Genomic DNA, 57671 nt, shown 5'->3' on the forward strand with positions numbered 1-57671 from the left:
TGTTCGATGCAGAGCTGGCGGAGTAGTCAGACACTCCGTTGATGTTCAGCTCAGTCGCTGTGAAGTCAGTGGCTTTGAAGTGAGTGGTGTTTCGATCTGAAGCGCTCGCAATATTTAAATCAACCGCCGACAACAGAGCGAGCAATGTGAGACTCAAAGGCTGATGTTGAGACAGTTTTGACACTCGTTAACGGGCAATCCGCTAACTCTTTCATCAAACGATCCATCTTCAACTCAATAAGACCAGCCATCCAGCTGGCCATAAACACAAAAAAGCCCCCTAAAGGGGGCTGAGTGAAGTCAAGCAACAAATAATAGGGCTTTTAAATTATTTCGTTTCTGTGAATTCAGCATCAATGACATCATCACCAGCATTACTGGATCCATCGCCAGAGTTACCAGCAGCGGCACCATCATCACCAGAAGCTGCTGCCTCAGCACCCGCCTGTTGGTAAACAGATGCACCAACGGTGTAAAGCTCCTGCTGCAACTCCTCAAGGAGGGTCTTCATCGACTCAAAGTCCTCTTTTTCCGCTGCTTCCTTGAGCTTGGTGGACTTCTCTTCAACCTTGGACTTGGCGTCGGCGTCAACCTTGTCGCCGAGTTCAGCCAGTTGCTTTTCGGCTTGATACACAAGAGTTTCGGCCTGATTCTTCAGGTCAATCTTCTCGCGCTTCTCCTTATCAGCACTGGCATTGCTCTCGGCATCCTTCACCATCTTCTCAACTTCATTGTCAGAAAGAGTGGAGGCGCCTGTGATCGAAATCGACTGCTCTTTGCCGCTGCCCTTGTCCTTCGCAGTCACGCTCAAAATGCCATTGGCATCGATGTCGAACGTGACTTCGATCTGAGGCACACCGCGAGGGGCAGAGGGGATGCCATCCAGACGGAAGGTACCAAGACTCTTGTTGTCGGAGGCCATCTCGCGCTCACCTTGGAGCACGTGAATCTCAACGTTGGTTTGACCGTCCACAGCTGTGGAATAAGTCTCAGATTTTTTGGTTGGAACAGTGGTGTTCCTCGTAATCATTTTCGTCATCACCCCTCCGAGCGTCTCGACGCCCAGGGATAGAGGTGTGACATCAAGGAGCAAGATGTCCTTGACTTCACCGGCCAACACACCGCCTTGAATGGCGGCTCCGATGGCCACCACCTCATCAGGGTTCACGGTCTGATTGGGATCCTTACCGGTGGTGCGCTTCACAAGCTCCAGCACAGCCGGAATCCTGGTGGAACCACCCACCATCACAATCTCGTCAAGCTCACTTGATGAAAGCTTGGCATCTTTCAAAGCCTGCTCAACCGGGATGCGGCAACGATCGATCAGCGTGGAAGCCAGCTCTTCAAACTTGCCGCGCGTCAGGGTGAGATCGAGATGCTTAGGGCCTTCAGGGGTCGCCGTAATAAAAGGCAAATTGATCTCGCTCTGAGTCGCGCTCGAGAGCTCAATTTTCGCCTTCTCAGCAGCTTCGGTCAGACGCTGCAGAGCCTGCTTGTCCTGACGAAGATCAATACCTTCGTTGGATTTAAAGCTATTAGCAAGGTGGTCAACAATCACCTTGTCGAAGTCATCACCACCAAGATGCGTGTCACCCGAAGTGGAGAGCACTTCAAACACACCATCACCAACTTCGAGCACAGACACATCAAAGGTGCCGCCGCCAAGGTCGAAGACAAGGATGCGTTCGTTGCTCTTTTTGTCGAGGCCGTAAGCCAACGCCGCAGCTGTGGGCTCATTGATGATGCGCAGCACTTCAAGACCAGCGATCTTGCCGGCGTCTTTCGTGGCTTGGCGCTGAGAATCGTTGAAATAGGCGGGCACGGTGATGACCGCTTGGGTCACCGTTTCACCGAGGTACTTACCGGCATCTTCAGCCAGCTTGCGAAGTACCTGAGCACTCACCTCTTCAGGGGCGAACTGCTTGTCGAGAACAGGACACTTGACTTTGACGTTCGAGCCTGCCTTCTCGACTGAATAACTCACCTCTTTGGATTCATCATTCACTTCATCAACACGACGTCCGATGAAACGTTTGACGGAATAAAACGTGTTGTCGGTGTTCATCACCGCTTGACGCTTGGCGATCTGACCGACCAGCTGATCCTGGTTTTTTGTGTAGGCCACCACCGATGGCGTGGTGCGAAAGCCCTCAGCATTGGCGATAACGGTGGGCTTGCCGCCCTCCATCACCGAGACACAACTGTTGGTGGTACCTAAATCAATGCCGACAACCTTGCCCATTAGTGCCCTCCTATCCCTCGAAAAAATGTGACTAGAACACGTGCATCTTCGTCAGAGACATCACCAAGAGGCGAGGTGTGGTTCCCGAACAGCCCGAACGGCAGGCTGGTCTGGTCTGACAAACAAAGGAATGATCAGCGGAACCACGGCACTGGTCGCACTGTTGGGACAACCAGTGAGCCACTCACTCTCACCGGTCATGCAAAACGCAGCCCTGAAGGCGATGGGGCTCGACTGGAGCTTCATGGCACTGCCCTGTAGCGCTGATGATCTCGCCAGCGTGCTCAAGGGACTAGAGGCCGTGGGGTGCCGTGGGCTCAACGTCACCATCCCCCATAAACAGGCTGTCTCCTTGCTCTGTGAGGAACTCAGCCCGCTAGCTCAACGACTTGGGGCCGTCAACACGCTGACTCCTTTATCCCGTGGTGGCTGGCACGGGCACAACACCGATGTAGAAGGCTTTCTCGCCCCGCTCCTACAAAATTATCCGGACTGGAGCGGAAGGAGAGCCGTGGTGGTGGGTTGTGGAGGAAGCGCCCGGGCGGTGGTAGCGGGTTTGCAGGACGTCAACCCAAGCGAAATCACAATCGTGGGGCGTCGGGCTGAAACACTCGAACCGTTTTGCAGCTCGCTCCAGCAAGGAAGACCAACCAACGCTGTCCAGTTACAACCTCTTTTAAACAACGACCCGCAACTGCAAACCCGAATTCAACAAGCAGATCTGGTGGTCAACACCACCCCGATTGGCATGAGCAGCCATCAGCCTGATCAAGGTTCCGCTCTGCCGCTTGGCGAAGACATCTGGAACAACCTCTCTGCTCACACCGTGCTCTACGACCTGATCTACACACCACGACCCACGCCATGGCTGCAGCGCGGGGAAGCATTGGGCTGCCGCACCTATGACGGCCTGGAGATGCTGGTGCAGCAAGGGGCCGCCGCTCTCCGTCGTTGGAGTGGCATTGATGAGATTCCGGTGGACGTGATGCGGGAAGCAGCTCTCAAAAACCTGAGCCATTCCTAAACGCCACCTAGCCTTGAGGCATTCACCAGCTTCAACCTGTGCCCATCCCCATCTGGCAGCGCCTGCTTGGTTTGTTGGTTTATGTGTTGCCTTGGAGCGATGCCATCCCCATCGGCCAACACCTGCTCATTCAATTCCCTGTGTTGCAGTGGCTGACCCTGCCGGCCTTGCCTCTCTTCATTTTGGAGCGGGGAATTCCTTTTGGTCTGGGGAACCTTCTGGTGTTTTTCTTGTTGTTCTTAGCGGTGGTGAGGAATCCAAACGTTCCTTACTTCATTCGCTTCAACACCTTGCAAGCTCTGTTGGTTGACATCATTGTGGTGATTATTAGCTATGCGTTCGCCATCCTGCCCATCGGCGGAGGACTGATGATGCGCACCCTTTCCAGCACGGTGGTGGTGGGTGTTCTGGCGGTCGTGATCTTTGCCCTGATCGAGTGTTCTCGAGGTCGTGAGCCCGACCTGCCCGGCTTAAGCCAAGCGGTTCGCATGCAGTTGTACTGATCCCCATAACACCAGGAGATAAGGTGGTAGATCCGTCGCTCATTCACTGAGCCTTCAGTCCCCGTCGGATCTGTCTCCATGACCCAACAGCCTTATTACGAGACCATGTACATCCTCCGTCCGGACATTCCGGAAGAGGAAGTGGAGTCTCACGTAACCAAGTACCGCGACATCTTGGCTGAAGCGGGTGCCGAGGTTCTCGACAATCAAATGCGCGGCAAGCGTCGTCTGGCCTATCCGATCGCCAAGCACAAAGAAGGCATCTACGTGCAGCTGAGCCACAACGGTGATGGCCAACAAGTGGGTGTCATCGAAAAAGCGATGCGTCTCAGTGAAGATGTCATCCGTTATCTCACCGTGAAGCAAGACGGCCCCTTGCCTGCTCCTCGCGTGGCGCCAGGAACAGAAGCACCAGCAGAGCCAGAAGCGGCTGCTCCTGCCTGACGGCCATTGTGCAAGCCATGGCTGGGCGATAACGTCCGGCCATGGCGCATCAGGACTCCAGCTATTGCTCACCTCCACCCGTCTGGAAAGCCGCTCGACCCCCCAGTGGTGACGTCGAAGCACTCAAAGCCAGGGTGAACGAACTTGAACAGCAGGTCAGGGACTACGAAACGCTGCTGAGCGAACTCCCCGACCTCTTTGAACGCAAATTCCAACAGCGCTTGGAACCGCTGCTTGAGCGCTACCGGTTGTTAGCTCAGGCACAGCAATTAATGGCAGGACCATCTGAAGCCGAGATCGTTCCTCTGCCCTTACGCGCCGATCGACAAGGGCAGCAGCAACGCAACATCGCAGCCTGAACTCGCAGCCTGAACTCAACGCCGATGTTTGGCGGCCCACAAGCGCGTGGGTAAGCCCCAAACGTAGATAAAGCCCTCAGCAGCACGGTGGTCAAACTTGTCTTCGCTGCCGTATGAGGCCATCTCCGGGACGTACAAGCTGTTGTCTGTAGAGGATCTCCCGGTAACCGTGGCATTGCCCTTGTGAAGCCTCAGGCGCACGACCCCATTCACATGCACCTGAGTGCGATCCATAAAGCCATCAAGGGCATCTTTGAGAGGACCAAACCAAAGGCCCTGATAAACGAGATCTGCCCATTGCATCTCAAGCTGGCGCTTTGTCCGCAACACATCGGCGGCAAGGGTGAGACTCTCCAACTCCTGATGCGCCTGAATCAACAGCAGCAATCCAGGCGTTTCGTAAATCTCCCGACTTTTGATTCCCACCACACGGTTCTCGATCATGTCGAGACGACCAATGCCATGGGTGCCTGCCAAGCGGTTGGCTTCCCGGATCAAGGCCACGGGATCCAGCCGTTTGCCATTGATGGCCACAGGATTGCCACCGTCAAACTGAATCTCGATCTCCTCAGCATCGTTAGGGGCTTGATCCACGGAACGGGTCATGGCAAAGACCTCTTCAGGTGGTGCCACCATCGGGTCTTCCAAGGGACCAGCTTCAATGCTGCGCCCGAGCAGGTTGAGGTCGATCGAATACGGGGATTTTTTGCTCACGGGGGATGGCATGCCAAACCGCTCGCCATAGGCAATCGTTTCCTCGCGGCTCATGCCCCATTCACGCGCTGGGGTTAACACCTTCAAATCGGGTGCAAGCGATGCAATCGCCACATCAAAACGCACCTGATCGTTTCCCTTGCCGGTGCAGCCATGGGCCACAGCATCAGCGCCTACCTCTCGTGCCACCTCCACGAGCCGACGGGCAATCAAGGGACGCGCCAAGGCTGTTGAGAGGGGATAGCGACCCTCATATAAGGCATTCGCGCGAATCGCTGGAAAGGCGAATTCCTCGATAAAGGGCTTAATGAGATCACCAACCAAAGATTGACTGGCTCCCGCCTCAAGGGCCTTGAGTCGTATGGGTTCCAGTTCATCGCCCTGACCGAGATCAGCGGCGAAGGTGATCACCTCCTCCACACCCCACTCCTGCTTGAGGTAGGGGATGCAGACGCTGGTGTCCACCCCACCGGAATAGGCAAGAACGACCTTGGTTGCGCGTCCCATCAGGTGGACTCCTGCTCTGAATCAGATTGCACTGATTCTCCACTCCCGCCGGCCCGCTGGACCGATTGAGGGGCCTGCCGAGCGAGCCAAAACAGCCAAAGCGCCATCAAAAAGGCAGGCACAAACAATAGGGAAAGCACCGGAACCGTGGACACCACCAGCGGATCGGGATGCAGGCGCCCCCATTTCCAAAGGCCAAAACTCAGTAACAAAGCCCCGCCCCACACAGAGAGGAGCAGCCAAACCTTGGCCAAGAGACATCCTCAAGACTGCACTGAACTATGATGATCGATTACGGAACTGGACAGTGTCGTCTGAGTTGAGCGCCCTCGACAACATCAATCCAGCTCTGACGCGTTATGGGCGTAAGGAACCTGCACCGGTGCTGCCCCTGCGCGAAGAGCCCGATTTGCTGAGCTGGCTGGAAACCAGTGGCCGCCTTGTAGAGGACGAGGAGTCCAGCACAGCCGAAGTGAGCACCGTGGAAGAAGAAGAGCTCTCTGCTCTCATGGGCGAGAAAGAGGATTACAACGCTGCCGATGAGCAAACAGAAGAGAATTGGGAAGATTGATTTAAGGTCCCTGCCCTAAGCCGTTAATGGAACGGGACGTGAACGACGTACAAGAGACTCCCCCACCCCTTCAGGGGAAAGTCTCTGCGGCTGTGCTTGCCGTTGTTGTGGTTGCAGCAGCGTTCGCATCGGACCGCTGGATCCCCAACAGCCTGCTGAGCCTTCCATTGCTGATAGCGACCTTGATCGCTGCAATCGTGACCTGGTGGGGAGTACCCAAGCTCCGTGACTTAAAACTTGGGCAAGTGATCCGAGAGGAGGGGCCTCAGGCCCATCTCAACAAATCAGGCACCCCCACCATGGGTGGACTGCTGGTCGTGCCGGTCGGCGTGATCGTGGGCGGCCTGATCAGCTGGAGCGGTCGACCGGCTGAACAACTCTTAGCCGTGGCCTTCATCACACTCGCCTACATGGTGGTGGGAGGAATTGACGATTGGCGCAGTCTCACCAAACACACGAACACGGGTTTAACGCCACGAGGAAAATTACTTCTTCAAGCCCTAGCCGCCGTGATCTTTCTGATCTGGGCAGGAATGCGCGGTTGGATCAGTGGTGATGTGGCCTTGCCGTTTGACATCACCCTTCCCTTGGGCTGGCTGATTTGGCCTCTTGCCGTTTTTGTGTTTTTAGCCGAAAGCAACGCCACCAACCTCACCGATGGCTTGGATGGTCTTGCCGCCGGTTGCGGGGCCCTGGTGTTCACCGGCATGGCACTCCAGCTCACGTTGCGCGGAAACAGCGGAGATCCAAGCCTTGCTGGGTTCTGCATGGCCATGGCGGGCTGCTGGATTGGTTTCCTTGTGCACAATCGCAATCCAGCCAAAGTGTTTATGGGCGACACCGGCTCTCTAGCCATGGGCGCCGCTCTCACAGCTGTGGCCCTACTAACAAACAGCCTTTGGCCCTTGCTGGTGATGGGTGGAGTGTTCCTAGCTGAATCCCTCTCCGTGATCATTCAAGTGTGGGTTTTCAAAGCAACCAAAGGCGCTGATGGTGTGGGTCGCAGGGTGTTCCGAATGTCGCCACTGCACCATCACTTTGAATTGGGCGGTACACCAGAGCAGCTTGTCGTGCCTGGATTCTGGCTGACCACTGCAGCATTGGTAGCCGCTGCTTTGGTGCTTCTTCTCCCTGCATGACCCCATCAAACATGCATCACACTCGCTTGAATACATCCATAAAACCAACAACGAAGAATAGCTAGTTCAAACAATTAACTCTTGAAAAGCAAGAAACTGATTTTTTCAATCGCGCATGCAATTATTCCACCCAAGTGTATTAAGAAATATCTATTAATACCTAAGTGTTGATTCATAATGCTAGAACGAACCTACAAATTAACCGAAAAGAGTGTGACAAAACATCTACTATCTATTCTCACGACGATATGGCTTATATTAGTGACGACAAGTCTTTCATCACAACAACCAATCAGAGCAAAAGAAAACAATTCGAATTACGATGTCTTCTCTTCAACCTTAAAATCACCTCTTATTGGCGAAAAAGAAATCATTGTTGCAAGATCATATAGCAGAAGAGAAAGATTTAACTCTTATGCTGCAAGTAGTTATGATTATTGGGACGCAAAACTGATTGGAATGTACTTTCGGCAGTCTCCCTATGAATCAAAACTTTGGATTGGGAATAAATTTCTATTCATGCCTTACTACGAAGCTGCTAATACTGTCAACGAAGTATTGGGTTCTGCAAGAAATCAATATCTTATGACAACTAGATTCAACAATCCAAGTACTCTTAGACTATACAATCACGGATTTGGCTACAACGATGCTGTCTTACTGGCGAGATTTTGGAACAACGGCAGGCGGGTAACGCCATATCAAATAATGCAAAGCAAATATAGAATTGATCAAACACTTGCTCGCGGAAATGAAGAATATATAAACAGATCTCTAGAGCTAGCAAAAAGACTGTACTCCTATTAAACACTTGGAAACAAATGACCTAAAATCTCGTATTGGTTTTGAAATTGAGCTACTTGCACCTAGAGGAAAGTCAAGGCGTGACCTAGCGAATGCCATCGCAGAATTTTATGGCGGGATCGTAAAAAGAGTATTTCATCCACAAGCCGAGCCAATACATATTCCAAACAACCCAATTTTTGAAAATCTTACTCTTGGATTTAAAATCTATTCGTCATCTGATGAGTTAATTGCACTTTGCCTTGACGACCTTACCCTGCAAAGCGATTTTAACAAATCAGTTGGTCCAAAAGATGATTGGTATCGAATCGTAAGTGACGACCCAAGGCTATTGCAATTAGTTGCTTGTCAGGTTAATGCAGAATTACCGATTGATAACGTGTTAACAAGAATTGCTGATCTCTACCATACAACTGTACAAAGTGATAATTCTGGGATGAAACGCGTGGTTGATCTGACAAATCAAACCATTACTATCGCAGCTCCTCTGCCGGGTGAACGCGAGCGAGCGTGTGAATTGGTTACGACTCCAATCAAAAATCATCATCAGGATCAACTGAACACCCTTTTAAATATTGCTAAATCACTAAAGTTCACAATTCCTAGCGAAGGAGCAACACACCTTCACTTTGAAGCATTTGAGTTTTATTCAGCTCATACTATCAGAAATATTATCAACCTCTTTGGAACTTACGATAAAATCCTAATGGTCTTATTCAATACAAACAAAAAATGCATACGTCTCGGGAGATGGCATCAATCAATTTTTGAACTTGTAGAGAAACCATGGTTTTTAACACTATCATGGGAACAAGTTAAATACGAATTTAAGCAATTACCACTTACAAAGTATTGCAACTACAACCTGGTCAACATCATTCACGAAATCCCAGAAAAACCAACATTTGAAGTTCGCATCCTTCCATCTACTCTTGATCCATTCGAAATTACATGCGCGGCATCTGTCATCGAAACACTTTTAGTGATGGCTCGCTCCTCAGTGAGCTATGGCCAAACCTTAGCGATATCACCTAAGAAAGAAAATATCCAAGAGTTCCTAACCACTATGAACATCAGCGAGAGCGTTCGACAATTCTACTTACAAAACAATTCAATCTAAACAAACAGAGATCAAAGCGAAGATATTGACTCTATCCCCCTTTTATATCAACTTTATTCCAAACAACCTAAACTCCTTAGCAACAAAGAATATCAACAAGACCTGAGTTTCTAATGATGTCCTACTTCACCTGGAAAGAAGCCGGCCTTACGAGCGACTGCGCCAGCCTTGAAGCGATGGCCTCCCGCTTTGAAGAAGCAGCCAGCCTGATGCGCCGGATGGCAAAAGAGGGCTTTGAGCTCCACTCACAAAGTCGTCAACAACGCATCACCCACAGCGATGCCGAAGTCTTTGCCTCTTGGGGCTTCGTGAATGAAGAACCTGCCTTCCGCCAGCTCACCTTGATCAGCAATCCAGCCACCGAGCCGCCCTGCCCCTAATCAACGACGGCGGAACCCGCCAATCACCCACACCAAGACAAACAAAAACGAAGAGAGCCCGAGGTAGATCAAGGCCCACTTTTGAACGGTGGCAATCTCCCAGCCAAACAGCAGACCATTGGCCGCATCTCCAGCCGTTGTAAAAGCAAGCGGCAAAGGCATGAGGGCAAAGCGAGAAGATCAAGCCATGCTGCCTTGAAATTCACCATGACGACCTTCCCAAAGACAGTGATGCTGCTCGGCAGCGGCGAACTGGGCAAAGAGGTAGCGATCGCCGCCCAGAGACTGGGTTGCCACGTGATCGCCTGCGACCGTTACGCCGGTGCACCAGCCATGCAGGTCGCTGATCAGGCCGAGGTGCTCAACATGACCGATCCAAACGACCTGAAGGCTGTTGTAAACAAACATCAGCCGGATGTGCTGATCCCAGAAATCGAAGCACTGGCTGTGGATGCCCTGCAAGCACTGGAAGACAACGGCATCTGCGTCATTCCCACCGCCAGAGCCACTGCGGTCACGATGAATCGCGACCGAATCAGGAATCTGGCGGCAGGCGAACTCGCACTGCGCACCGCACGCTTTGCCTATGCCTCCAATGCAGAGGAGCTCCACCGTGCCGCCGCTCCGTTGGGTTGGCCCGTGGTCGTCAAGCCGGTGATGAGTTCATCTGGAAAAGGCCAAAGCGTGGTTCACTCCGCTACTGAATTAGATCGGGCCTGGGAGATCGCCATGGCAGGAGCTCGGGGCAGCTCAGCCCAGGTGATCGTGGAGGAATTTCTTGATTTTGATCTTGAAATCACCCTGCTCACCATTCGTCAACACGATGGAACCACCCTGTTTTGCCCGCCGATTGGTCATCAACAAGCCAACGGCGACTATCAATGCAGTTGGCAGCCCGCGCCGATCTCGGCCGCCCAACTGCAACAGGCCCAAACGATGGCACGCAGCGTTACAGACAATCTTGGCGGTGCCGGTCTGTTTGGGGTGGAATTTTTCTTATGTGGCGATGAAGTGGTGTTTTCCGAGCTCTCACCTAGACCTCATGACACCGGTCTGGTGACCTTGATCAGCCAAAACCTGAGCGAATTCGACCTGCATCTCCGTGCCGTATTGGGCCTACCCATCCCCTCGATCACGACTGCCGATGCTGCCGCCAGCCGCGTGATCCTGGCCGAAAGCCAAGGCAATCAAGTTCAATTCAGTGGGGTGGAACAAGCCCTCACGGAACCAGACACCAAGCTTCTGCTGTTTGGAAAACAAGAGGCCCGGCCAGGGCGTCGAATGGGCGTTGCCTTAGCCCGCGGCACCGATATCAACGAAGCCTTAGCCAAGGCAGACCGCTGTGCAGCGGCGGTCAAGATTCAGGTCAGTGACTGATCACGCCGGGCGCGTCCGCCCAAAAACCGATAGTGCTGGATCCCTTCCAGCACGCCCGGTAATTGGGAGCGACTTGCAAAGTAAACACGCTGTTGCTGTCGAAAATCATCCAAACAAGGATCGTGATCACCCAAGACAACCGTGGCGGGTCGACCGCAAACCAACTCGCCATCACCCTGTTCACTAGCCACCACCAACATCTGTTCCAGGGGAAGCCCCCAACGCAGTGCTAGGAACCGAATCGCTTCGCTACGGGATGCCCGCAGCGGTAGCACGTCTAGATACCAATGACAGCGAAGCTGGGGACGCGCCGCCTGGTGACGCTGGCGCAGACGTTGGCGGATCAAAGGAAGGATCTCTTCTCCGGCATCGCGAATCGTGTAGCTCAACTTGAACAATCCTTGCTGCTCTGGTGGCTGCAAATCAATGTGATCGGTGAGGTCGGCCAGGGCACTTTCCACACCTGCGCGGTCCCAATCCACTCCAATCTGCGCCGACCAAAACAAATCGGACTCACTCTCCTGGCCGTAATGAATTTCCGTACCAGCGCCAGTGATCCAAACCTTCGGTTCGGGTAGCAACAGCTCCCTAAACCGTTGTCTGGCGGCAGGCAACGAACGGCCCGACAGGATCCCTAACGAACACCGATCAAGCTGCTCACGCAAAACCCTGAGCGCATCCCCATCGGGCTGTTCCAAACTGCTATCGAGATCAAGCAGCAGCAAGCGATCGCCCAAAGGCTGGAAACCTGGAGTGGAGGGGATCTGCCTGGAGGCCAATGATATTGGCTGGGGTACCGCCTTCATTCGCTCCTGCATCAAGGCCAGGTAAGAACAAACGTGGGCATCCCAACTGAAATGGCGACTCACCGCCTCCACGCCGTTGTCACTCCAGCGGCTCCAGCGTTGAAGATCGGAGCCCGCACACTCCAAAGCATCTTGAAGGGCCTCTCGATCCGTCACATCTGCAAGGAGGCCGTTTTCACAGCGAGCAAGGATGTCCCGTGGTCCTCCGTCATCGGTGGCAACCATCGGCAATCCGCAAGCGGCAGCCTCCAACAAGGTGAGTCCAAAAGGCTCCGTCAGAGCAGGATTCACGAAGAGGCCTCGACGCTGAGCAGCCCAGCGATAGATAGCAGGGATCTGATCGCGACGATGCTGCTTGGGATAGGCAATGCGGCCATAGAGGTCGTAGCGATCAACAAGATCAAACACCTGCTGAAACACATCGCGCTGCTGTTTCTCCATCTGCCGGGGATCCTCCCGACACCCGAGCACCAGCACCAAATTGTGACGCTGCCGTAAAACCGCAGACCGGCCGAACGCCTCGACCAGAGCAGGAATGTTCTTGCGACGAACAGCCCTAGAAATCGCCAACAGCGGCGGAAGCTCAGGCTGACGCAAGAAAGGAGTTAAGAGTTCCGCAACCTCACTCTCCTCTGCAGCCACCAAACCAGGGTTAAAGCGGCGTGCGTCCACACCGGGAGGAACCACCTGAGCGCGATCAGCACGAAATCCGCCGTAACGGGAATATTGCTGATCACATTCCTGGCGCGTGCTGGTGATCACCAGATCGGCATGAGCCAGGGCCAACTCCTCCGCATCAATGCGACGGCTAATCGAATAGCTCTGCTCGAGCTGTTGATGATCCCCACCTCCAGCTAACAGGCGACGCTGCTTCTCACGGCCAAGGGAATGCCCTGTAAACACCAAGGGAATCCCAAGCCGACGACTCAGCAATGCCCCGACATAACCAGCATCGGCGTAGTGCGCATGAATCCAATCAGGTCGATTTTCGGGCTTCTGAAGGTGCACCACAAGCTGGTCAGCCAAATCCTCGAGATAGGGCCACAGCAATTCTTTGCGGAGATAGCGCTTCGGGCCGAAAGCAAAACGCTGGATGTCAGCACCGGCCGCAATCGCTTCAACTGGCTGAGCGTAATCAGCTGAAACCCGTCGGTCCTGAATCAGACGAGTGACCACATCGACGCGATCGACTTCGGCCCGAGCCGCAAGGCTGCGCACCAGTTCGAGCACATAGAGGGTTTGACCCCCGGTATCGGCGTCCCGTCCCAACTCCAAATCATGGGAGCGAAACAGTCCGTGGAGATGGAGATGAAGAAGCCGAAAACCCACAATCAACCCTCAACGAAACAAGACATGCCTCTGATGTCTTGATTAAGGGTTAAGGCGTTCAAACACGTTCAAAGCTGAAGACATCCTTAGAAATCAACAGCTAAAAGCATTTTCTTCGGTTAAAAGCCAGTCTGAGTCTGGATCTTTCGCCATCAGCGCAGAAACAAGCAAACGCAAACTGATGATGAAATGCAACGCAAATCAGTGGAAATAGATCAGCTTGTTCTGATCATTTCAAGACGTCGTTTTAAGAAAGGCTGTTTTTTAGAGCTGTCCAGTGACATCCACCAATGGAACGGACGCATTCCCCCATCCGCCTCCACTGAAGGTATGGGATGAGGGAACAGCCAGCTGTTCATTGATCCAAGCCAAGATCATGGGCCCAAGAATCGGCGCTTCCTTCTGATCTGCAGGCGCCCAAAGATTGAAATGACTGCCACCTGAAGCCAGCACAAGGCGGTGACCATTCGCCAATGGCTTCCCCCCCTGCAAAGGGACCACGGCCTCAGGATCGGAGGGCACCACCCAATCTTTTGTGCCACTCACCAACAACACCTTCGCCTGAAGAGAAGGTCCGCTCGACTCATCGAAAAGAAGCCTCATCGGTGGACTGACCACAACCGCTGCCTTGACACGAGGGTCAGCCAAGGATCCTTGATCAGCTCCTGACAACCAGCTGCATTGCAACACCCAACTGAGATTGCGATCTGGATCCCGAGGGTCCTGGCATCGCGTTTTCAGCTTCCTACTGGTGGTCTGTAGACCACTTAATTGCAACGCCGCTGTGGCACCCCATGAGTGCCCCACCACCGCTACGTCATCGATAGCAATCGGTTGTCCCGACAACAGGGTGCCTGCTTGCACTCCATCCAGAAGAGCAGAGACATCCAAGGGGCGAAACCGTAGCTCTTCAGAACTGGGCGGTGCTGCAGCACCACTGAGGAGATCTTTTTGCTGATCAGCATCACTCCCTGGGTGACTTGGCAACAGAACGGTGTACCCATTGGCAGCCAACAAGCGACCCCAGCCTTCGAAACTATCGGGCTCGTCCCACAGTCCATGGGAAATCACCACAAGCTTCCCGTTGGACGTTCCCTCTGGCGTCAACACCGTGATCTCGAGAGGTTCAGAGCGATGGGCCACAGCAAAGCGGATCTCAGCCCGCGTCCAGCCGTCAGCCCCCGATTCAGCCAGAGAGGTTGGCGCCGGGGCCATCGCTGTTCCTGTCTGCACAAGCGCACGGGCATCATCCTGATTGGCCCGCAAGCGTTTGGCGTAAGAAGCCAAAGCCTGAAAGTCGATCGATAACGACTCCCCCGGAACGCGACGAAGCATTCCCAGCAAATGGGGCTCTCCAGCGCGATAGGCCGCTTGAAGAGAATCCGACAGCATTTGTCCGCTGGTATCTGGCGGCAGACCCTCCACCTTCACCAGCTCGGACGCCGCCAATAAGGCTTGCTCCAGCAATGGATGGCCCACCGATTGCTCCAACACGCTCGACGTCCGCTGGGGAAGAGGTGCAGTCAGGAACTGAGCAAGCAGTCGAGACACCGAACCATCACCAGCCCGATCTAATTCCTGCAGGTCAGGGTTGGCCTCAATCAACTCCGCAGCGGTGCCTGCTCCCTTCAAATTGAGCGAAACACTTACATCCAAGAGGGGTAGATCAAACTTGAGTCGCTCAACTGCAGAAACGGATCCTGCCCCTAAAAAAGTGAATACGGAGGCCAGAGCAGCCGCACGAACGCCATCAACCCAACGATGAAACAAAAAAGTCATGCCGCCGCCTCGATCAATTCAGGTGGATGTTGCTGCAAAATCTTGCTGAGATAGCGACCGGTATGACTGGTTTCATGCTGGGCAACCTCCTCAGGCGTGCCAGTCACCACAACATGACCTCCCTTGTCACCGCCTTCTGGACCTAAATCAATGATCCAATCTGAACAACGGATCACATCCAGATTGTGCTCAATGCAAATAATCGAGTTTCCCTTATCAACAAGACGCTGCATCACATCCATCAACTTGTGGACATCATAAAAGCTGAGTCCAGTGGTTGGTTCGTCGATTAAATAGAGCGTTTTTCCCGTAGCGCGACGCGACAATTCAGTAGCAAGTTTGACGCGCTGAGCTTCACCTCCAGAAAGGGTTGGCGCTGGCTGGCCAAGTTTCACGTACCCCAAACCAACATCCACCAGGGTCCAAAGGCGATCTGCAGCCTGGGGGATCGCAGAAAACACATCCGCTGCCTGCTCCACTGTCATTTGGAGCACGTCGGCGATCGTGTGCCCTTTGTACGTGACCTGAAGCGTTTCGCGGTTAAACCGAGCCCCCTTGCAGACATCACATTGCACATACACGTCCGGTAAAAAATTCATTTCAATCACATTCACACCCTGGCCACGACAGGCCTCACAACGACCACCCTTCACATTGAAACTGAACTGTCCAACCTGATAACCGCGGGCCTTCGCTTCCACCGTTGCGGCAAAAATCTGACGAATAGGATCAAAAGCGCCTGTATAGGTAGCCGCATTCGAACGGGGAGTACGACCGATCGGAGACTGATCGATCACAATCACCTTGTCGATCGATTTGAGCCCGCGAAGTTCTCCCAATCCTTGTGGGAAAGGCACTTTATGGCCAAGTCCGTGCTCCAGTGCTGGATGGAGCAACTCATTCACCAAGGTGCTTTTACCGCTGCCGCTTACGCCTGTAACCGAAACCAGACGTCCAAGCGGAAACTCCACATTCAATCCCTCAAGATTGTTGCGAGAGCAATCGAGAAGTTTCAAACTACGGGTACCAACATTGCGTCGCTCTGCTGGAGTGGGAATACTCTTTCTTCCACTTAAATAAGCACCCGTTAAAGAATCCTCAGCGCCTAATAAATCATCAATCGACCCCTCGGCCACGATGTGACCGCCATGCACTCCGGCTCCAGGGCCAATATCGACAAGATGATCGGCAGCGCGAATCGTGTCTTCATCGTGCTCAACCACCACCAAGGTGTTGCCTAGATCTCTTAAACGTTCAAGCGTGGCCAACAAACGATCGTTGTCGCGCTGATGCAAGCCAATACTAGGTTCATCAAGCACATAAAGAACGCCCGTCAGCCCAGCACCAATTTGAGTCGCAAGGCGGATCCGCTGAGCTTCACCACCCGACAGCGTCATCGCTGGTCGATCCAAGCTCAGATAATCCAATCCCACGTCAAGGAGAAAACGCAGGCGCATCCGGATCTCCCTCAAAACAAGATCACCGATCTGAATCTGACGAGAGTTCAGCAAGGGCTCAGAGCCTTCATGGCTACCCACCCCCATCAAACGTTCAATGCGTTCAAGGGTTTGACCCACGCTGACAGCCGTAAGTTCAGTGATCCGAAACGGACCAACTTTCACTGCGAGCGCCTCGGGTCTTAAGCGCAGACCCGCGCAACTAGCGCAGGGGACAAGTTCGAGATATTTTTCAAGCTTTTGCCTCTGAGCTTCTCCACTTGCATCGCGAAGTTGACGCTCAAGGATCGGTAAAATCCCCTCAAAAGGTCTCATATAGGTTTGAGACTTTCGATAGCGACTATCCGCCTGAATTTGAATCGGCTCGCGACTCCCATTCAATAAAATATCCTTCTGTTCATCCGTTAGGTCCTTCCAAGGGGTCTTGATTTCAAATCCAAAGGCTTCGCCTACAGAATACAAAAGTGAGAAGTAATAGGAATTATCTTTTTCAGCCCATGGAACAACGGCGGAATACACCGGTTGTGATGGATCTGGAACAACGTGCTCTGAGGTGAATTTGCGTAGATGACCTAATCCATGACAATCATCACAGGCACCATAAGGACTATTAAATGAAAATAACCTTGGTGATAACTCTTCAATAACAGAGCCATGCTCTGGACAAGCAAAATTCTCTGAATAAAGACGCTCTTGTTCCACTCCCTCTGGTAATTCCTCTCCTTTTTTAGGAACCACTTCCACAATCGCTAAACCATCTCCCCGCTTCAAAGCCGTGCGCAAGGAATCATTGAGCCGTTCCTGAATTCCTTCCCGAGCGACAAGACGATCCACAACCACCTCAATGTTGTGCAGATGGTTTTTATCAAGTTCAATATTATCCGACAGCTCACGCACCTCACGATTAATCCGGATTCGAGCAAAACCCTCCGCAGCCAATCCACTGATTAATTTGCTGTGGGTTCCTTTCTTGCCACGGACCACTGGGGCTAAAAGTTGATAACGGGTCCCCTCAGGAAGCTTGAGAATTTGATCAACCATTTCATCAATGGTTTGAGGTCGAATCGCTCGATTGCACTGAGGGCAATGAGGTTCTCCTGCCCTACCAAACAACAGGCGCAAATAATCCTGAATCTCCGTCACCGTGCCAACGGTGGAGCGAGGGTTGTGGCTGGTTGATTTTTGATCAATCGAAATCGCTGGTGATAGCCCTTCAATGGCATCCACATCAGGTTTATCAACCTGGCCAAGAAATTGACGCGCATACGCAGACAAACTCTCTACGTATCGACGCTGACCTTCCGCAAAGATCGTGTCGAACGCCAATGAGCTTTTACCGCTGCCACTGACACCGGTGAAGACCACCAATTTGTTCCGCGGAATCGTGACGTCCACGTTTTTGAGGTTGTGCTGACGGGCGCCTCGCACCCGAATCACTTCCTCTAAGGACCCCCCACTCAAGTTCACAGTCTTCGACGAAGAATCCTTCGATGAAGCGGACTTTTCCTTTGCAGTCGGAGCAGGGCGCCCCATACGGAATGTGTTCAGCAGCCCAATAGTCTAAGGAGACTGCTGCTGTTCAGGCTGCTCGCTGATCCAACAAACTTGCCGCATAGGCCTGAGCATCATCAAAATCCCCTCCAGCCAATTCAGCCAATTCTTGGCGTCTGGCCTGAGTGTCCCGCAGGTGGGACACTCGCGAGCAGGTTTCACCGTTCAGCACCTCCTTGCTAACGCGGAAGTGATGATCTGCAGCGGCGGCCACTAAGGGTTGATGGGTCACACAAAACACCTGGCGGTGCTCGGCCATGGTTCGCAGCAAGTTGGCCATCTCTCCACTGACGCGGCCGCTCACGCCACTATCGATCTCGTCAAACAACAAGGTGCTGGAACCATCCACATCGGCCAGACAGGTTTTGAGTGCCAACAGAAAACGCGACATCTCCCCTCCTGAGGCCACCTCTCCTAACGGGGACAGGGGCTGGCCTGGATTCGCCGAAAATAAGAAGCAGATCGCATCTGCGCCTAGATCCATGGGATCAGCTGCAGAGAAATCCACCCGAAAGCGCACATTTTCAAGGCCCATCGGTCGCAAGTGGGCCGTCAAGCGCTCCTCCAAGCCCACGGCGGAAGCCTGTCGCAAAGCCGTGAGCGATTGGTTGCAGGAATCGCGATGCTTGCGAGCCTCTTGTTCCTGGTGGCGCAACACCTCCAACGCCGCGTCGGCACCCCCAGCGGCATGTTGATCGCGCAACGCATCACGCCGCTCAATCAACACCTTCAGTTCAACGCCATAACGCCGCTCCAAGCGTTTCAGCAAAGCCAGCCGTTCCTGCAGCACACCCAATCGTTCTGGATCGCTCTCCAAAGCCGCTCCATACGCTTCCAGGCCCCGGATTAAATCGAGAACACCAGCCTCCAGATCAAGGCAGCTCTCAGCCGAAACGTTCAGGGAGGCATCAAGGGTCTGCAATTGCTGCAGCTCGTGGCAGCAGGCCGTGAGGTGATCCAAAACCGATGGAGCCTGCTCAGCGCCGTCTTGAAGCCGGCCAATCAACACAGCAAGACCCTCGAGCAAGCGCACGCCATGGACCAAGCGGTCTTGCTCCTGTTCCAACTGTTGAATTTCGGAGGGGTCATCAAGGGAAGCTGCCTCGAGTTCCATCAACAACGCGTCTTGCTCCTGCTGCTCCTCTTGGAGACGACGTCGATCTTTCTCCAGCTTCAACACCTCGGCATGGCAGGTCTGCCAAACCTGGAAACACTCGCGCACAGTTTGTAAACACTGCGCGAGCGGCTCACCGCCGAGTCGATCGATCCAACGACGTTGCTGACCCGAATAGGCAAGCTGCTGGGTTTGACCCTGCACGGTGAGATCAATCAACAAGGGCCTGAGCTGAAGCAATTGCTGCCGGTTCACGACGGTGCCATTCAGCCTTGAGCGACTGCTCAAGCGTTCGTCTTGTCGTCGCCACTCCCGCGACAGAACCAAATCACCGCCGTCATCATCCAGTTGATGCTCTTGAAGCCAACGTCGCGCAGCGTCGTCGGGGGTGAAAGTCGCTTCAATCACCGCGCGATCACAACCCGTCCTTACCAAGCGCCCCGCAGACGTCCCTTGCATGCCACCCAGGAGAGCATCAAGCGCATCTAACAACAGTGACTTTCCTGCCCCTGTCTCACCGGTCAGCACGGTAAAACCTTGTTCGAACGCCAACTCCAAGCGCTCGATCAGTGCGATGTTGTCCAGTCTCAGACCGGTCAGCACGGCGAATCTCGAGGTTCAACAAACCGTAGCGACGGCTTCGGTCGTTTAGAAGGGACCACCAACGCAGTGGCGGCTGTGGCACAACAAGAGCTAGGAGATTTCATTGAGGCCGCCGGTCTGCTGGAGTACGACCCGGCTGCCATCACGCGGATCTATGCCGGCCATCCGCAACGCCTCCTGCGCCGCCTCTGGCAAACCCTCGTCCCCATTGGGCTTTTGCTGCTCGGAGTTGGTGTTGACAAGCTTCTAGGACTGCTCAGCAATCAGGAGCGAGCCCGAACCAGAGCCAGGGAATGTGCCAACTTGCTCGTTGATCTAGGCCCTGCATTCATTAAGGCGGGCCAAGCGCTTTCCACCCGTCCAGACATCGTTCCTCCTGTGCTGCTCGAGGAACTGGCCCAACTCCAAGATCAACTTCCTGGCTTCGATAGCGACCTTGCCATGGCCTGCATCGAGGATGACCTCGGTGCACCGGTCGACAGCATCTACTCCGAACTCGACCGCGAACCTATCTCCGCAGCATCGCTGGGCCAAGTGCACCAGGGGTATCTCAAGAACGGCCAGAAAGTTGCCGTGAAGGTGCAACGCCCTGGGTTGCGAGAACAAATCACTCTTGACCTCTACATTGTTCGCAACATTGCTGCATGGCTGAATAGCAACATCGGCCTTATTCGTAGCGATCTTGTTGCACTGATCGATGAATTAGGGAGCCGCGTTTTTGAAGAGATGGATTATCTCAACGAAGCAGCTAATGCAAATAAATTCCGCGAATTACACAAACAAAACCCGCGCATCGCCGTTCCCGAAATTTTTTCAGAAGCCACCAGTCGACGGGTGCTCACAATGGAATGGATCGATGGCGTCAAACTCACCAATCTCGAAGCTGTTCGGGAGTTAGGAATTGATCCCAATGACATGGTGGAAGTGGGAGTGAGCTGCAGTTTGCAACAGCTGCTCGAACATGGGTTTTTCCACGCTGACCCCCACCCTGGAAACCTCCTAGCGATGGCCGATGGTCGACTCTGCTACCTCGATTTCGGGATGATGAGTGAGGTCAGCCGTGAATCCCGAACCGGACTCATCCAAGCGGTTGTTCATCTTGTAAATCGCAACTTTGGAAAACTCTCCAAGGATTTCGTCACGCTCGGATTTTTAGCCGAAGACGTGAATTTGGAGCCGATCGTTCCTGCTTTTGAATCCGTCTTCAGTCAAGCGATCGAGATGGGCGTTAATCGCATGGATTTCAAAAGTGTGACCGACGATATGTCAGGTGTGATGTACAAATTCCCCTTCCGAGTTCCCCCTTACTACGCCCTCATCCTTCGCTCTCTCGTCACCCTTGAAGGCATTGCCCTGAGCGTGGATTCGGAGTTCAAAATTCTTGGTGCGGCCTACCCCTACTTCGCGAGACGTTTGATGGAAGATCCTGATCCTCAATTGCGTCAAAGTCTCAAAGAAATGTTGTTCGAAGGTGATGCATTCCGTTGGACAAGACTGGAAGGTCTTGTTGCAAGTGCAGGGAGTCAAAACCAATTAGATCTCGAGTCGTTGCTCGATCAAGTGCTCGACTTTCTGTTTTCAGCCAACGGCGGCATGCTCCGCAATCAATTGGTTGAAGCGGTAGCGGATCGTTTGGATGCGATTGGCTGGACAGCCCTACAACGCATCGGACGCCGTTTGCCCCGTCCTTTACAACCGCCGCTGCTCCTCGATATTTCGCCATCCCTCAACGAAGACAACTATCTCGACCTTGAACCGATCCGACAGCTCATCAACGTTTTGCAGCAGTTGCCAGGTTTCAACCCAGATCTTGTGTTTAGTCGGCTTCCTCGCTTGATTCGTGAGCGCGATGCAAGACAAATGGGGGTTGCGCTGGCACAAGGATTAGCCGAACGCGGAGTTGTCCGCCTCGTTAAAGCAGCAGCAGGAAGTCCGAATTAGATTCCGGCAATTGTTCAAGATCATGCCCCGCAAATCCAGCCGCCAAACCATCCTGGCGCTTGGTACCGCAATCGGTCTCAGCATTTCATCTGCGTTTCAACCGGTCCATGCTGCCAAGGATGTTGCTCTCGTCAGCGGAGCCTATAAACGATCGATCTCTGTGAGTGACCTTGTCTATCTCGCGGACACTGGCAAAGCCAGAGGCATTCTCTCTGATGTTCTTCGCCTTGGAAAACAGGATCCCAAAGAGGTCGCCAAATTACTGAACCAGAAGCTTGATCTTCCCTTAGTTCTTACCAGTCGTTTGATGTCCACTCGGATTGGAGACGTCATCATCCGCCGTGTCGCAACGATCATTTATCCCCTCAAAGTGCCCGATCCCTCGGTGAGCGTTCCTGCCATCCGAGCCGGTGTGATTAACGGTCTGCAAAAAGAAGAGGGTGGCCTCACCGTGATCAACTTTCTGGATGCCTATCCAGCAGAGGTGATGGAGGTGAATATTCCTGCTCTAATGGCCTTGATCGAAAAAGCTGAATCCATTGCTGGCTTGGTGAAATTCTTCTCCGATTCACCCCTCGACGGTTTGAAATAAAGCCCTCTTCCACCCGGCCCCTCGATCCAGACACATAGATTTCTGGAATTGCTGCTCTCTGCGGGTGTCCGTACTCAAGAACCTCCGCCGGCGTTTCACGGCCAAACCAGTCATGCAGGACTGGCCAGGACTGATTGAAGCCTATCGATCCTGGCTTCCCGTTTCCTCAGCCACTCCAGTGATCACCCTCCACGAAGGTGCCACTCCGCTGATCCCTGTCCCATCCATTGCGGAACGGATTGGTCGTGGCGTGAAGGTGTTCATCAAATACGACGGTCTCAATCCCACCGGATCCTTCAAGGATCGGGGGATGACCATGGCGATTAGCAAGGCTAAAGAAGCGGGCTGTGAGGCGGTGATTTGTGCCAGCACAGGCAATACGAGTGCTGCCGCGGCCGCCTATGCCCGACGAGGCGGGATGCGGGCCTTCGTGTTGATCCCAGACGGATACGTCGCGCAAGGGAAACTGGCGCAGGCCCTGGTCTACGGAGCCGAAGTGCTCGCGATCCGGGGCAATTTCGACCGTGCCCTCGACATCGTTCGCGAAGCAGCCGAGAAGTACCCCATCACCCTGGTGAATTCGGTGAACCCTTACCGATTGCAGGGACAGAAAACAGCAGCCTTTGAAATCGTCGATGCCCTAGGAGATGCTCCCGACTGGCTGTGTATTCCGATGGGCAATGCCGGAAATATCACGGCTTACTGGATGGGATTCCAGGAATATCAACAAGCTGGTCGCAGTCGGCGTTTGCCGCGAATGATGGGGTTTCAGGCCAGTGGCTCCGCGCCGCTGGTGAATGAAACCACCGTGAGTGATCCAGAAACAATCGCGACCGCGATTCGCATTGGCAACCCGGTGAATCGAGACAAGGCGATCGCAGCCCGTCAGGCCAGCAACGGAGCCTTCCTAGATGTCACCGATGAGGAAATCATCGCTGCCTACAAACTTCTCGGTGGCCAGGAGGGAATCTTCTGTGAACCCGCCAGTGCAGCCTCAGTGGCGGGCTTGATCAAACGGGCAGCAGAGGTGCCAGACGGATCCACCGTGGTCTGTGTGTTGACCGGGAATGGTCTGAAAGATCCGGACTGCGCGATCAACAACAATGACGCCGCCTTTTACGCCGATCTTGATCCCGATCTGAGCACCGTGGCCAAGGTGATGGGTTTTTAAAGCGGCACGCGATTGAAGCGCGAACACACAGGCTGCAGTTTGTTGATGTCATCCGGATGAGCGGATTCATGGATGTCAACACCTGGATGATCGTTGGCTTCTTATTGGCGGCCTACTCGGTTGTTGCCAACGACTCACTTCAAACCCTCGGGACTTACATCTCTTCGAACAAGACACGCAGTCCAAAAGTGGTGCAGATGGCCTTCATCAGCACGGTCACGATTGCGGTGCTGATGCTCGGTTGGTTTCTCAAGAACGGTGATCCTGCCTGGGGTCGTCTCAATGTTCCTGGTCAGGAGTTTCCACTTCCTGAACCCTTCACCTGGGTCTACATCCTTCCTCCCCTCGCCGTTCTGGCGCTTACTCAATGGGGTGCCCCCGTGAGCACCTCCTTTCTGGTGCTCTCCTCGTTCCATCCAGCCAATATCGGACAGCTGCTAACGAGCTCTCTGACGGGTTACATCGTGGCGTTTTTCGTTGGTCTCAGCGCCTACGGCCTGGGCGTGTGGCTGCTGGAGCGCTGGGTCTTCCTGCGGACTCAAGAAGGCAAACAAGTCAACAAGATCTGGTATGGCCTGCAGTGGTTCTCCACCGGTTTTCTATGGAGCATGTGGCTGGTGCAGGACCTCGCGAACATTTTTGTTTTCCTGCCTCGCCAACTTGACTTCTTGGCCATGGCGATCTGCACGGCGGTGCTCTGCGTGGGCCTATGTGTGCTGGTCGCCACCGGTGGTGGCCCGCTCCAGGCCGTCTTACGCACCAAAACCAACACCTCCGATCTGCGATCGGCCACGGTGATTGATTTCTTCTTTGGACTGTGCCTGCTCTACAAAGCCTTCCTATCCAGCTTCCCCCTCAGCACCACATGGGTGTTCCTGGGATTGATCGGTGGTCGGGAGATCGCCCTGCGGGTCAAGGAACAGGAGTTTGAGGTTGTATTCACCAATCGTGAGGGGGGAAATCTTGGCAGGATCATCGGTATGGACCTTTGGAAGGCCTTCGTTGGCCTTGTTGTGAGCCTCGGGATTGCACTCGGCATTCAAACCCTGGTTTGACGCACCGGCATCCATGCAACGGCATTAATGGGCACCAAATCAGCTGGGTTCGGACCAGAAACTGCCTGAGGAATCCACTGATTCGCCCGACTCAAAACCGTGGAAAACTAAGGACAACTCCTCACCCCAAGCAGCCAGAAGTTTTCCCCAGGGTGTGAGTGATGGGGAAACAGGGCGAATCTCCCCATCGCTCTCTATTCATTCCACAACGCACCGGCTTCAAAAGCGGGTAATAACAGGAGGTTTTGGGCTTATTTCCCCTGTTTCCACAAGACCTACTACGGCTGTTTTAGTAGTTCTTTTAAGAAAATAAAAACAGCCCTAAAGCCGGGGAACACGAAAAAAACGTGAAAGCATTGCGCTTCTCCCAACCGTGTGAAATCGTGAGGTGAGATTTGTTCACGCCGTTGACTCGGACCTCATGAAACTGGTCTGTTCCCAGGCAGAACTCAACGCAGCCCTTCAGTTGGTCAGTCGAGCTGTCGCCTCGCGTCCAACCCATCCGGTGTTGGCCAATGTTTTGCTCACCGCTGATGCCGGCACCGATCGCCTCAGCCTCACTGGATTCGATCTGAATTTGGGAATTCAGACGTCACTCCCCGCTTCTGTCGAAAGCAGTGGTGCCGTGACCTTGCCCGCCCGCTTGCTAGGCGAAATTGTTTCCAAGTTATCCAGCGATTCGCCGGTGTCGTTGTCCTGTGATGCCGGCGCTGAACAGGTGGAGCTCACCAGCTCGAGCGGCAGCTATCAGATGCGAGGAATGCCTGCGGATGATTTTCCCGAGCTTCCTCTCGTGGAGAACGGCACCGCCTTACGGGTGGATCCCTCATCTCTGCTGAAAGCCCTGCGTGCAACCTTGTTTGCTAGTAGTGCTGATGAAGCGAAACAACTCCTCACTGGAGTTCATCTGCGCTTCAATCAAAAGCGTTTGGAGGCCGCATCCACCGACGGGCATCGGCTTGCGATGTTGACGGTTGAGGATGCCTTGCAGGCTGAAATCAGTGTCGACGAGTCTGAGCCTGATGAATTAGCCGTCACGCTTCCGGCACGTTCCCTGCGTGAGGTGGAGCGATTAATGGCGAGCTGGAAAGGAAACGATCCGGTCAGCCTGTTTTGTGAGCGAGGTCAGGTTGTGGTGCTCGCGGCCGATCAGATGGTGACCAGTCGCACCTTGGAAGGGACCTATCCCAATTACCGCCAGCTGATTCCCGATAGTTTTAGCCGCACGATTGATCTCGATCGGCGGGCTTTTATTTCTGCTTTGGAACGCATTGCTGTCTTGGCCGACCAACACAACAATGTGGTCAGGATCGCTACGGAGTCAGCCACGGGACTGGTTCAGATCAGTGCGGATGCCCAGGAGGTGGGCAGTGGTTCTGAGTCTTTACCGGCAGAGATCAACGGTGATGCCGTGCAAATTGCCTTCAACGTGCGCTATGTGCTGGATGGTCTCAAGGCCATGGATTGTGATCGGGTCCGACTGTCTTGCAACGCCCCCACGACGCCGGCGATTCTGACCCCCGCTAACGATGATCCAGGCCTCACCTATCTGGTGATGCCTGTTCAGATTCGTTCCTGACACCGTTCACGACACCTTGACTGTTCCGGACCAGCTCCTCTTGAGCGATCTGTTGCACCACCGGGTGCGCTGTGATCAGGGCCTTGACCATGGACCAGGGGTCATGGCTTGGATGCACCCACCAGTGCACCGTCTGCTCGGTTGGGTGAGTCGCCCGTCTGCGTTGCGTACAAGCCGAGACGTTTGGCGTCTTGATCAATGTCGGGGATTCGACGATCAGCAGGTGTTTGTGAAAGGGGCTCCTGCTGAAGCCGATCAGATCACCTTGGATCGCTTGCCAACCCTGTTGGATGCCGATCTTCTCAACGTGGATGGAGAGAGGATCGGGATCATCGCTGATTTGGCCTTTTTGCCTGCGAGCGGGCAGATCAGTCATTACCTCGTGGCACGCAGTGACCCTCGGCTGCCTGGAACCAGTCGCTGGCGCTTGTTGCCGGATCGAATCGTTGACCAACAGCCCGGCTTGGTCTCCACGGCGATCCATGAACTTGATGATTTACCTCTGGCTCGGGCCAGTGTTCGTCAGGATTTTCTTCAGCGCTCAAGACACTGGAGAGAACAGCTGCAGCAGTTTGGAGATCGCGCTGGTGAGCGCTTAGAGGGTTGGTTAGAACAACCCCCATGGGACGAGCCTCTTGGGGCCTCTGACCTGGAGTCTTCCTATCCGACGGAAGCATCGCCTTCTGTGGACCCCATCGATGACTGGGATGATGCTGATTGGCCCGATGATCCTCCGGTTGAGCGTGGCCGTTCCGTTCGAAATGATTCGAGGGCTCGAAATGATTGGCCCGATCATGAGGAAGATCCTTGGGTCTGATCGTCGGCAACACTGGGTACAGATGACTCATCGGTTGTGACCCAGTCCTCTCATGCGGTTGCGGCATTTGATCTTGGGGCAGCTCTGCGCCAGGAAGGGCTCACTGAAACGGATTACAGCGAAATTCAGCGGCGTCTTGGACGGGATCCCAACCGTGCTGAGTTGGGCATGTTTGGTGTGATGTGGTCCGAGCATTGCTGTTACCGCAATTCCAGACCCCTGTTGAGTGGCTTCCCCACAGAAGGCCCACGCATCCTTGTCGGTCCTGGAGAAAACGCTGGCGTGGTGGACCTGGGTGAAGGTCACCGCTTGGCGTTCAAGGTGGAAAGCCACAACCACCCATCCGCTGTGGAGCCTTTTCAAGGTGCGGCCACTGGCGTTGGCGGCATCTTGCGTGACATTTTCACGATGGGTGCCAGGCCGATTGCGTTGCTGAACGCCTTGCGCTTTGGACCGCTGGAGGAACCCGCTACCCGTGGATTGGTGGAAGGGGTTGTGGCTGGCATTGCTCACTACGGCAATTGCGTCGGCGTGCCAACCGTGGGTGGAGAGGTGGCATTCGATCCGTCGTATCAGGGCAATCCCTTGGTGAATGCCATGGCCCTGGGCCTGATGGAAACGGATGACATCGTCCGCTCGGGAGCCGCGGGCGTCGGCAATCCCGTGGTGTACGTGGGCAGCACCACCGGCCGGGATGGCATGGGAGGCGCCAGTTTTGCGAGCGCTGAGCTCAGTGCCGATTCACTGGATGATCGCCCGGCTGTTCAGGTGGGCGATCCCTTTCTGGAGAAGGGCTTGATCGAGGCTTGTCTTGAAGCCTTTCAAAGCGGGGATGTGGTTGCTGCTCAGGATATGGGTGCTGCGGGGCTCACCTGTAGTTGTTCGGAGATGGCGGCGAAGGGGGATGTGGGTGTCGAGTTGGATCTCGATCGGGTGCCCGCAAGAGAACACGGCATGACCGCTTATGAATTCCTGCTTTCGGAATCTCAAGAGCGCATGTTGTTCGTGGTGCGTTCGGGTCGAGAGGAGCAGCTGATGCAACGTTTCCGTCGTTGGGGACTCCAGGCAGCGGTGGTTGGTCGCGTTTTGGAGGAGCCAGTGGTGAGGGTGCTGCAGCACGGTGCCGTGGCGGCAGAAGTGCCGGCCCGGGCCTTGGCGGAAGACACCCCGATCAACAAGCACGAGCTGCTGTCCGAGCCCCCAGAGGACATCCAGATGCACTGGACCTGGCGTGAATCAGATCTTCCCAGTCCTGCCATCGATCGCGATTGGAATGCCGATCTGTTGCGTTTGCTCGATGACCCCACGATTGCCAGCAAGCGCTGGATCTATCGCCAATATGACCAGCAGGTGTTGGCCAATACGGTGATTCGAGCCGGTGGTGCGGATGCTGCTGTGGTGCGACTGCGACCTCAACAGGGTGAGGCGTCACTGCAAACGTCTCAGCGTGGCGTTGCGGCCACGCTGGATTGTCCCAATCGCTGGGTGGCCCTTGATCCAGAGCGAGGAGCGATTGCAGCGGTCGCAGAGGCTGCTCGCAATCTCAGCTGTGTGGGAGCCCAGCCGATCGCTGTGACAGACAACCTGAACTTCCCATCTCCAGAAACCCCCAGGGGGTATTGGCAGTTGGCGATGGCATGCCGCGGCCTATCCCATGCCTGTCGCACCTTGGGCACCCCTGTCACCGGCGGCAACGTTTCTCTCTACAACGAAACCAGGGCCGATGATGGCAGTCTTCAGCCCATTCATCCCACGCCTGTGGTGGGCATGGTGGGACTGGTGGAAGATCTCGACTGCTCCGGAGGTTTGGCTTGGCGCCAACCTGGCGATCTTGTGATGCTGCTTGGTGTCTCCACCGACGAGGAGGGGAATGAAGGCCTTGGTTTGGCGGGCAGCAGCTATCAGGGAGTTGTTCATGGGTTGCTGACAGGCCGTCCACCAAGCGTGGATCTGGAGTTGGAGGGGCAAGTTCAGGCCTTGGTGCGTCAGGCATTTGCCCAGGGCGTGTTGGCCTCAGCCCATGACAGCAGCGATGGTGGGCTAGCCGTAGCGCTTGCGGAAAGTGCCCTGGCCTCGGGACTTGGCGTTGATCTCAACCTGCCACAGGGGTCCGCTCGGCTGGATCGTGTTTTGTTTGCTGAGGGTGGAGCACGCATCGTCGTTTCGGTGCGCGCCGAACAGCGCCCGGCTTGGCAAGCCTTAGTGGCTTCTCAAGAGCATCAACATGTTCCTGTGACAGAGATCGGAACCGTTGCCGACCATGGTTGTTTCCGCTTGTCGGTGGGACATCATCCTGTGATTGACCTTGCCGTTGAGTCGCTGCGAGAGCAATACGAACAAGCCATTCCCCGTCGCCTTGGTGCGGTTTGATGCAGAATCTGAACACCCATCCGAAGTCGAGGCGGCCGGTGCATCAGCTCGAGATAGAGCGTCCCGATCGCATGGAAGAAGCCTGCGGCGTTTTCGCTGTTCAGGCCTTGGATCAGCCAGTCGCCAACCTGGTGTATTTCGGTCTTTACGCCCTGCAGCATCGCGGTCAGGAATCTGCTGGCATTGCTGTTTTTAACGAAGGCAAGGTCAGGCTCCACAAGGACATGGGCCTGGTGAGCCAGGTGTTTGATCAGGAGGTGCTCGAGCGCATGCCTGGTGGTTTAGCCGTTGGCCATAACCGTTATTCCACCACTGGGAGCAGCAAGGTTTGCAATGCCCAGCCCGTGGTCCTGATGACCCGTCTCGGCCCCTTTGCGCTGGCGCATAACGGCAATCTCGTGAATGCACCCGAGTTGCGAGCTCAGGTGGATGACGGTGAAGTGGAGTTCACCTCCTCCACGGATTCAGAGTTGATCGCTTACGCGGTTCAGCAGGCTGTGGATGGGGGTTTGGATTGGACTGAGGGGATTAAAGCGGCTGCCTCCCAGTGCCAGGGCGCTTTCAGTTTGGTGATTGGAACGCCAGATGCCCTGTACGGCCTGCGGGATGGTTATGGGATTCGCCCCCTGGTGTATGGCTATCTCGGTGATCAAGACCTTGGACACTGGGTTCTCAGTAGTGAAACCTGTGGGCTCGACATCATTGGCTCTCCGTTCGTTGCTGATGTTGAACCTGGCGAATTAGTGGTGTTCCGTTGTGGGGACCCCACTCCAGAACGGCATCGCTGGATTGAACCCACCACCCGCATGTGCGTTTTTGAAATGATCTATTTCGCGCGCCCTGATAGTCGTTTCTTTGGTGAATCGCTCTACAGCTATCGACAGCGCATCGGCCAGATTCTGGCCCGTGAATCTGCGGTCGAGGCGGATCTCGTGATTGGTGTTCCTGATTCCGGAATTCCAGCTGCGATCGGGTATTCCCAGACCAGTGGTATCCCCTATGCCGATGGACTGATCAAAAACCGCTACGTCGGCAGAACCTTCATCCAGCCCACTCAGGCGATGCGTGAGGCCGGGATTCGCGTGAAGCTCAATCCACTGCCAGATGTTTTAACTGGCAAAAGGGTTTTGGTGATTGATGACTCGATTGTTCGTGGCACCACCAGTAAAAAATTGGTTCAGGCGCTCCGTGATGCAGGCGCCACTGAGGTGCACATGCGGATTAGTTCCCCACCAGTGACCCATCCCTGTTTTTACGGCATCGATACCGATACGCAGGATCAGTTGATCGCCGCTCGACTCACGCTCAAAGAAATCGAAGAGCATCTCAAGGTTGATTCACTTGCCTATCTCAGCAAGGAGGGAATGGTGGAAGCTGCCCATGCCCAGTCAGAACATTTCTGTACGGCCTGCTTCGACGGGGATTACCCGGTTCCGATGGACGCCTCGATCAAGGCGAGCAAATTGATGTTGGAACCAGCAGGGGTGGCGGCAACCAATCTCTAATCACTGTTCTGTTCTGATCAGCTGATTAAGGGCACCAATCGCAGGATGGTTTCGTTGTCTTTCAGCGTGAGCTGATCCTGCTCGTGCACCTTCAGGCGTCCGTGGCGACCGTTGGACGTCACCACACCAATCAGGGAATCGGCGAGGCAAGCTGCTGCAATGCGCTCGCCCCCGTTGTTGGACTCGGAATTCAGTTCCCAGCCCATTTCACCGAGATCGCCCCGTTTGCAGGGGCGGATGGTTGTGAGTTCCAACCAGTGGAGACGGCCTGTTTGACTCGCCAGAAGGATGGTTGTTGGTCGTTCAGCATGCCCCGCGATTGCGGTGACCAGCTGTTCGCCAGGGAGCAATCGCATGGTGATCGGTCCTTGGGCCAACTTGCCCATCAACGGCAGATTTGCTTCCCCTGCTTGCAGACGAAGAATCCTGCCGATATCGCTGATGACGGCGACATCAGCGCCGTCTTGACAGATCAAGGCCGCTTTCAGGCTCACTCCTTCTTTCAGTTTTAAAACGGTCGCGGCTCGCCCCGACAATTCCTGGATGTCCTTGAGCGGAAGCCGTTTGAACCGGCCATCACTGGTTAATAATCCAAGCGATTTCGTCTCATTGGCACTGAGATCCTCTGGATTGGGTAAGGGCAGTAGGGACACCACCACATCACCTTCAAGCGCTGTGGGGAGGAATCGTTCGAGGGTTCCTTGTTGCTGTCCCGCAAATTCCCAGCGCACAAGCGCTACACGACCGCTCACGGTCACAGCCAAAAGTCGTGGTGGAGGCTGGATGGGCAAGCTGATGAGAGCTGGAGAGGGTTCATCCCCCATCGGAGCTGGATCGTTGAGATGCAGGCGTCCCAGCAGCTGTGGACTGATGATTTTTACCTGACCGTCGTCTTGAATCAGCAACCTGGATTCGCTCGGAAGGGCATCCAGGGCTTGGCGCCTCTGTAGTTCGGCATTGGGCCGTTGACTGGCGGCCCGCTCGGCAAGCAGATGGTCACCACCCTCCACCAGCCGGGTGCGCCTTGGCGTTGCAAAGCGTTTTTTGAGCTGGCGCAGTTCCTGGATCAGGGCATCCAGCAATTGGTCACGGTTTTCCAGCAGCAGGGTGAGTCGCTGTCTTTCTTGGCGCAGATCATCCGCCTCCTTGCGCAGGCTTTCCTGTTCCAAGCCTGTGAGCCTGCGCAATGGCATGGCGAGCACGGCATCAGCCTGCCGTTCGCTCAGATCGAAATGCACCATCAAGCTGGCCCGTGCTTTGGCCGCATCTCTGGCTTCTTGGATCATCGCAATCACTTGTTGAAGTGAGGCGAGGGCCGTGGTCAGGCCCTCCACCACTTCCAGCCGATCTTCCGTTTTACGGAGCGCATGGGTGGTACGCCGAATGATCGTGAGCTCTCTGTAATCCAGGAAGGTTTGGAGAAGCTGCCGGAGCGTCAATTGCTGCGGTCGGCCATCGACGAGGGCGAGCAGGATCGCGCCAAAATTGCTTTGCAGTGACGTGCGCCTTTGCAAGTCAGTCAGCACGGTTTCTGGATCGGCATCACGGCGGAGTTCCACCACCACGCGCATCCCTTCCCGGTCGCTTTCATCACGGATATCGGCAATGCCACCAATCTTTCCGTCGTTGACGTGTTCAGCCAGTTTTTCGATCCAGCCGGCCTTGCTGAGTTGGTAGGGGAGCTCGGTCACGACCACAGCGTTCCGCCGATGCTTTCCTTTGCCGGGATGCACTTCCTCGATATGGGCCACGCCGCGCATGGGAATGCTGCCCCGGCCTCTTAAGTAGGTTTCGCGGACGCCGCTTCCAAGAAGCACTTCTCCGCCTGTGGGGAAATCGGGCCCAGGGATCAGCTTTAAGACATCGTCTTCGCTTAGATCGGGGTTTTTAACGAGGGCAATGAGACCGTCCACCACCTCGCCGAGGTTGTGGGGAGGAATGCTGGTGGCCATGCCAACAGCGATACCCGAGCAGCCATTGAGAAGTAAAAACGGAAGCTGGGCAGGGAGAACCGTGGGCTCCTGTTGGGATCCATCAAAGTTGGAGGCAAAATCGACGGTGTCGTCGCCGATTTCATCCAGTAATCCTTCGTGGGAGATCCGCGCTAGTCGGGTTTCTGTGTAGCGCATGGCTGCTGGTGGATCGTCATCCACCGAGCCAAAGTTTCCGTGACCATCAAGCAATGGATGACGGCTGGAAAAGGTTTGGACCAAACGCACAAGGGCGTCATAAACGGCTTGATCTCCATGTGGATGGTACTTACCAAGCACGTCCCCGACGACACGGGCACATTTGCGATAGGGACGATCGGGGGTGAGCCCCAATTCATGCATCGCAAACAGAATTCTGCGTTGGACGGGTTTCAGTCCATCACGCACATCCGGGAGGGCTCTGCCCACGATCACGCTCATCGCGTATTCGAGGTATGAGCGCTGCATCTCGTGATGCAGGGCGATCGATTGAACGCGCTCCTCGGTCATCCTGCAGGGAAATAAGAGGGCAGTCGAGTGTCAGCCTACAGATCTTCTTCTGCTTGACCAGGGTTTTGGTTAGTTGGCGCTTTTGGGATCTGCATTCGCCTCGGCCCGTTCGACGGCGTTTTGAAGGCTGGGATTGTTGAAAAGTTCAGCCGTCGCTCGGCGTAATTTCAGCCCCCATAGTTGTTTTTTTTGGTGGCCTGGCAAAACGTAATTCGGAGATTCGGCAAGAGCTCTTTGAGCGAGCTTCAAGGATTCCTCATCTCCAGGCCTCACTTTGTTTAATGCGGCAGCCAAGGCCAACATCGGCTCTGGGTTGGCATTGATCTTTAAAACGGAACGCCAGCGTCGAATCGCTTCCTTGGTGTTTCCCATTTCAAACAACACCAGGCTTTGGTTGTTTAAGGCTTCCCAGAAACTGGGCTTAATCGACGTGGCGCGCTCAAAAGCCTTCAGGGCCCGCTTTTGATCGGATTGCATCACCCTGGCGTTGCCAAGATCGAAGTAGGCCGTTGCGTTTTTGGGATCCAGACTGAGACCGCGATCCAACAGGGGGATCGCGTCGTCGGGACGGTTGTCGCGCAGCGCTAAGGATGCTTCTGCGAACCAAAGTCCCGCGTTGGTTGGGTTGAGTGATTTCGCCCGTGCCAGGGATCCAGCTGCGTCGTCGAGTTGTTCGCTCCGAAGTTGCGCTTCAGCCAGGACAGACCAAAGCCGTTCGTCGTTGGGTTGTAAACGCACCGCCAAGGCGGCTAAGCGGGCGGCTTCTTTGGGTTGTCCCAGCCTTAGCAACTGCGCTGCAGTGCGACCGATGCCGATCCCAGCCCCTTCTAATTCTTGGGTGCTGGGCGTGAACACATAGGGGATGAGGGCTTTCGCGGGTTCAGCGCTGCACAGACCGATCGCGCTCATCAGGGCGGCTAACACCCACGCTTTGTTGAACGATTGGCTTGAACGCCGATGGGATCCCATCACCGAATCTCAGATGAAGACACAGTAGGTGGATCTACTGACTTTGCTGAGGCGGCATTGCGGCGCCACATCCAAGGTTTGATGCGCCTAAGTGCGGATCCACGCAGCTTCTGATCCCAGGTCGCAGGATCCCACTGCTTCACTTGGGCAGCGCTCAGATCCAACACCCATGGACGCGGCTGCACCTCGGGATCCTGATTCGTTGGGAGCTCCGTTTGGTTAAACGGACAGACGTCCTGGCAAATATCACAGCCAGCCACCCATGGACCCATCCCAGCCTTAATTAAGTCGGGAAGCTGTTCGTCTCGGTTTTCGATTGTGTGATACGCGATGCAGCGCCGTGAATCGACCACGAACGGTTCCCGGATGGCGTCGGTGGGGCACGCGTCCATGCAGGCTCTGCAACGGCCGCAGCGAGGCTCTGCCGGTTGATCCGCCACTAAATCTTCGGTGGTGAGGAGGTGGCCGATCACCATCCAAGACCCTCGTTGTGGATGAATCACGTTGCTGTGTTTGCCAATCCATCCCAAACCAGCCTCTTCTGCCCAGGCCTTATCCAAGAGGGGTTCGGCATCCACGCAAACCCGCCAGCGCGATTCGGGTCTTTCTGATTCAAGCCAGCGACCAATGCGGCGCAGCCTTTGGTTGACGACGCGGTGATAGTCGCGGCCCCATGCATAGCGAGCGATGGCAAGGCTGTTTGGTTGGCGTGATTCGGTGACGTAGTAATTCAGCCCAACGGCCAGCAAGCTCCGAGCTCCATCCAGAAGTGTTCTGGCGTCGAGCCTGCGCGGAGCAGCCATCCAGCCCATTTCCGCTTGAAAACCAGCGTCAAGCCAGCGCTGTAATACTGCTGTCCGCATCTGCAGCCTTGAACTTCCCGGTAAACATGCGATTCCAACAGGATCGAATCCTTCCAGGCGGGCACGCTCCTTGAGAGCCGCACTGAGTTGGGATTGTCCAGTGGAGGACGTCACGGAAGCGGGCCGTAAAATTAATGACCTTTCATCATCGTGACGTGTCCGCATCCCCATCGGGTTCTCAATCCTTACGACTGTCGTTTGTTCTGAGGTGGTTGGGCATCACTCTGGTTGCGCTGCTGGCATTGCAGATGGCTGTGCTGCTGAGTGCAGCTGATTGGGCTGATGGAGTCTTTAAGCAACTGCTCATTGAGCGCTTAGTTAATCAAGCCCCCATGGGGCTGATCGGCCTCTTGCTCATGCTTCTGGGCTCGCGCCTTGACCAACCGGAGACAGCAAGACCTCCCATTCGTTGGTTCGTTTGTGTGATTTCCGGGCTGTTGGCGATTTTGATGATTGTGGTTGTTCCCGTCTCGATCTCAGGCAATCAGAACCTTTCGGGTGAATCGGATCAAACGCTTGAGCAGCAAAAGGGTCAATTGGAGATGGCTCGTCAGCAATCGGCGAATCCTGAGAACGTGAAAATGCTGGGTAACCAGCTCACGCAGGCAGGACAGTTGCCTGCTGATGCCAGTGAGGAAGACAGGGTCAAAGCTGCTCAGGCTTTCATTGATAAGCAGCTGGCGCAGATGGAACAGCAGATCAAGCAGGGGGAACGTCAGCGCAACCTTGCTGTGAATCAGCGTCGTTTTGGCGGCACCTTGAGCGCGGTGATTCTTGCCGTTGCCTTTGTGCTCTTGGCTCTAGGGGCCGTGATCTAATCGATCTGCTGGTTAGGTTGGTGAGATCACGTCAGCCTTCGGCCACAGGCGTTCCTTGGTGCAGTCCAATACAAGACCTGACCTGCCGCTTAGCGCCAGGCTTCAGCAAGATCTGAAAAACGATTTAATCGCTGGGTTGTTGGTGGTCATTCCACTGGCAACCACGATTTGGTTGGCCACCACGGTCAGTCGTTTTGTTCTGGCTTTTCTTACCTCGATTCCCAAGCAGTTCAATCCGTTCATCACCCTTAATCCTCTTCTCCAGGATTTGATCAACCTGGCGCTGGGATTGACGGTTCCGCTTTTTGCGATTTTGTTGATCGGTTTGATGGCGAGGAACATCGTCGGTCGCTGGTTGCTGGAGTTTGGCGAGGAAACCCTGCAACGCATTCCTCTTGCTGGTTCGGTTTACAAAACCCTGAAGCAGCTGCTTGCCACGTTTTTGAGAGATAACTCTCAGCGTTTTCGGCGTGTAGTTTTAGTGGAATATCCCCGCGAGGGCCTTTACAGCGTGGGTTTTGTGACCGGCGTGGTGGGACCTTCCCTCCAAGCTGAGCTCAAGGAACCCCTTCTCAGTGTGTTCATCCCCACAGCACCAAACCCCACAACGGGCTGGTACACCTTGGTTCCCGAAACATCTGTCAAAGATCTGGACATTTCCGTGGAAGATGCGTTCCGAACGATCATTTCCGCTGGCATTGTGAATCCTGATGAGCGTGAAGCTCCTGTGAATCGAAGTTTCTCCAGCCTGATTTCTCAGCTGAGGGGTTCTGTCTCACCGTCGTCGTCCACCACTGGAGCCTGAACTCGACTCGGCCGTATGTCCATGCAGTCCCGATCCCTGTCCCGTGAACTAGCGCTGCTGGTGCTCGGTCAATGCCCTGAGCGGGTGGATCATCCCCCTGATCTCTCCCTGGACACCTTGCTCCAAAAGGCCCTCGATAGCTTGATGCAGCACTGGACTGAAGTCCTGGATTGTTGTGCTGGAGATCTGGAAAAAGCTCAGCAACACTTGCTCGAAAGTGAACTAAAAGATGGCCCCTCCTCCGATCAGAATTCGGTTCGTGCGTCGTTGCAGTCGTCCCTTACGGGGGCCGAACAAGTTCTGAATGGTCTTTCAGCCAGTCTTGAGTTGCCCCGTTTGTTGGCTCTATCCAATCAAGACCAGGTGCGTCGCGAGGCCATGAAACGCGTGACGTTTGTGCTGAAAAAACGCAAAGCCATTGATCAGTTGCTGGATGGTGTGATGGAGGGCTGGCGCCTCACCCGACTACCGCGCATTGATCGCGATATTTTGCGCTTGGCTGTGATTGATCTTTCAGAACTCAATACTCCCGCGGCTGTGGCTTGCAACGAAGCTGTTGAATTAGCCCATCGCTTCAGTGACGAGCAAGGCCGAAAGATGATCAATGGTGTGCTGCGTCGTCTGCAGAACGCCCCCTCACTGGTGTTGTCCTGAAATCATGGTCTACGACTGGTTTAATCGCGGATCCGTTCCTCCTGAAACCCCAGTGGACCCTCCAGTGGATCCAGAGGTTCAACCCGATCAGTCTTCTGCGTCGCAACCAGCAGACGTGCAGGCGGCTGAACCCCAATCGTCTGAGCCGGAAGACGATTCTCTTGAATGGGCCCGCCAGGCCTATGCCCGTTTAAAAGCTCAGAAAGCTGAGGCTGCTGAGGCCGCCAAGACGGCCCAGATCGATTCGACGTCGGAGCAGAACGTGGTGGCTCCTCCAGTGATGGAGCCTCCAGCGGTGATGCCAACAGCTGTTGTCGCTCCTCCAGAAGTTGCTCCTCCAGAAGCCTCTCCTGCCAGCGAAACGTCTTCGGTTGAGCCCCAGGAGCCTCCTGTTGAGACGGTCGAGCCGGCACAACAGGCCCCGGTGGTGGAGCCTGCTTTTGTTCCCGCGCCTACTCCGACCGCACCTACGTCTCCTGCCCCAACTCCTACGCCACCTGCCCAGGCACTGTCTTTCCTTGAACAGGCAGCTGCCCAGCGGGATCAGCGTCAGCAAGAGCTAGAGCAACCCGCTGAGCCTGAACGCGTTCCCGACGTTCCTGCGGCAGCACAAGGACAAGGACAAGGCGCTCCCACAATTGATGAGGATGAACCAAGTCTTGGAGACTTTGACGATGCCTTCACCTGGTCGGCTGAAGTTTTAGCGGCCCAAGGGCGGAGCGCGGAGCAGGTCACCCTCGAGGAGATCGATTGGCTAGGGCGACTGCGCCAAGGCCTGGAGAAAACTCGCCAAGGCTTTGTTACCGGTCTGCTGGAAAACCTGGGCGACGATCCGTTGACCCCAGAGGTGGTTGATGACCTCGAATCCCTTTTGCTGAGGGCTGATGCGGGGGTTCAAGCTACGGATCAGGTGCTAGATGCCCTTCGCCAGCGGATGAACGAACAGGTCGTCGATCCCAGCGAAGGCATTCGCTTTCTGAAGGAACAGCTCCGCGACCTGCTTGATGAGCCGATCAAGGCCAGTGCTGTTGACCTCCTCGCTCCTCAAAGGGATCGGCTGAATGTGTGGCTTTTGGTGGGTGTGAATGGCGTTGGTAAAACCACCACCCTTGGCAAGCTCGCCAATCTTGCTGTTCGCAGTGGGTATTCCGCCTTAATCGCAGCGGCGGATACCTTTCGTGCCGCAGCTGTTCAGCAAGTTCAGGTTTGGGGGGATCGCAGTGATGTGCCAGTTGTGGCCAATCCTTCAGCGAATGCGGATCCTGCTGCGGTGGTGTTTGATGCGATCGGTGCCGCCCGTTCCAAGGGAACTGATTTGGTTCTGGTGGACACGGCCGGGCGTTTGCAGACCAAGCACAACTTGATGGAGGAGCTGGAAAAGATCCGTCGTGTGGTGGATCGTCTTGCTCCCGAAGCTCATGTGGAATCGTTGTTGGTGCTCGATGCCAGTCAGGGCCAGAACGGCTTGAAGCAGGCGATGGCCTTTGCCCGTGCTGCTGGGCTCACAGGTGTGGTGATCACCAAGCTCGATGGCACTGCGAGAGGAGGCGTGGCTCTGGCTGTTGCTTCAGAAGCAAAGTTGCCGATTCGGTTTATTGGCGCTGGTGAGGGGATTCGCGATCTTCGTCCTTTCAATAGTTTTGAATTTGTGGAGGCTCTCTTGGCATCGCGTTGATGCGTTGCACATTGCGGCCTGATCAGGCTGAACTTGCTACGTTGCGCCTTCTGCTGGGTGCGATGGCGTGAGCAGCACACCTTCACCTTCATGGCGACATCCGGCAACGCCTCAACGTGGAATCAACCAATCGTTGACGGCTACAGCCTCGCTACGACAGCTGTTAGAGAGCATGTCGCGGGAGCAGCGTTCCAATCAGGAGCTGCTTGTCTCGCTTGGCTTTGCGTTGCGCAGCTTCAGCAACCTCAACCGCTTTTTGGAGTTGGTGCCGGTGGTCGCTGCCCGGCTTGTCGGGGTTCAGGGTTCCCTGCTGGTTCCTTTTCAGGCTGACGGACGTCTTTGGCGTGAACAGCTGCAGATGCTTCCTGGTCCACGCAGGGAGGGCTTGTTGCGGGCGCTTGCTGCCCATGAGCCTGGCAACGTCGTTGGTTTTGGATCCGACGAAGATCTTGTGCGGGCGATGGATCGCTTGGTCCAGCGACAGCTTGGTAGTGCGGGACTTTTTGCGACTTCGTTGATCGCTCGTGGTCGGCCGAGGGGACGCCTTTACGTGTTCAACCCGTCGAGTCCCCTTGCTTGGAGTGACGTCTATCGCCGCCATGTGCAATTGGTGGCCGATCTCACCGGGGTCGCGATTGAAAATGATTTGATGCTTCAGGAGGCCCGTCGTCATGAACGGGTTGATCGTCAGCTCAGCATCGGAGCGGATATCCAGGCTCAGCTGTTGCCCGATCACTGCCCTGTGATTGAAGGCGTGGATCTTGCGGCGCGTTGCCGGCCGGCTTTTCAAGTTGGCGGTGATTACTACGATTTCATTCCAACCCGGCCAGAACTGATCGGCCGCCGTAGGGAGCGTGGCCGTTGGGCTTTCGTGATGGGGGATGTGATGGGTAAGGGGGTGCCAGCGGGATTATTGATGACCATGCTCCGCGGCATGCTGAGGGCAGAGGTTTTGAGTGGACTGCCGCCCGATCGCATCCTTTATGACCTCAACCAATTAGCGCTGGAGGACTTGTCTCAGTCCCATCGCTTCGTCACGCTCTTTTATTCCGATTTTGATCCACGTACGAGGCGTTTGCGTTACGCCAACGCCGCCCACAACCCACCGTTGATTTGGCGTGCCCAGTCTCGGAAATTGATGCGATTGGATGCCCCCGGGCTCCTGATTGGCCTTCAGCCTGAGGCGGAATATGGCTGTGAATCGCTCGTGCTTGAGCCTGGTGACGTTCTTCTTTATTACACAGACGGAGTCACTGAAGCCCCTGGGATCACAGGTGATCGCTTTGATGAGGCGCGCTTGATGCGCTCACTTGAGCAAGCCTGTCGATCGGGAACTGGATCCCAAGGGATTCTTGATCACTTGTTCACTCGGCTCGATCGGTTTGTGGGACCCACCCGTCAGTTGGATGACGATGCCTCGATGGTGGTGCTCAAGGTCAAAGAGGAGATCATGCTGCCGTCTGTCCCCCGGTCTTTGGCCTGACAAGCTGATGACAAGCGCAGAGGAGAGTGACATGGCAGGGGGGGTGACGGGTGGAGGCTCCGCAACCTGGAGTGACCGGTTTGAGCAGGGCTTGCATCCGGCGATTGAACGTTTTAATGCGTCGATTGGCTTTGATATCACCCTTCTCCAGGAAGATCTGGATGGGTCGATCGCCCATGCCCGCATGCTTGCTCAGTGCGGTGTGATCCAGGAAGAGGAGGCCAATCAACTTGTGGCTGGTCTTGAACAAGTCCGCCAGGAAGCGGCATCAGGACAGTTTCAGCCAGGGCTCGCTGATGAAGATGTGCACTTCGCTGTTGAGCGACGTCTGATTGCTTTGCTTGGCCCGGTTGGCAAGAAATTGCACACCGGTCGGAGTCGTAACGACCAGGTGGGGACCGATTTGCGGCTTTGGCTCAGGCGTCGTTTGGATGAGCTTGAACAGCATTTGCTCGGTTTTCAGCGTGCCTTGCTTGACCAGGCCAACCTTCACAGCAACACCCTGATTCCTGGCTACACACATCTGCAGCGTGCCCAGCCTCTTTGCCTCGCTCACCATCTTCTTGCTTACGTGGAGATGGTGGAGAGGGATCGACAGCGGATGGCGGACTTGCGCAAACGGCTGAATCTCTCCCCTTTGGGTGCCGCAGCTTTGGCGGGCACTCCGGTACCGATCGATCGCAGGAGCACCGCCTCGGCCCTTGGCTTCGATGGCATCTATGCCAACAGCTTGGATGCGGTGAGTGATCGTGATTTCACGGTGGAATTTTCGGCCGCGGCCTCACTGGTGATGGTGCATCTCAGTCGTCTTGCTGAGGAGGTGATTTTTTGGGCGTCAGAGGAATGTGGCTTTGTACGACTCACCGATCGCTGTGCAACGGGCAGCAGCTTGATGCCGCAGAAAAAAAACCCTGATGTTCCTGAATTGGTGCGTGGCAAATGCGGGCGGGTGTTCGGCCACTTACAAGGCCTGCTGACGATGATTAAGGGCTTGCCACTGGCCTACAACAAAGATTTTCAGGAGGACAAAGAGGCGCTGTTTGATGTGGTGGCGACCACATCGCAATGCCTTGAGGCGATGACGATTTTGCTTCAGGAAGGCTTGAGTTTCAGGACCGAACGCCTTGAGGCGGCTGTTGCTGCGGACTATTCAAATGCCACGGATGTGGCCGACTATCTCGTGGCGAAGCAGGTTCCTTTTCGAGAGGCCTATCAATTGGTTGGTGCTGTCGTGAAACATTGCCTTCAGGAAGGCGTGCTGCTTCGCGAACTGACGCTGGAGCGTTGGCAGCAGTTTCACCCTGCGATCGAGGCTGATTTGTTTGAGGCGTTAACACCTCGCAATGTGGTGGCAGCTCGAACCAGCGAAGGCGGAACAGGTTTCGACCGCGTCAACGAACAGCTGGCGATTTGGAACAAACGATTTGGGCTTGCGAATTAGGTTGTTTGATTGGTGATCATTCGGCTGAGATCGGACTACGCTTAAGGAGCCAGAGATTCAATGATCTTCTTTAGGTCCATGAATTTTGGCCCTTTGATCCCATTGGCCCCTCTTAACTTCGGTCCATCAGATAAGTGAGCATTTTTGTCGGCAATCTTCCGTTCCGCGCTGAGCAGGAAGACATCATTGAATTGTTTTCCACCTATGGAGAGGTCACGAATTGTGCCCTCCCTCTAGAGCGCGACACCGGTCGCAAACGTGGCTTTGCCTTTGTCGAAATGAGCGACGAAGCGGCCGAAGCATCTGCCATCGAGGCGCTTCAAGGTGCTGAATTGATGGGTCGTCCCCTGCGCATCAACAAAGCTGAGCCCCGTGGCAGTGCCCCCCGTCGCGATTTTGGCGGCGGTGGCGGCGGCGGCAACTACGGCGGTGGCGGCGGTGGCAACTACGGCGGTGGTGGCGGTGGCAACTACGGCGGTGGCGGCGGTGGCAACTACGGCGGTGGCGGCGGTGGCAACTACGGCGGTGGTGGCGGTGGTGAGCGTCGCTCTGGTGCGAGTGGCTGGGAAGATCGCAGCTACGGCAGTGGAGCTCCTCCAGCTGGCGGCAGTGCCTACGACGATGGCCGTACCCGTCGTCGCCGTGGTGGAGCTGACGACAACAGTGGATATGGCGGCGCCGAAGGCTGACCTCTCTATCAGGCCTGCTCAGTGCCCGGCATCAAGCAGCTGCTGAGCAGCTTCCTCAATGATTTCAATCCCAGCACCAGCTTTTTGAGCTTTGGTGCTGAGGTTGTTACGCCAATGCCTTGCTCCCGGGACTGCTTCCACAACCTGGACGAGATGCCGGCACAGATCCCAAAGCCTTCCTCCTCGCTGAAGGTGACGTTCGGCATGGGGAATCAGCCCAAGCACGACATCGGAGGCCAACACTTGGCGAGGCGCTGCGCCGTAGATCAAGCTGTCGATGTCGCGCCAGCGCAGTGGGTGGGCATAGGCAGCCCGCCCGACCATCGCCCCATCGCAGTGCTTTAAGGCCTTGAGGCAATCCTCAGGGGTGTCGAGGCCACCATTCAATTCAATGGTGAGACCGGGTCTGGATTCCTTTAAAGCGATCACGCGATCATGCTGAAGAGCAGGAATCGTGCGGTTTTGTTTGGGATCTAATCCTTCCAGCCATGCTTTGCGGGCATGGACGGAAAAGCGCAAGGCTCCGGCTTCAGCCACTTGGTCAACAAACTGTCTGAGCAGGTCATCACTGTCGAGATCATCAATACCCACGCGATGTTTCACGGTGACGGGGAGGGATGAGGCCGCCACCATCGCTTCCACACAACGCGCCACGGTCTGCGGTTCTGCCATCAAACAAGCCCCAAAATTCCCGGCTTGCACCCTTGGACTCGGGCAGCCCACATTGAGGTTGATCTCGTCGTACCCCCAATCGGCTGCCATCCGTGTGGCGTCGGCCAGTAAGGCAGGATCGTCGCCCCCCACCTGTAGCGCTAGGGGATGTTCTTCGGCGTCAAAGTCCAGCAGCCGTTCGCGGCGCTTGCTGTGGTGGAGAGCTTGCGCCACCACCATTTCGCTGTAAAGCAGGCATTGTTTGCTGATCTGGCGCATCAGCATGCGGAAATGTCGATCCGTGCAATCCAGCATGGGCGCCACACTGAAGCGCCAGGCGGGTTCCCGATCGGGGTTCAGTGGGGAATCCATTCCTCCATGCTGCCTCGCTTCCTGCCCTTGTCGCTTTAGAAAGAAGGCAAAATTTCAACACCCTGCAGATGACGACTTCGATCCAGCCTTGGTTGTTGAGCCGACGTTCGATGCTTTTGGCCTCGATCGCCGGGATGGTGGGCGTTTTGAGAGCTCCGGATCAAGTGTTGGCTGCCTCCAAGGCCGGCGAGGCGGCATGGGATCTCAGCGATGGGGAATGGAAAAAGCGTCTGTCTCCTGAGGCTTATCAGGTGTTGCGTCAGGAAGGCACTGAACGCCCCTTCACCAGTCCTTTTAATAACGAAAAACGAGAAGGCACGTACCACTGCGCCGGCTGCGACCTGCCCTTGTTTGCTTCCACCGCCAAGTTTGATAGCGGTACCGGATGGCCGAGTTTTTGGGAGCCCCTTCCGGGCGGTGTAGACACAAAAGTAGATTTCAAATTAATTCTTCCTCGCACTGAATATCACTGCAGCCGCTGCGGTGGGCATCAGGGCCATGTTTTCAATGACGGTCCCCGACCGACGGGCAAGCGCTACTGCAACAACGGAGTCGCCCTGCGTTTCCAGCCAATGGCATGACCTGATCGTGATCGGAGGTGGGCCTGCCGGCTTTATGGCAGCGATCACCGCCGCCGAACGGGGGGTTCGTGATGTTCTGATCTTGGAGGCGACCCCAGAGGTGCTCACAAAAGTGCGCATCAGCGGTGGCGGTCGTTGCAACGTCACCCACGCTTGCTGGGATCCCATGGAGTTGGTGGGTCACTACCCCCGGGGAAGCAAACCCTTGCGGGGTCCCTTTAGCCAGTTTGCGTGCGGAGATTCGATCGCTTGGTTCGATGAGCACGGACTCACGCTTGTGGAAGAGTCCGATGGACGCATGTTTCCTGAGCAGAATCGCTCTGAGGCGGTGGTGGAGTGCCTGAGGCGGGCCGCATTAGCGGCAGGAGTGAAGATTTACTGCGGTTCTGCTGTGCGTCAACTCAGCTGCTCGAAGGCAGGTGGGTTTCAACTTTCCGATCATCGCTCTGTCCTTCATCACGCCAAGCGGGTGTTGCTAGCCAGTGGGGGCCATCCCAGTGGGAGACGTCTTGCTCAGGATTTAGGTCACACGATTGTGCCGCCGGTGCCGTCGCTGTTCAGCTTGAGATTGCAGGCTTCTGCTTTAACCGCATGCAGCGGCATTGCCCTGGATGACGTGAGCTTGGATTTAAAGGTTGGTGAGCAGCGCTTTCGTCAGACGGGCCGGGTGCTGATCACCCATCGGGGTGTGAGTGGGCCTGCGGTATTGCGGCTCACCGCGTTTGCAGCGCGGGCCCTCCATGCCAGTCGTTACCAGGGTGAGTTGCGGGTGGATTGGAGCGGCGGATTGGGTCGTGAGCGTGTTCAGCAGAAGTTGCAGCAGGCGCGCCTTGACCAGGCGCGTCGCACGGTGGTGGCTGCCAAGCCGTTTGAGTATTTGCCACGGCGTCTTTGGCTTGCCTTTTCGAGCCAGGCGGGAGTATCAGCAGAACAGCGTTGGGCGGATCTTCCAGCGAAGGCGGAACGACAGTTGGTGGAAACGCTTTGCGCGCAGCGATTATCGATTCAGGGCCGCGGCCCATTTGGGGAAGAATTTGTGACCGCGGGTGGCGTCGATCTGGGTGAGGTGAACTTGGCGACCATGGAAAGTCGGCGCTGTGCTGGGTTGTACTTAGCGGGTGAATTACTGGACGTGGATGGGGTCACTGGCGGCTTTAATTTCCAGGCCTGTTGGAGCGGCGGCTGGCTTGCGGGTGTGGCGATTGCAGAAGCGATTGCTTCTACTTGATGAGATAACAAAAAAAGCCCTGCTCAAGCAGAGCCATTGGCTCGATGATTGCTGCCTTGCTCAGATCAATGTCGGAGCTGTTGAGGATTCGGTGACGTTCAGAACGGAGAATAATTCACCCCAAACATCAGAGAGTTGTTCAGCGGAGCGCCACCCGGTGCCGGAGGAGACTAAGCCGGTGTTGTCGGTGGTCCAAACTTTGAATTGATTTTCTCGTGCAGTGTCATCAGCCCCTTCGAGGAGAACGTTGAAGTTTCCAGATTCATCTCCTGCACTGACGGCTTGTGTGGCATCCCAGTTGGGGATTCGTGTTGTGGAGAAAGTGCGTGTGCTGCCGTCGGAGCGTTCTTTAGTCAGGGTGAGTGGATCGCCGTTGTTGAAGAGGGTGTAGACGGAGCGGTTATCAACAAGACCGTCGGAATCTGTATCCACCGCGTTGGGAATGCCGGTGATGGAGTCTTGATTGAGATCTCGCTCGAAGACTGATTCCCAACCATTTTGAGCGAGTTGTTCAGCGGAGCGCCACCCGGTGCCGGAGGAGACTAAGCCGGTGTTGTCGGTGGTCCAAACTTTGAATTGATTTTCTCGTGCAGTGTCATCAGCCCCTTCGAGGAGAACGTTGAAGTTTCCAGATTCATCTCCTGCACTGACGGCTTGTGTGGCATCCCAGTTGGGGATTCGTGTTGTGGAGAAAGTGCGTGTGCTGCCGTCGGAGCGTTCTTTAGTCAGGGTGAGTGGATCGCCGTTGTTGAAGAGGGTGTAGACGGAGCGGTTATCAACAAGACCGTTGTTGTCGCTGTCGATTGAAGTGGGAACATCTGGGTTGTCGCTAGAGACAGAAATCGTCCCAGCAAAGTTGTCGGGTAAAGCGTTGATGTATACCGAGTCAACACCATCGGTGATGCCTAAGGCGCTATATGGAGTAAAGGTATCGCTAGTGCTTTCCTCTAGGATGAAAGTAAAGGTTCGATTACCAACTTCTCCTCCAGAAACAAAAGCATAAGCATTTTCATTGGCATAAATCCCTAGAGCGAATCCTTCTCCAAGTAGTGGAGATTCACCCGTTTCTGGATCGTAATTATTGTAATCGCGAATCTCTTCTGTTTCTAGATAAAGAGTGTCTCCATCAGTATCTTGGGCTAAAGCAGTGAGCTGACTTTCGTTGAATCTGTATTCAATTCCAGCTGTGAGTTGCCCATCAAATACTTCGCTCTCCCAGTTGAACCGACTAAGCGGATTAATTATTGTTGGTGCTTGATTCTCTAGAAGTGGTCCGCCAGTACTAACAGACAGTGTCCCAGCAAAGTTGTCGGGTAAAGCGTTGATGTATACCGAGTCAACACCATCGGTGATGCCTAAGGCGCTATATGGAGTAAAGGTATCGCTAGTGCTTTCCTCTAGGATGAAAGTAAAGGTTCGATTACCAACTTCTCCTCCAGAAACAAAAGCATAAGCATTTTCATTGGCATAAATCCCTAGAGCGAATCCTTCTCCAAGTAGTGGAGATTCACCCGTTTCTGGATCGTAATTATTGTAATCGCGAATCTCTTGGGTTTCAAGATAAAGTGTGTCTCCATCAGCATCTTGCGTTAAAGCAGTAAGTTGATTTTCGTTAAATGTATATTCAACACCAGCAGTTAATTGTCCGTTAAATACCTCCGTCTCCCAATTAAATTTACTAAACTGATCAGTTACATTTGGGGCTTGATTCTTTAGGATTAGTTCGCCTGAGTCAACGGTTAGTGTGCCTGCAAAGTTGTCGGGTAAAGCGTTGATGTATACCGAGTCAACACCATCGGTGATGCCTAAGGCGCTATATGGAGTAAAGGTATCGCTAGTGCTTTCCTCTAGGATGAAAGTAAAGGTTCGATTACCAACTTCTCCTCCAGAAACAAAAGCATAAGCATTTTCATTGGCATAAATCCCTAGAGCGAATCCTTCTCCAAGTAGTGGAGATTCACCCGTTTCTGGATCGTAATTATTGTAATCGCGAATCTCTTGGGTTTCAAGATAAAGTGTGTCTCCATCAGCATCTTGCGTTAAAGCAGTAAGTTGATTTTCGTTAAATGTATATTCAACACCAGCAGTTAATTGTCCGTTAAATACCTCCGTCTCCCAATTAAATTTACTAAACTGATCAGTTACATTTGGGGCTTGATTGGCCATTTTGTTTATTCTTTATTGAATTTATATTAGAAATTTAGCGCGAATAGGTATTTTTACTATTAATTTGAGAAAAGAGTCTGCTGAGAGATTCCTGAGTGTGCAATCTTCTTGTACTGTTCTACTTAATCTGATCAAACACCGTAAACATCGGTAGGTACATCGCCAGTAGGATCGAACCCACGATTCCTCCAACAACAACAATCATTGCTGGCTCCAACATTGAGGTGAGTGCCTTCACGGATGTTGCGACTTCGTCTTCATAAAAGTCGGCCACTTTGCTCAGCATCCGGTCCATTTCACCAGTTTCCTCACCAATGGAGAGCATGCTCAGTGCCATGTCTGGTAGGACTTTCTGACGTGTGAGTGCTGTGCTTAGTAAGACACCCTCTTGTACAAGAGTGCGTGATCCGAGAATCGCGTCAGAGATGATCGAGTTTCCAGCGGTTTCACTGGAGATCTCCAGCGACATCAGGATTGGAACACCAGCGCGGGTCAGTGAGCTAAAGATTCTGCAAAACTGAGCGGTGGCTGTTTTCATGATGAGATCACCAAACAACGGTAGCTTCAGCATTAATTTGTCGAGAACTCTGCGGCCTTTTTGGGTATTGTAGTAACGGCCAATCATCCAGGCTCCCACTAACAAAACACCAGCGAAAACTAGGGATGCCGATGAACGAAGCAAGGCGCTTAAATCCACCATCAATTGCGTAAATAATGGTAATTCGGCTCCTAGGTCTTCAAAAATTCCGGCAAAGGTAGGAATCAAAAAGATCGTCATTCCTAAAAACACCAAAATGGCGATCACCAACACCGCAACGGGGTAACCCAATGCCCCTTTGATTTGGTTTTGGAGTCTGGCGTTGTCTTCCAACAGCTTGGCGAGGCGTTTGAGAGATTCATCCAGAACACCACCGGCTTCCCCTGCCTCCACCATGGCAATGGTGAGCTGATCAAACACCTTGGGCCATCGCCGCATCGCTGCTGCCATCGCCGTGCCCTGATTCACCTCGAGTCCCACGCTGGTGAGAGCTTTTTTAAACATTGGCAGCTTTTGCTGCGTGGCCATGAGATCGAGGCTGCGCACAATCGGCACCCCTGCATCCACGAGTGCGGCCAGCTTGCTGGCCCAAATGGCCTTTTCTTTGACCCCGGGTGGTTTCTGGAACGCTTCGCCTAGATCCATTGACAGCCAACCGGCTGACGAGCTCCCTCCTGCGGTTTTGGACTCGCCCTTGGCTTTGTCTTTTCCTCTGTATGCCTCTTGGCGCAGCTCTTCCGCTTTAATTCCTCGCCGCCGTAGCTGACGACGGGCCGACACAGCATCATTTGCTTTGACCGTGACCGTGCGCGGTTGGCCTGTGGCTGAGGTGTAGGTAGCGGTGAAAGAAGCCATGCCCTGAATGACCGATTTAGTTGTTCATCAGGCGTTCCAGCTCAGAGGGTTTGCTGGCTTTGCTGTGACCTTCATCAAGGCTGATCTCTCCCTGCTCAATCAGATCGGCAAGGGCTCTCTCCAGGGTTTGCATGCCGCGTTCTCCGCCGGTTTGAATTTGGGAATACAGCTGGGCTGTTTTGCCTTCACGGATCAAATTGGCGATGGCTGGGGTGTTGATCATGATTTCTTGAGCCATCACGCGACCGAACTGCCCAGGAGCTGGGTTTTGGCGTTTGCAGAGCGTTTGAGAGAACACAGCAGCCAGGCTTCCTGAGAGTTGCACGCGGATTTGGGTTTGCTGGCCAGGTGGAAACACATCCACCATCCGATCCACGGTCTGCGCCGCAGAACTGGTGTGCAGGGTTCCAAACACCAAATGCCCGGTTTCAGCAGCGCTGATCGCTAGTTGAATCGTTTCGAGATCGCGCATTTCACCCACCAAGATCACGTCTGGGTCTTCGCGCAATGCAGCGCGCAGAGCATTGGCAAAACTGCGCGTGTCTTCATTGAGTTGGCGTTGATGCACCAAGCTCAGATCACTGTTGTACACAAATTCGATCGGGTCTTCGATGGTGAGGATGTGCTCAGCCCTCGTGTGGTTGATGTGATCGAGCAGCGCTGCGAGGGTGGTGGTTTTGCCTGAGCCAGTTGGACCTGTGACCAAGACAAGACCTCGGGGGCGTTTGCTGGTTTCCACCACGACGGGAGGCAGATTCAGCAACTCAACGCTGGGGATTTTGCTGCCAAGAGCACGCAAGCAGGCGGCATAGCTGCCTTTCTGCCGGTACACATTCACGCGAAAGCGAGCGACCCCTTTCAATCCATACGCGCAATCCAGCTCCCACGTTTGTTCCAGCGTTTAGCGTTTTGCGTTGGCTGTTGTTCAGCATGGAGAAGATCAGGCGGTTGCAACCTTCTTCAGAGAGTGGTTCCTCCTGCATCGGTCGCAGTTCGCCACTGAACCGGCCGTAGGGCGGCTGTCCGCTGGCGATGTGGAGGTCGCTTCCGCCTCCATTCACCAGCTGTTCCATCAGGTCTTCGATCATTTGTTCCATGCTCGGAGCTCTTACTGACGGGGTGTCAGGCAATACAGGCATTCCAGCCAACCTTCTTGAAGTCCGCCACCACATCCACGGCAAGTAACAGTGGTGAGGGCCCTGGCCCGTTGTTCCGATTCAAGGCCCGCATCCGTCAGCACCATCCGGTCCACCTCCTCCAGGGTGGTGTGACCTTCGCGTACGAGATCAAGGCTGTAGCCGAGCAGTGTTTTCATGCCTGACTCCAGGGCCAACTGCCGGACGAGATCAGTGGTAGCGCCTTTGGCGACGGATGCGGCCAGGGCTTCATTCATTCGCAGCACTTCGTACACACCGATACGGCCCTTGTAACCGGTTCCCTGACAGCTGGGGCATGGTGTTTCAGGTCCCTCATGATGCTTCGCCTTGAAAAAGGTGACATCGCCTTCATGGCTCGTTATCAGGCCAAAGCGTCCTAATTCTTGGGAATCTGGGTGGTAGGAAATGCGGCAATCGCTGCATATGCGCCTGAGCAAGCGTTGAGAAACGATGCCGAGCAAGGATGCGCTCACCATGAACGGTTCAACGCCCATTTCGTCGAGTCGGGCGATGGCGCTTGGGGCATCGTTGCAGTGAAGGGTGGTCAAGACCAGATGCCCTGTAAGAGCTGCTTCGATGGCAGTTTTTGCTGTTTCCTGATCGCGCGTCTCACCCACCAACAGCACATCTGGGTCCTGGCGCATGAAGGCGCGAAGAGCAGTGCTGAAGTCAAATCCTTTTTCTCGATTCACTTGACATTGAGTAATGCCAGGCAATGTGTATTCAATGGGGTCTTCTACGGTCGAGATATTGATTCCGGGTTCGTTGCGTTCCGCTAACAAGGAATAAAGAGTTGTCGATTTACCAGATCCTGTTGGGCCGGTCACAAGAATCATGCCGAATGGTTTTGAACCAAGGGTTCGTACAAGCTCGAGTGTGGTGGGATTAGAGATGAGTTTATCTAGTCCTAATTGAGTCGATTGACTATCGAGTAAGCGTAGACATATTTTTTCGCCATATCGGCTTGGTAGGCTGTTTACGCGAAAGTCAACAGTTCTTCCTTTGTATTGTCTACGAATCCGACCATCCTGAGCTTGCCTCCGTTCAGCGATATCAAGATCAGCCATAATTTTGAATCGCGAGGTTATAGCCGGAATTAATTTAGTGGGGAGAGGTTGTGCTAAATTCGTTAAAACGCCATCCTTCCTAAGTCTAATTTGTAATCCAGAATGTTGTGGTTCTACGTGGATATCACTGGCACTCATGTCTAATGCTTTGATCAAGATACGATCCACCAGTGTCACAATCGGAGATTGATCAGCATTTAATGGATTGATGTCTAGAGAGGAGGCCGAATTACTCTGAATTTCAGCATCGTCAGGATCGGCATTTAAGATGCCTTCAACATCAAATCCATCGAGAAGAGAGTTGGCCGTCTCGCTTATAGATGTTTGGTTGATATTGGAATCTGATTCGAAGGCTTGTGGATCAAGAATCCGCTTTAGATCCGCTGCATTGGCAAGGACGAGCTTGGAGATATAGCCATGGCTTCTTAAAATCTGCTTGAGTTGTTCTCGATGGTTTCGGTCGCTGCTGCTTGCGATGGCCACCATGAGGCCGTCGTCGCTGAGATGGATGGGGAGCGCTTGAAGTTGCTTCCAGGTTTCCAGGTCCAAAACCTTCCCAGATTGCAGGAGTGCTTCTCCAGCGGCGATCTCTACTTCTGAAATCAGCTTTGCCGGCAGAGCAGGCGGCAGGGGCATTCGGTTGGAGTCGGCGCTCATGCTGATTCGGCTTTCCGCGCTTGTGGTGGGTGCATGTGACCCTTCAACATGTCTAGACGTGATTTCGCATCTGGTCAGCATGAGCGGCGACGCTTCCATCCCGGCTAACGAATCGGCATCGGATGTTCCCGAAGCCCAGCAGGACCCCACCCCCTCTGTCGAGGAAACCCCCGGCGCTGCTTCTCCCGAATCTGTTTCAGAGGGAGCTCCCTCTGGGCAGAACAATGAGGCGCGGCTTGAGCAACTGGAGCGTGAGCACAGCACCCTCCGCCAAGAACACGAAACCCTGAGTGCTCAATACGTGCGCATCGCGGCCGACTTTGACAATTTCCGCAAGCGTCAGAGCCGGGATCAGGACGATCTGAAGTTGCAGATCACCTGCAGCACCCTGAGTGAAATTCTGCCTGTGGTTGATAACTTCGAACGCGCTCGTCAGCAACTTGATCCCCAAGGAGAAGAAGCGCAATCGCTGCACCGCAGCTACCAGGGTCTCTACAAGCAACTCGTTGACGTTCTCAAGCAATTGGGTGTGGCCCCGATGCGGGTGGTGGGTCAAGAGTTCGACCCCAGCCTTCACGAAGCGGTGCTGCGCGAACCCAGTGACGAACATCCAGAAGACGTGGTGGTTGAAGAATTGCAGCGCGGTTATCACCTCAGCGGCAAGGTGTTGCGTCACGCTTTGGTCAAGGTGTCGATGGGACCTGGACCTCAGCAGTCAGATGCAGCTGCCCTTGGAACTGAGGGCGGCGATAGTGCACCAACCCAAGGGGATGACGGCTCTTCAACGCCGGAGGCGAGCGAATGATTCAAAACTTGTGCCTAGTGTGCGCAGCGGAATGACGAGCTGATGGCCGATTACTACGACCTCCTAGGCGTGAGCAGGGATGCAGACGCCGACACCCTGAAGCGCGCCTACAGGCGTATGGCTCGCCAATATCACCCTGACATCAATAAGGATGCAGGAGCTGAAGATCGCTTCAAGGAGATTGGTCGCGCCTATGAGGTGCTGAGCGATCCCCAAACCCGCGGGCGCTACGACCAGTTCGGTGAGGCCGGGCTCGGTGGAGGCGGTGGCATGCCCGATATGGGCGATATGGGTGGCTTTGCAGACATCTTCGAAACCTTTTTCAGTGGGTTCGGTGGTGCTGCTAGTGGCGCAGGTCGTCAGCGAAGGCGAGGGCCTCAACAGGGAGATGACCTCCGCTACGACCTCACGATTGATTTTGATCAGGCTGTGTTTGGTCAAGAGCGGGAGATTCGCATCCCCCACCTCGAGACTTGCACCACCTGTAGTGGCAGTGGTGCCAAAACAGGGAGTGGTCCCACCACCTGTGGCACCTGTGGCGGAGTTGGGCAGGTGCGTCGTGCCACGCGGACGCCATTTGGGAATTTTGAGCAGGTGGCTGAATGCCCCAGTTGCAATGGCACTGGACAGGTGATTGCTGATCCCTGCAGTTCCTGTGGTGGTCAAGGGGTCACGCAAGTCCGTAAGAAATTGCGCATCAACATTCCCGCTGGTGTCGATACAGGGACCCGATTGCGGGTGTCTGGTGAGGGCAATGCCGGCCTGCGTGGCGGACCGTCCGGAGATTTGTATGTTTTCCTCACGGTTAAATCCCATCCGAGCTTGAGGCGAGACGGGCTCACCGTCCTGTCAGAGGTGAAGGTGAGTTACCTGCAGGCGATCCTTGGAGACACCATTGAGGTGGAAACTGTGGATGGACCTGAATCGCTGGAGATTCCAGCCGGCACCCAGCCCAATTCCGTTTTAACGCTTGAAAACAAGGGCATTCCCAAGCTGGGCAATCCGGTGGCCCGTGGTCACCAGCGCATCTCCGTCACGGTGACCTTGCCGACCCGCCTCAACGATGAGGAACGCGGTCTTCTTGAAGATCTGGCTGGACATCATTCAGCCCGTGGTGAGCAGCACCACCACCATAAAAGCGGTCTGTTTGCCCGACTCTTCGGGCAACGCTGACGGATGCGTGACGCCCCCTCCGATCATTATCTGGATCTAAGGGGCACCCCCTGTCCAATCAATTTCATTCGTTGTCGTTTGGCCTTGGAGGCCATGGGCCCTGGGCAGCATTTTCAGGTTGATCTCGATCGGGGTGAGCCTGAGGAGATGGTGATACCGGGGCTTACTCGGGAGGGTCATCAGGTGGAGGTGATCGACCAAGCCAAGGATTGGGTGCGTCTTCAGGTGGTGTGTGGTGGTGGTTGATCAGCCGGCTCAGTCCGGCATGGTTGTGGCGCTCCAGGCCAACTACTTGGAAGTGGAGCTCGATCACGTTTCCGACTTGATTCCCTCACGACTGCTTTGCACGCGGCGCACGCGCTTGAGTCATCGCGGGGAGGCGGTTTTTGTCGGAGATCGGGTCAGGGTAGAAGCCATTGATGTGAGCCATGCCCGTGCGGTGGTCGCTGATGTGGCACCTCGCTTCAGTTTTCTGACACGCCCGCCTGTCGCCAATGCCACCACGGTGGTCGTGGCATTGGCCGTGGACCAACCAGCGTTTGATCCCGATCAGGCCAGTCGTTTTTTGTTGACAGCAGAGCGAACGTCACTTGTTGTGCAGCTGGTTCTCACGAAAACCGATCTCTTAGAGCCGGAGGCATTAGAGACCCTGCGCCTGCGCCTGCATGCCTGGGGGTATCCCCCTTTATTGGTGTCGACGAGCAACGGCCTTGGGCTCTCCAAGTTGAAAGAACGTCTTGCTGGATCGCCTCTTTCTGTGCTTTGTGGGCCCTCAGGCGTTGGCAAGAGCTCCTTGCTGAATGGCCCTGATCCCTGATCTCGAGCTGCGGATCGGCGCCGTTTCCGGACGGTTACAGCGGGGACGTCACACCACGCGGCATGTGGAGTTGCATCGCTTGGGCGCTGAGGCACGCGTTGCTGATACGCCCGGTTTCAACCGGCCAGAGTTGCCAGATGACCCCAGAAATCTTGAGGTGTTGTTTCCGGAATTACGCGCGCAACTCGAGCATCATCCCTGCCGTTTTCGGGATTGTTTGCATCGTGATGAACCTGGATGCGGAGTCACGCGCGCTTGGGAGAGATACCCGATCTACAGGCGAGCCGTAGAGGAACTTCTGGGTCTTAGCCGCCCATCCCGGGGAGGTTGAGATTGAGTCCGCCCGTGAGTTCTTCCATGCGTTCTTTCATCGTGCCGGTGGAGCGTTCATAGGCGGATTGCAAAGCCGCGAGTGTGGCGGCTTCTGTGGCTTCCTGTCCTTCGCTCAGCAGGGTTGGATCCAGCCGCACCCTCAAGGGTTGCTGATTGCCAGATAACCAGATACTGGCTCGACCGTCTTCACTGTTGCCCTCGATCTCCATGGCATCGAGTTCTTCTTGCAGTTTTTGCGCGTCTTGCTGGATTTGTTGAGCCTTTCGGAAGGCCTCGGTGAGCTGTCCGAAGTTGGGAAGTCCAAACCCTGCCATGACGCCAATGAAGTGACGCGAAGGCTAATCGGTCGTTTGAAAGCCCAGGCGTTTCACTTCAGGATGCAAAGAGATTCCGTGTATTCGCTCCACTTCGTTCTGCACGAAGTCGATCAAGGTGCGGATGTCATCGGCCGTGGCATCGCCAACGTTGACGATGAAATTGGCATGCACCGGTGAGACCTCGGCGCCTCCGATGCGTTTCCCCTTGAGCCCTAAGCCTTCGATGAGCTGACCAGCTTTTTCGGGCTCAGGGTTGCGGAACACACTTCCGCAGCTTGGCCATTGGTACGGCTGGGTGGTGGTGCGATGACTGAGGTTGCCACTGGTCTTTCTCATCAACTCCTTGGCGTCGTGGCCTGGCTCTAATTGGAACTGCGCCGCAATCACTAAGTGTTCGCTGCTTTGAAGAAGGCTGTGTCGGTAGTCGTAGTCGAGCTCGGCGTTGCTGAGCATCGTGGTGGTCTTCACCGCGTCCGTTAGCGATCGATCGATCACCTCCACGTAGGTCAGCGAGTCGGCTGTGGAGCCTCCCTGAGCTCCTGCATTCATGGCCGCGGCCCCTCCCACGGTTCCAGGGATGCCAACGGCCCATTCCAGCCCGTGCAAGCCGAGTCTGGCCGCGCGCCTGGCAAGCGTGGGAAGCGGTTCACCCGCTAAAGCCTTCACCTGCCCTGATTCGGCATCTAGTTGGCTGCCTTGCAGGCGGCGTAAGCACAGAGTGAGGCCTGGAAGACCAGCGTCAGCAATCAGCAGGTTTGATCCCGCTCCAATCACTCGGGTGGTGAACCCTTCCGTTTGGGCCCACTGGAGAAGCGCGAGACACTGTTCAACATCATTGGGTTCGGCCAACCATTGCGCTGGACCTCCCACCCGCCAAGTGGTGTAGTTCGCGAGGGACACCTGCTGTTGGAGAACCCCAGACTCGAGAAGGGCATTCAGGCTGCGATCGCCGGTGAACATGACGCCTCTCCTCCAATTCCTTGCTGGGACAGACGGTCCCAGAGACTGTTCACATCACCAGCACCCATCGCCAAAATCAGGTCTTCAGGCTGACTGTGCTGCATCACCAGTCCTGTGAGCTCTTCCATCGTGTTGGCCACAAAGACGGGTTGATGGGGATCCATCAGCCGAATGGAGCGTGCCAGAAGCTCACTATCGATGCCCTCGATTGCTTGTTCACCGGCGCCATAAATCGGCGCAAGAACGAGGGCGTCAGCAGATAAGAGTGCCTGGGCAAACGCGTTGAGAAATTCTTGAGTCCGGCTGTAGCGGTGCGGTTGGAAAACAGCGAGAAGGCGTTGGGGTGTGCGTGGTAGGGGGCTTCGGCCGCTTTGCACCATCAGTTGGGCCATGGTCAGAGTGGCCTGAACTTCGCTGGGGTGATGGGCATAGTCATCCACCACTTGTCGGTTTTGCCACTCTCCACGGAAATCAAAGCGGCGACCTGGTGAACGCAGTTCTGCCACAGCCGACAGAAGGGCCTCCAAGGGAACACCTTCCATGCGGCAGGCCGCTAAGGCCGCCACCACGTTGCTCAGGTTGTGCAGACCAGGCAGGGGAAGGGTGATTCGACCCATCAGCTGTCCTTGTTCGTAATAGTCGGCGATGGTGCGATCCCCATCAAGTTGCACAGGCAAAGCGGCGTAATCGGCGGTTTCGCAGTGGTGAATAGACCAACAGGCATCGGCTTGGAAGTGTTCTTGAAGAATCGGATCGTCTTGATTGATCAGCAGGCGTTTGCAGCTTCGGCCAAAGGTTTTCATCGTCTCGATGAGGTCGTCGAGATTGCGGTAATGGTCCGTATGGTCCAGTTCGAGATTGGTGATCATCCCGAGGCTGGCCTTGAACTTCACCAGGGATCCATCCGATTCGTCTGCCTCAGCCACCAGCAGACGACCGTTTCCGCTGTGACCGTTGCTGCCATAACAGGGGACGACACCACCAATCACGGCGGTGGGATCTTCGCCAACGGTGGCAAGGAGCGTTGTCACCACAGTGCTTGTGGTGGTTTTTCCATGGCTACCGGCAACAGCGATCGCAGGTTGTTGTTCGATCAACCAGGCCAGAAGGTCGGAGCGATGCCAAATCGTTAAATCCAAACGTCGCGCTTCGATCAACTCTGGATTGGTGCTGGGAATGGCCGTACTGACCACCACCAAGGGCGCGTTAACGCCTCGCTCGCTGAGGTGGATGAAATTGCTGGAGACCTGGCTTTCGAAGAGGG

48 protein-coding genes and 2 pseudogenes (1 of these 50 running past the window's edge) are annotated in these 57671 nt (G+C 54.9%); 31 read left to right on the forward strand and 19 right to left on the reverse strand.

Annotation, left to right across the window (positions count from 1 at the left end; genetic code table 11):
* Positions 1 to 328: 328 nt before the first annotated feature.
* The gene (dnaK, locus tag DXY38_RS07430; RefSeq protein ID WP_115071100.1) at positions 329 to 2242 is read right to left on the reverse strand and encodes a molecular chaperone DnaK; all 1914 of its coding nucleotides are present in this window, start codon (positions 2240 to 2242) and stop codon (positions 329 to 331) included.
* A 130-nt stretch (positions 2243 to 2372) separates the two neighbouring features.
* On the opposite strand from dnaK, the gene DXY38_RS07435 reads away from it, so the two are divergent.
* The 4 genes from DXY38_RS07435 (at position 2373) to DXY38_RS07450 (ending at position 4572) form a co-directional block, all read left to right on the forward strand.
* Complete coding sequence (locus DXY38_RS07435; protein ID WP_115071101.1) at positions 2373 to 3266, forward strand: shikimate dehydrogenase; 894 nt, start codon at positions 2373 to 2375, stop codon at positions 3264 to 3266.
* 38 nt (positions 3267 to 3304) lie between these two features.
* A complete protein-coding gene (locus DXY38_RS07440) occupies positions 3305 to 3769 on the forward strand; it encodes a Tic20 family protein (protein ID WP_006854938.1) in 465 nt (154 codons plus the stop codon).
* Positions 3770 to 3847: 78 nt separating this feature from the next.
* Positions 3848 to 4213 (forward strand): 30S ribosomal protein S6, encoded by a 366-nt coding sequence (gene rpsF, locus DXY38_RS07445; RefSeq protein ID WP_115071102.1) that lies wholly within the window; start codon positions 3848 to 3850, stop codon positions 4211 to 4213.
* Positions 4214 to 4254: 41 nt separating this feature from the next.
* The gene (locus DXY38_RS07450) at positions 4255 to 4572 is read left to right on the forward strand and encodes a hypothetical protein (RefSeq protein WP_115071103.1); all 318 of its coding nucleotides are present in this window, start codon (positions 4255 to 4257) and stop codon (positions 4570 to 4572) included.
* A gap of 15 nt (positions 4573 to 4587) precedes the next feature.
* Here DXY38_RS07450 and DXY38_RS07455 read toward each other — a convergent pair whose 3' ends face one another.
* Both DXY38_RS07455 and DXY38_RS07460 read right to left on the reverse strand, forming a co-directional pair.
* On the reverse strand, positions 4588 to 5793 hold the full coding sequence (locus DXY38_RS07455) for an argininosuccinate synthase (protein WP_115071104.1): 1206 nt from the start codon (positions 5791 to 5793) through the stop codon (positions 4588 to 4590).
* Complete coding sequence (locus tag DXY38_RS07460; RefSeq protein ID WP_115071105.1) at positions 5793 to 6047, reverse strand: hypothetical protein; 255 nt, start codon at positions 6045 to 6047, stop codon at positions 5793 to 5795. The genes DXY38_RS07455 and DXY38_RS07460 overlap by 1 nt, the downstream gene beginning before the upstream one ends.
* Positions 6048 to 6100: 53 nt before the next feature.
* Between DXY38_RS07460 and DXY38_RS07465 the strand changes: the two genes are divergently transcribed.
* The 5 genes from DXY38_RS07465 (at position 6101) to DXY38_RS07480 (ending at position 9807) form a co-directional block, all read left to right on the forward strand.
* Positions 6101 to 6364 (forward strand): DUF3134 domain-containing protein, encoded by a 264-nt coding sequence (locus tag DXY38_RS07465; protein WP_006854943.1) that lies wholly within the window; start codon positions 6101 to 6103, stop codon positions 6362 to 6364.
* A 26-nt stretch (positions 6365 to 6390) separates the two neighbouring features.
* A complete protein-coding gene (mraY, locus tag DXY38_RS07470; RefSeq protein ID WP_115071106.1) occupies positions 6391 to 7503 on the forward strand; it encodes a phospho-N-acetylmuramoyl-pentapeptide-transferase in 1113 nt (370 codons plus the stop codon).
* Between the two features lie 261 nt (positions 7504 to 7764).
* The gene (locus tag DXY38_RS13475) at positions 7765 to 8310 is read left to right on the forward strand and encodes a hypothetical protein (RefSeq protein WP_136988062.1); all 546 of its coding nucleotides are present in this window, start codon (positions 7765 to 7767) and stop codon (positions 8308 to 8310) included.
* Between the two features lie 4 nt (positions 8311 to 8314).
* Positions 8315 to 9427, forward strand: coding sequence for an amidoligase family protein (locus DXY38_RS07475; RefSeq protein ID WP_170952889.1), 1113 nt, complete (start codon positions 8315 to 8317; stop codon positions 9425 to 9427).
* A gap of 116 nt (positions 9428 to 9543) precedes the next feature.
* On the forward strand, positions 9544 to 9807 hold the full coding sequence (locus DXY38_RS07480; protein WP_115071108.1) for a hypothetical protein: 264 nt from the start codon (positions 9544 to 9546) through the stop codon (positions 9805 to 9807).
* Here DXY38_RS07480 and DXY38_RS07485 read toward each other — a convergent pair whose 3' ends face one another.
* Positions 9808 to 9969 (reverse strand): hypothetical protein, encoded by a 162-nt coding sequence (locus DXY38_RS07485; protein ID WP_006854947.1) that lies wholly within the window; start codon positions 9967 to 9969, stop codon positions 9808 to 9810.
* Positions 9970 to 10014: 45 nt separating this feature from the next.
* Between DXY38_RS07485 and purT the strand changes: the two genes are divergently transcribed.
* Complete coding sequence (gene purT, locus DXY38_RS07490) at positions 10015 to 11184, forward strand: formate-dependent phosphoribosylglycinamide formyltransferase (RefSeq protein ID WP_115071109.1); 1170 nt, start codon at positions 10015 to 10017, stop codon at positions 11182 to 11184.
* On the opposite strand, the gene DXY38_RS07495 is transcribed toward purT, so the two are convergent.
* The 4 genes from DXY38_RS07495 to recN form a co-directional block, all read right to left on the reverse strand.
* Positions 11169 to 13319, reverse strand: coding sequence for an HAD family hydrolase (locus tag DXY38_RS07495; RefSeq protein WP_115071263.1), 2151 nt, complete (start codon positions 13317 to 13319; stop codon positions 11169 to 11171). The two genes, purT and DXY38_RS07495, sit on opposite strands and share 16 nt — an antisense overlap.
* A gap of 264 nt (positions 13320 to 13583) precedes the next feature.
* Positions 13584 to 15098, reverse strand: coding sequence for an alpha/beta fold hydrolase (locus DXY38_RS07500; protein ID WP_115071110.1), 1515 nt, complete (start codon positions 15096 to 15098; stop codon positions 13584 to 13586).
* Positions 15095 to 18088, reverse strand: a complete 2994-nt coding sequence (uvrA, locus tag DXY38_RS07505) for an excinuclease ABC subunit UvrA (RefSeq protein WP_115071111.1) — start codon at positions 18086 to 18088, stop codon at positions 15095 to 15097. Before uvrA ends, DXY38_RS07500 begins: the two co-directional genes overlap by 4 nt.
* A 46-nt stretch (positions 18089 to 18134) precedes the next feature.
* Complete coding sequence (gene recN, locus DXY38_RS07510) at positions 18135 to 19823, reverse strand: DNA repair protein RecN (protein WP_115071112.1); 1689 nt, start codon at positions 19821 to 19823, stop codon at positions 18135 to 18137.
* Positions 19824 to 19898: 75 nt separating this feature from the next.
* Here recN and DXY38_RS07515 point away from each other — a divergent pair, with 75 nt between their 5' ends.
* From DXY38_RS07515 to purF, 8 genes are all read left to right on the forward strand, one after another.
* Positions 19899 to 21764 (forward strand): AarF/ABC1/UbiB kinase family protein, encoded by a 1866-nt coding sequence (locus DXY38_RS07515; RefSeq protein WP_170952901.1) that lies wholly within the window; start codon positions 19899 to 19901, stop codon positions 21762 to 21764.
* Between the two features lie 22 nt (positions 21765 to 21786).
* Positions 21787 to 22356, forward strand: coding sequence for an alpha/beta hydrolase (locus DXY38_RS07520; protein ID WP_115071114.1), 570 nt, complete (start codon positions 21787 to 21789; stop codon positions 22354 to 22356).
* Positions 22357 to 22468: 112 nt separating this feature from the next.
* Positions 22469 to 23527 (forward strand): threonine synthase, encoded by a 1059-nt coding sequence (thrC, locus tag DXY38_RS07525; RefSeq protein WP_006854955.1) that lies wholly within the window; start codon positions 22469 to 22471, stop codon positions 23525 to 23527.
* A gap of 56 nt (positions 23528 to 23583) precedes the next feature.
* Positions 23584 to 24582 (forward strand): hypothetical protein, encoded by a 999-nt coding sequence (locus tag DXY38_RS07530; protein WP_115071115.1) that lies wholly within the window; start codon positions 23584 to 23586, stop codon positions 24580 to 24582.
* A 421-nt stretch (positions 24583 to 25003) separates the two neighbouring features.
* Entirely contained in the window at positions 25004 to 26161 is a 1158-nt protein-coding gene (dnaN, locus tag DXY38_RS07535) for a DNA polymerase III subunit beta (protein WP_115071116.1), read from the forward strand.
* A gap of 16 nt (positions 26162 to 26177) precedes the next feature.
* Positions 26178 to 26978: an RNA methyltransferase gene (locus DXY38_RS07540; RefSeq protein ID WP_115071117.1), complete on the forward strand. Its 801-nt coding sequence runs from the start codon at positions 26178 to 26180 to the stop codon at positions 26976 to 26978.
* 36 nt (positions 26979 to 27014) lie between these two features.
* Positions 27015 to 29348, forward strand: a complete 2334-nt coding sequence (purL, locus tag DXY38_RS07545; RefSeq protein ID WP_115071118.1) for a phosphoribosylformylglycinamidine synthase subunit PurL — start codon at positions 27015 to 27017, stop codon at positions 29346 to 29348.
* The gene (gene purF / locus DXY38_RS07550; protein ID WP_115071119.1) at positions 29348 to 30853 is read left to right on the forward strand and encodes an amidophosphoribosyltransferase; all 1506 of its coding nucleotides are present in this window, start codon (positions 29348 to 29350) and stop codon (positions 30851 to 30853) included. The genes purL and purF overlap by 1 nt, the downstream gene beginning before the upstream one ends.
* A 17-nt stretch (positions 30854 to 30870) precedes the next feature.
* On the opposite strand, the gene DXY38_RS07555 is transcribed toward purF, so the two are convergent.
* The 3 genes from DXY38_RS07555 to queG form a co-directional block, all read right to left on the reverse strand.
* Complete coding sequence (locus DXY38_RS07555) at positions 30871 to 33333, reverse strand: DNA topoisomerase (ATP-hydrolyzing) subunit A (protein WP_115071120.1); 2463 nt, start codon at positions 33331 to 33333, stop codon at positions 30871 to 30873.
* A 69-nt stretch (positions 33334 to 33402) separates the two neighbouring features.
* Positions 33403 to 34302 (reverse strand): tetratricopeptide repeat protein, encoded by a 900-nt coding sequence (locus DXY38_RS07560; protein ID WP_115071121.1) that lies wholly within the window; start codon positions 34300 to 34302, stop codon positions 33403 to 33405.
* On the reverse strand, positions 34302 to 35279 hold the full coding sequence (queG, locus tag DXY38_RS07565; protein WP_115071122.1) for a tRNA epoxyqueuosine(34) reductase QueG: 978 nt from the start codon (positions 35277 to 35279) through the stop codon (positions 34302 to 34304). The genes DXY38_RS07560 and queG overlap by 1 nt, the downstream gene beginning before the upstream one ends.
* Positions 35280 to 35320: 41 nt before the next feature.
* On the opposite strand from queG, the gene DXY38_RS07570 reads away from it, so the two are divergent.
* The 7 genes from DXY38_RS07570 to DXY38_RS07600 all read left to right on the forward strand — a co-directional run bounded on the left by DXY38_RS07570 (position 35321) and on the right by DXY38_RS07600 (position 42730).
* On the forward strand, positions 35321 to 35983 hold the full coding sequence (locus DXY38_RS07570; RefSeq protein ID WP_038014950.1) for an HpsJ family protein: 663 nt from the start codon (positions 35321 to 35323) through the stop codon (positions 35981 to 35983).
* 55 nt (positions 35984 to 36038) lie between these two features.
* Positions 36039 to 36788: a DUF502 domain-containing protein gene (locus tag DXY38_RS07575; protein WP_038014953.1), complete on the forward strand. Its 750-nt coding sequence runs from the start codon at positions 36039 to 36041 to the stop codon at positions 36786 to 36788.
* A gap of 21 nt (positions 36789 to 36809) precedes the next feature.
* Positions 36810 to 37442 carry a transcription antitermination factor NusB gene (gene nusB, locus DXY38_RS07580; protein WP_115071123.1) on the forward strand — a complete coding sequence of 211 codons (633 nt, stop codon included), beginning with the start codon at positions 36810 to 36812 and terminating at the stop codon, positions 37440 to 37442.
* A 4-nt stretch (positions 37443 to 37446) separates the two neighbouring features.
* Complete coding sequence (gene ftsY / locus DXY38_RS07585; protein WP_115071124.1) at positions 37447 to 39117, forward strand: signal recognition particle-docking protein FtsY; 1671 nt, start codon at positions 37447 to 37449, stop codon at positions 39115 to 39117.
* 172 nt (positions 39118 to 39289) lie between these two features.
* Positions 39290 to 40600, forward strand: coding sequence for a PP2C family protein-serine/threonine phosphatase (locus DXY38_RS07590; protein ID WP_244279062.1), 1311 nt, complete (start codon positions 39290 to 39292; stop codon positions 40598 to 40600).
* 31 nt (positions 40601 to 40631) lie between these two features.
* Positions 40632 to 42041, forward strand: coding sequence for an argininosuccinate lyase (gene argH / locus DXY38_RS07595; RefSeq protein ID WP_115071126.1), 1410 nt, complete (start codon positions 40632 to 40634; stop codon positions 42039 to 42041).
* A gap of 134 nt (positions 42042 to 42175) precedes the next feature.
* Positions 42176 to 42730 (forward strand): RNA-binding protein, encoded by a 555-nt coding sequence (locus DXY38_RS07600; protein WP_115071127.1) that lies wholly within the window; start codon positions 42176 to 42178, stop codon positions 42728 to 42730.
* 18 nt (positions 42731 to 42748) lie between these two features.
* Here the strand turns inward: DXY38_RS07600 and dusA are convergent, their stop codons facing one another.
* Entirely contained in the window at positions 42749 to 43753 is a 1005-nt protein-coding gene (dusA, locus tag DXY38_RS07605) for a tRNA dihydrouridine(20/20a) synthase DusA (protein WP_115071128.1), read from the reverse strand.
* A gap of 68 nt (positions 43754 to 43821) precedes the next feature.
* Between dusA and msrB the strand changes: the two genes are divergently transcribed.
* Positions 43822 to 44334, forward strand: coding sequence for a peptide-methionine (R)-S-oxide reductase MsrB (gene msrB, locus DXY38_RS07610; protein WP_115071129.1), 513 nt, complete (start codon positions 43822 to 43824; stop codon positions 44332 to 44334).
* Complete coding sequence (locus DXY38_RS07615) at positions 44261 to 45562, forward strand: NAD(P)/FAD-dependent oxidoreductase (RefSeq protein WP_170952890.1); 1302 nt, start codon at positions 44261 to 44263, stop codon at positions 45560 to 45562. The genes msrB and DXY38_RS07615 overlap by 74 nt, the downstream gene beginning before the upstream one ends.
* A 60-nt stretch (positions 45563 to 45622) precedes the next feature.
* Here DXY38_RS07615 and DXY38_RS07620 read toward each other — a convergent pair whose 3' ends face one another.
* From DXY38_RS07620 to DXY38_RS07635, 4 genes and pseudogenes are all read right to left on the reverse strand, one after another.
* Positions 45623 to 47728 (reverse strand): hypothetical protein, encoded by a 2106-nt coding sequence (locus tag DXY38_RS07620; RefSeq protein WP_115071130.1) that lies wholly within the window; start codon positions 47726 to 47728, stop codon positions 45623 to 45625.
* A gap of 118 nt (positions 47729 to 47846) precedes the next feature.
* Entirely contained in the window at positions 47847 to 49121 is a 1275-nt protein-coding gene (locus DXY38_RS07625; protein ID WP_115071131.1) for a type II secretion system F family protein, read from the reverse strand.
* Positions 49122 to 49137: 16 nt separating this feature from the next.
* Positions 49138 to 50218, reverse strand: a pseudogene (locus DXY38_RS07630) (type IV pilus twitching motility protein PilT).
* 11 nt (positions 50219 to 50229) lie between these two features.
* Positions 50230 to 52083 (reverse strand): GspE/PulE family protein, encoded by a 1854-nt coding sequence (locus DXY38_RS07635; RefSeq protein ID WP_115071266.1) that lies wholly within the window; start codon positions 52081 to 52083, stop codon positions 50230 to 50232.
* Here DXY38_RS07635 and grpE point away from each other — a divergent pair.
* From grpE to rsgA, 4 genes and pseudogenes are all read left to right on the forward strand, one after another.
* A complete protein-coding gene (gene grpE, locus DXY38_RS07640; protein ID WP_244279051.1) occupies positions 52082 to 52807 on the forward strand; it encodes a nucleotide exchange factor GrpE in 726 nt (241 codons plus the stop codon). The two genes, DXY38_RS07635 and grpE, sit on opposite strands and share 2 nt — an antisense overlap.
* Before the next feature lie 42 nt (positions 52808 to 52849).
* A complete protein-coding gene (gene dnaJ / locus DXY38_RS07645; protein ID WP_115071132.1) occupies positions 52850 to 53980 on the forward strand; it encodes a molecular chaperone DnaJ in 1131 nt (376 codons plus the stop codon).
* 3 nt (positions 53981 to 53983) lie between these two features.
* Entirely contained in the window at positions 53984 to 54226 is a 243-nt protein-coding gene (locus tag DXY38_RS07650) for a sulfurtransferase TusA family protein (protein WP_115071133.1), read from the forward strand.
* Positions 54213 to 55128 (forward strand): annotated as a pseudogene (gene rsgA, locus DXY38_RS07655) (ribosome small subunit-dependent GTPase A). Before DXY38_RS07650 ends, rsgA begins: the two are co-directional and overlap by 14 nt.
* Here rsgA and DXY38_RS07660 read toward each other — a convergent pair.
* The 3 genes in view from DXY38_RS07660 to murC are tightly spaced (at most 24 nt apart) and all read right to left on the reverse strand, a layout consistent with a single transcriptional unit that may run on beyond the window.
* Positions 55103 to 55444 (reverse strand): YbaB/EbfC family nucleoid-associated protein, encoded by a 342-nt coding sequence (locus DXY38_RS07660; protein WP_006854981.1) that lies wholly within the window; start codon positions 55442 to 55444, stop codon positions 55103 to 55105. The pseudogene rsgA and the gene DXY38_RS07660 sit on opposite strands and share 26 nt — an antisense overlap.
* Before the next feature lie 24 nt (positions 55445 to 55468).
* Entirely contained in the window at positions 55469 to 56407 is a 939-nt protein-coding gene (gene murB / locus DXY38_RS07665) for a UDP-N-acetylmuramate dehydrogenase (RefSeq protein ID WP_115071134.1), read from the reverse strand.
* Positions 56383 to 57671: the 3' portion of a UDP-N-acetylmuramate--L-alanine ligase gene (gene murC, locus DXY38_RS07670; protein WP_115071135.1), read on the reverse strand. The gene runs 163 nt beyond the window's last position; 1289 of the gene's 1452 nt are visible here — the last part of the coding sequence; the start codon falls outside the window, past its right edge; it ends in the stop codon at positions 56383 to 56385. Before murC ends, murB begins: the two co-directional genes overlap by 25 nt.

This window comes from Synechococcus sp. UW179B (assembly GCF_900474245.1).
In the GTDB taxonomy this organism is placed as follows: domain Bacteria; phylum Cyanobacteriota; class Cyanobacteriia; order PCC-6307; family Cyanobiaceae; genus Synechococcus_C.

Coding starts and splice junctions, on each gene's coding strand:
- msrB (WP_115071129.1), top strand. CDS start 43,822: ATGACGACTTCGATCCAGCCTTGGTTGTTGAGCCGACGTTCGATGCTT.
- uvrA (WP_115071111.1), bottom strand. CDS start 18,088: ATGGGGCGCCCTGCTCCGACTGCAAAGGAAAAGTCCGCTTCATCGAAG.
- rpsF (WP_115071102.1), top strand. CDS start 3,848: ATGACCCAACAGCCTTATTACGAGACCATGTACATCCTCCGTCCGGAC.
- dnaN (WP_115071116.1), top strand. CDS start 25,004: ATGAAACTGGTCTGTTCCCAGGCAGAACTCAACGCAGCCCTTCAGTTG.
- DXY38_RS07530 (WP_115071115.1), top strand. CDS start 23,584: ATGAGCGGATTCATGGATGTCAACACCTGGATGATCGTTGGCTTCTTA.
- DXY38_RS07500 (WP_115071110.1), bottom strand. CDS start 15,098: ATGACTTTTTTGTTTCATCGTTGGGTTGATGGCGTTCGTGCGGCTGCT.
- DXY38_RS07485 (WP_006854947.1), bottom strand. CDS start 9,969: ATGCCTTTGCCGCTTGCTTTTACAACGGCTGGAGATGCGGCCAATGGT.
- ftsY (WP_115071124.1), top strand. CDS start 37,447: ATGGTCTACGACTGGTTTAATCGCGGATCCGTTCCTCCTGAAACCCCA.
- purF (WP_115071119.1), top strand. CDS start 29,348: ATGCAGAATCTGAACACCCATCCGAAGTCGAGGCGGCCGGTGCATCAG.
- dnaK (WP_115071100.1), bottom strand. CDS start 2,242: ATGGGCAAGGTTGTCGGCATTGATTTAGGTACCACCAACAGTTGTGTC.
- DXY38_RS07620 (WP_115071130.1), bottom strand. CDS start 47,728: ATGGCCAATCAAGCCCCAAATGTAACTGATCAGTTTAGTAAATTTAAT.
- DXY38_RS07555 (WP_115071120.1), bottom strand. CDS start 33,333: ATGACCGAGGAGCGCGTTCAATCGATCGCCCTGCATCACGAGATGCAG.
- dusA (WP_115071128.1), bottom strand. CDS start 43,753: ATGGATTCCCCACTGAACCCCGATCGGGAACCCGCCTGGCGCTTCAGT.
- dnaJ (WP_115071132.1), top strand. CDS start 52,850: ATGGCCGATTACTACGACCTCCTAGGCGTGAGCAGGGATGCAGACGCC.
- DXY38_RS07450 (WP_115071103.1), top strand. CDS start 4,255: ATGGCGCATCAGGACTCCAGCTATTGCTCACCTCCACCCGTCTGGAAA.
- grpE (WP_244279051.1), top strand. CDS start 52,082: ATGAGCGGCGACGCTTCCATCCCGGCTAACGAATCGGCATCGGATGTT.
- DXY38_RS07625 (WP_115071131.1), bottom strand. CDS start 49,121: ATGGCTTCTTTCACCGCTACCTACACCTCAGCCACAGGCCAACCGCGC.
- nusB (WP_115071123.1), top strand. CDS start 36,810: ATGCAGTCCCGATCCCTGTCCCGTGAACTAGCGCTGCTGGTGCTCGGT.
- DXY38_RS07590 (WP_244279062.1), top strand. CDS start 39,290: ATGTCGCGGGAGCAGCGTTCCAATCAGGAGCTGCTTGTCTCGCTTGGC.
- mraY (WP_115071106.1), top strand. CDS start 6,391: ATGGAACGGGACGTGAACGACGTACAAGAGACTCCCCCACCCCTTCAG.
- DXY38_RS07455 (WP_115071104.1), bottom strand. CDS start 5,793: ATGGGACGCGCAACCAAGGTCGTTCTTGCCTATTCCGGTGGGGTGGAC.
- DXY38_RS07635 (WP_115071266.1), bottom strand. CDS start 52,083: ATGCTGACCAGATGCGAAATCACGTCTAGACATGTTGAAGGGTCACAT.
- murB (WP_115071134.1), bottom strand. CDS start 56,407: ATGTTCACCGGCGATCGCAGCCTGAATGCCCTTCTCGAGTCTGGGGTT.
- DXY38_RS07615 (WP_170952890.1), top strand. CDS start 44,261: ATGACGGTCCCCGACCGACGGGCAAGCGCTACTGCAACAACGGAGTCG.
- DXY38_RS07650 (WP_115071133.1), top strand. CDS start 53,984: ATGCGTGACGCCCCCTCCGATCATTATCTGGATCTAAGGGGCACCCCC.
- argH (WP_115071126.1), top strand. CDS start 40,632: ATGGCAGGGGGGGTGACGGGTGGAGGCTCCGCAACCTGGAGTGACCGG.
- thrC (WP_006854955.1), top strand. CDS start 22,469: ATGCAGGACTGGCCAGGACTGATTGAAGCCTATCGATCCTGGCTTCCC.
- DXY38_RS07660 (WP_006854981.1), bottom strand. CDS start 55,444: ATGGCAGGGTTTGGACTTCCCAACTTCGGACAGCTCACCGAGGCCTTC.
- DXY38_RS07480 (WP_115071108.1), top strand. CDS start 9,544: ATGTCCTACTTCACCTGGAAAGAAGCCGGCCTTACGAGCGACTGCGCC.
- DXY38_RS07435 (WP_115071101.1), top strand. CDS start 2,373: ATGATCAGCGGAACCACGGCACTGGTCGCACTGTTGGGACAACCAGTG.
- DXY38_RS07560 (WP_115071121.1), bottom strand. CDS start 34,302: ATGGGATCCCATCGGCGTTCAAGCCAATCGTTCAACAAAGCGTGGGTG.
- DXY38_RS07520 (WP_115071114.1), top strand. CDS start 21,787: ATGCCCCGCAAATCCAGCCGCCAAACCATCCTGGCGCTTGGTACCGCA.
- purT (WP_115071109.1), top strand. CDS start 10,015: ATGACGACCTTCCCAAAGACAGTGATGCTGCTCGGCAGCGGCGAACTG.